Consider the following 57,671-nt stretch of genomic DNA (forward strand, 5'->3'; position numbering starts at 1 on the left):
TTGCCCGGGAGTCGCGCACACACACAACCATGCAAGGTACAAAGAAAACCGATCCCTACCACGAATTGCGCCAGGACGATGTAACACCAACCGACCGCCATAAACATCATCAACAACACCGTCAATACGGCCATTCGGTAATTCGAGATTGAGACGCAGGCGTCTTCGCTCCTGCCCTGCGACAAACGGCTCAATGGCCTGTGTCAATGTGTGCGCAACATCAGAGACGCGTTGATACGACAGTGTTTGCATGCTGCCCAGTGGCAACCGCCCCTCGGCCTGCAGACGCAAGCGTTGAGCCTGTTGTTGTTTTTCCATGCCCGGATGCAGGAGGCTTTCCACCAGTTGATAGCGTGACAAACCATCCAGGGTGAATGCTTCAAGATCGTGACTGGCATCCTTGTCAACTGCCAGGCTAACGTGCCAACGCTGTCGAAAAAAGCCGCGCGCGGGGTTGGCGAAAAAGCGCTGCAACTCTTCCAGCGTCACCGAGGTATCCTGTTCGAGGTACAGGGGGGACAATGGCTGTGCATTGAACGGTTGTGCCTCAATCCGTTCAGTTGCCAATGCCGTCAACCATCGGGACTGAAAACTCTGCAACGGTGAACCTGGCTCAAAGTAGCGTGGATGAAATGGCTGCAAGGCGTGAGAGGTACACAGGTGGTCGGTTAACGCGCTGACACTGTCTTCGGAACTATGCTCGGTACTGTGTTCGAGTCTGAAGGTCTGCTGACAATACTCGAGCAATTCCGCCACCAGCACACTGGCACCCAGCTCAGCGTTATCCTTTTCGCTCATCCCGATGTAGCTCAGATACAAGCTATCTCGTGCCGACAAAACCGCTTCCAGAAACAGATAACGGTCATCCATACGCCGGGAACGGTCGCCCCGTTGGCGGGGATGCTGGCGCATCAAATCAAACCCCAGAGTCACCGACTGGCGGGGATACTGACCTTCATCAAGGCCGAGAATACACACATGACGAAACGGTACGCTACGCATCGGCATCAGCGTACAGAAATTAACGTACCCGGCCAGGAATCGCTGACCGACGCCACTTTCATCCAGACGGGCTGACAACTCTGCAACAAACACATCCTGATCCACCGTACCCGGGAATTGTGCCTCATGTTGCTGGCAGGACTCGATCGCCTGACGTAACTGTTGCAGCGGTTGCTGGTTATCTTCCTGCTCATCGTACAGGGCATCCACCAGTGTCAAGGCCCCCTGCACTTTTTCGCTCAATGTTGCGCTCTGACAACAAAAATCCAGTGCGTCGCGGATCACCCTGAGAAACAACCAACACTTTCCAAGCGCAACGGCATGTTGGCCTTCCAGGTGTTCATAGGGCGCAATGACCTCGTCATTGTGTTGCCACAATTGCTCACCGTGCATTGCATAACCGGCCAGCAGGCGTTGTAGCCCAAACAGCCAACTATTGGTGTTGTCCTGAGGTACCGACCAACGGCCCTTGTCAGCACCATCCCACCCCCAACGAACACCCGCATCGTTTAGCCAGTAGCGGATCACGTCATATTCCTGACTGTCGATGTCAAATTTGCGCTGAACACTCTCAATGTCCAGCATCGCCATCACATCGGTCAGTGTTAATCGTTGGTGATGAAGTTGCAGTACCTGCAAAAAACCGGCGATAACAGGAGACGCTTCGGTAGCCCTGCGATCTGACAGCGCATAGGGAATGTATAACCCTGCGTCAGTATGGCCAAATACACCGTCAATGTACGGCGCGTAGGCGGCTATATCCGGCATCATGACGACAATGTCGCCGGGGGTGAGGGTCGGATCAGCCCTGAACAGGTGTAATAGGTGGTCGTGCAGTATTTCCAACTCGCGAACTTTTGAATGACAGGCATGCACACTGATGCTGCGATCCCCTTCAGCTACAGCAAATTTGGGGTAAGCAATACCATCGGAGAGTAACTCTTCAGCTGACAGCGGAGACGTTGAACCACGATGGGTCAATTGATACACATCGCGATGTAAACACCCCAACATGGTATTGGCCTCTGGCGGCTCGAAGCTATCATGCTGCTGGATGTCGAGGTCCAGTAACATGTCGAGAAATTCTCGGCCCAGTTTCCCCCAACCCGCTAACAATGGATTACCCACATCCAGATAGTCTGCCTCTTCTTTTTCGGCCAACTGCGCGGCAGTCAATGTTGACGGATCGACAATATCCGCCCAATACTCAGCACTGGGGTTGAGCCAGAAAATGACTACCTCGCGATGGGCAGACAACACATTGAGGATCTCCAACTGCTGCCGGGGCATGGCAGAAATGCCAAACACGTACAATGGCCGTTGCGCGTTTTGCTCAGGCGTACCTGTCAACGCCTGCAGTAAGGCCTGATGAAGATTGGCCCGATGCCAGGGCGCCTCACCCAGCGACGCAGTGTAGTCAACCAGGTGACGCCATAGTTCAGGTTGCCACGCATGCTGGCCGATATCCGCCGGCACTTGCTGGTGTTGCTCCCACGCCGAGATCCAATCGGGCCGATATACCAGATACTGGTCAAAAACATCCGCAATCTTGTGGCATAACTGGTAGCGCTTGAGCGGTTGCTCATCGGCCAGATAGTCTGCCACCGGCGCGAAAACAGGTTGATCCAGCAGGGTTGGTAGAATCGCCATCAACTTCCAGGTCATGTTTGGCTTTGTGAACGCAGATTGTTCAGGTAGATCAGCCATGGCCTCTTTGTATAGCTGCCAGATGTAACTGGACGGCAACGGACATTCGATATTTGCAGCAATGCCCAATCGTTCGCCGATGGCGATATGCAGCCAGGTTGCCATGCCGGGGCTTTGCACTAAAACGGTAGTGGGTTCAAACGGGTTATCGCTGCAGGGAGGATGATTTGCGATCCAGGCCGCCAGGTGATTGGCCAATGATTCCATGCGATTGGACTGCACAAGGTGTAACAACGGTTAAGCACTCCCTGAGTTGGCGTTGTCTGAAACATCACATTTTACGTGGAGAACAACAGTGTACCAAGCATGAGTGCAAATGCATGGTTTTTGTGACGGATGAAGGCGTCGTTTTTTCATCGCAGATGCAAAAGAGCGAAGCAAAATGTCCGGCAACGCCTCCACGGCGTGAATAAACAAACCGCGTTACTACAAATAAGGTACAGCACCGTGCTGTTTAAGGTGTGAATCACACTCCCCTTTGGCTACACTGCGAGTAATCCCTATCAAATACGCTCGACATGGATAAGACTACCTACAAACAGCAATTGTCCCAACTTAGCCACCGTCTGGTGGAATGGCAATCCTGGGTCGCGGCCACCGGCCAGCGGGTCGTTATCCTGTTTGAAGGACGCGATGCCGCCGGTAAAGGCAGCATGATCCGGGCCATCAGCCGCCATCTTAACCCTCGTATCGTCAGAGTGGCGGCGCTGGGCAAGCCATCCGATAAACAACGCAGTCAATGGTACTTCCAGCGCTATGTTGCCGAACTGCCCAGCGCCGGTGAAGTCGTGTTGTTTGACCGCAGTTGGTACAACCGCGCGGGGGTAGAACAGGTGATGGGCTTTTGTACTGACGCAGAGTATCAGGAATTTTTACGCACCTGCCCGATGTTTGAAGACATGCTGCAAGGCAGCGGCATTTTGTTGCGTAAATACTGGTTATCGGTATCTGATGAAGAACAACAACGTCGCTTTCAGGCCCGCATCGATAACCCACTGAAACGTTGGAAGTTTTCAAACATGGATAACGAGTCCAGACGCCGCTGGGTTGCTTATTCACAGGCCAAAGATGCGATGTTTGCTCATACTGACGTGGCCAGCAGTCCCTGGTGGGTGGTGGATGCCGATGATAAACGTCGAGCCCGCCTCAACTGTATTGCTCACTTGCTCGACAGTATGCCCATTGAGCCACACCCCTACCCCAAAGAATCCCTGTGGCCGATTCAGCGCGAAGGCTATGAACGGCCGCCAATGCACCACCAGAATCATGTACCCAAACGCTATTAGAGCGTTGAAAAATAGGGCTTTTTCGTCAGCCTTTTTTACACTCAAACAAATCCTTTATCGATGATTTTTTGCAACACTATGAATTTAATCACTATTTTATTTGTGGCCATAGAGTTGCATGACTAATTTTTGCACAATAACGTCAAGGAACAACACGATGCGTATTACCCGTAAGTTTGTCACCGTGACGCTGGCTTTCTGTTTGCTGTTGACCAACCAGACGTCTTTCGCCGCTCCCATCCCTGTCGGGCTGGATATCACGGGCACCATGGAAACCACCCAAGTCGATCCCTTTGCCACCTTGCTGGCGGATGGAAACGTCCACGAAGGCGGAGCAACTACCGGTCCGATTGATATCAGCGGACTTGGCAGTGTTAATGGCACCTTCACCGCGACCGATGATGGATTTGACATGGGCGCAACCGCGACTGGAAACGGCGGGGACGGCATTGCATATGGCATATTTGGCAATGATTTCCTGATCGACGTTGCCATTGCGATGACCAACAACACCGCTGACACCTTGCGCCTTACCTGGTCACTGAGCTGGGGAATGTCGGTTGATGCGGATGGTGATGATGCCTTCGCAGAAGCAAGCATGTCTTTTGATGATGGGCTGAGCACCTTAATCGCCAGTAATGTCATCTCTGATACTGTCTTCGGCGATGCCAAAAATCAAAACGATCTGGGTACACTGGGCGCCAATATCACCGATTTCGGGGCCACCATCTTTGTGTTTGACCTCACTGCCGGCGCATCCGCCGATCTGAATGGCTTGTTTGGTCTTCGCGGCGGTACGTACACGACCGTTGGAGACTTTGCGGCGTTAGGCGATTTTAACCTGAGACTGCGCAGTGTTGAAAATCTTACGCCGCCGGTACAGACCCCGGAACCATTAACCATCTTACTGATTGGCTGTGGTTTACTCGGTATCGCCCTTTATCGACGTAAAGCCTGAACCTGATATTTCCCGGTAGTGTGTGGTAGGGAACCCAACCCAACGAGGGGAATCTCATGAAAACCCGTCTTATCGGTGTTGTACTCGGCAGCGTAATGCTAGTCGGCACAGCACCCGCCGCTTTTGCATGCGGCTTCAACCCTATGCTCGGCGGTATTTGTACCTTTGCCGGTAATTTTGCTCCCCGTGGCTATGCATTTGCCCACGGTCAGCTAATGCCTATCAACCAATACCCGGCATTGTTTTCAATCTTTGGTACCACCTACGGCGGTGACGGCAGAACCACCTTTGGCCTGCCAGATTTACGCGGTCGGACCGCCATTGGATGGGGCCAGGGACCTGGATTGCAGCCATATAACCTTGGCCAGAAAGGGGGCCAGGAGGCAGTAACATTGAGCGTCGCCCAATTACCGACTCATGGCCACACGGCTATCACAACCGTAGACGCCGGTATAGACCCCACACAGCTGAACAACGGCTTGCAAATCAGTCTGCATGGCATAGCCTCTACGGGAGACACGACGTCCGCGCAAAATGCATCCCTGGCGATCATTAACCAACGCCGGGCCGGCTATTACAGTACAACCGCACCGGATGTCACCCTGGCCGCGCAAGCGGTCAACGTGGATGTCAGCGCCACTAGCTCTGCGTCCGCTACCACAACGGTGAATCCCAATGGCGCTAATCTTAGCCATGAAAACCGCATGCCCTACACCGCACTCAACTGGACAGTTGCTCTTGTCGGCATCTTTCCTTCACGCAGCTAGGAGATCATGATGACATCGTTAATCAAACACCCACTGCGTACAAGCCTGCTCGGTCTGGGTTTAAGCGCTGGCCTATTGGCATCACCGCTGGCCTCAGCCTGTCCTGCCACGCCGTTTATTGGCGGCATGTGCGCATTTGGTGGTAATTTTGCGCCCCGAGACTGGGCCATGGCACAAGGGCAACTGCTGCCCATCAACCAACACACCGCACTGTTTTCATTGATCGGAACCACCTATGGTGGCGATGGCAGGACCACCTTTCAGTTGCCAGACCTGCGCGGCCGCAGTGCCGTTGGTCAGGGCACTGGACCGGGCCTATACAACGTGAGAATGGGACAACGGGGTGGCGCGGAATTTGTCACCTTAAACATTACCCAGATGCCCAGCCATGGTCACAGTGCTTCAACCAGCGTAACGGTTCAGATTGACAGTTGGTCTGTCACCGCAAACCTCGTCGCACAGGACGCCGTCGGTAGCACTGCATCACCATCATCGGCAATGCTGGCGCAAAACAACGCATCATCGGTGTACAGCAGCCAGGCCCCCAACATCGCCCTCGCTGCAGATGCCATCGAAGCGACCGCCAGTGCCTCCATGAGTGCTTCGGCAACCACCAACATTGGATTGTCAGGGAGCGGTCAGTCTCATGAAAACCGCATGCCGTATCTGACGGTTAATTGGATCATTGCCTTACAGGGCCTCTATCCCTCACGCAGCTAGCAAAGGAGCATTATCATGACACTTAAACTACGGTCTGTTTTGCCGCTGGCATTACTGATGGGAACCTCAGTACCAGCCCAGGCCTGCGACGCTGAGCCTTTCCTGGCAGAAGTCTGTCCTGTGGCATTCAATTTCGCGCCGCGCGGATGGGCATCCCTTGAAGGACAGTTACTGGCCATCAATACCAATCAGGCGCTGTTTTCCCTGCTCGGGACAAATTACGGCGGTGACGGTCGAACCACCTTTGGTTTACCGGATGCCCGGGGACGAACGGTTATCGGTGCAGGCCAGGGACCGGGACTCAGCAACTACCGTTTGGGCGCAACAGGCGGTGCTCAGGTGGTCACATTGAACGTGGCCCAGATGCCGTCCCACAATCACGTGGCAACCACCACTGTATCAATTGATACCACCATCAACGTCGACGCACAGATCAACGCCAATTCCGGCACGGCGAATCAAAGCAGTCCGAGCGGTAATTATCTGGCGATGGCACCGGGCAGCAATACCTTTTACCGCAGTTACTCTGCGACATTGCCCACGGTTAATATGCAAGCTGACAGTGTTCAGTTGTCGTTACCGGACACAGGGTCCGTTACGCCAAGTGCCAATGGGTCGACCACGGTTGGTATTAACGGCGGCAACCTGTCCCACGAGAATCGCTCCCCTTACCTGGGTGTTAACTGGGTCATTGCAACCGTAGGAGCCTACCCATCAAGAAGCTGATCCCCATACTGTTGCTGACTGTCAGTCCTGTGCTTTGTTCCGCGCAGGATTGGCAGGCTGCGCTTAGCGACGCGCATCAGTTGATGGCCGCAGGCAACGTTGACCAGGCCATGGCCGCCTATCAGGAACATGCTGAGCAAGGCAATCCGTTGGCGGAATTTGCCCTCGGCTGGCAACTTAAACTGAATGCCGAACAGGCAGCTGAAGATGAACGCCCGCCATTGCGCCGACAGGCTTGTCAGTGGTTTGAGAAAGCCAGTACACAGCATATTCCCGTTGCCATGCAGGAAACCGGACATTGCTATCGGGATCGTATTCTGCCCGATGATGCCCCCCTTGAAACTGCCCTGCTGGTGTATACCAATGCTGGTCAAAACGGTCTACCGGCAGCTTTTTGTGATGTAATGACTATCAGCGCTCGCCTGAACAAACCCTACACAGACGCGATGGCTCACTGCGAGGCGGTTGCCAGTCAGGGCGCCATTTATGCTCAGCGACAATTGATCGCGTTGTTTGCCGCCTCCAAGGACACCGCCCAACAAGCCCTTTACTGGCTGTCAGTCGCAGCACAGAAAAACGGCCCTGAAGCCTATCAGTACGGCATGACGTTGGCCCAGTCAGATCCGCCGTCACCGGAACAAGCATTGTACTGGCTGGAACACGCTGCCAGTCTCGGCTTTTTGCCCGCGTACCTGGAAACCGCCGCTCGCTATTTACAGAAAATTAAGCCCGACACGCCCGTCGAACAGGCATCCCAATGGTTAGCCAAAGCGTACGTCTGGTCGAACGCGTGGCAGCAACGGGTACCGTCGGACATCGAAAAACCAGACTGGATTGCCAATGTGCAGGCCTCCACTCCCGATGCCTGGCAGGATGAACTGAACGCCAAGGTAGCACAACATATTGCTAAGTTATCCGAACCATCAGGCTAATCTGCCCCACCCCTCATCGCCGACAAAAAACGTTTAGCCACCGGGATGGCTTTGTTACCATACTGACTTTCGCAGTAAAACCATCCAGGATGTTGCCATTTTCATGAAGATTGTATCCTTTAATATCAACGGCATTCGTGCGCGATTACACCAGTTACAGGCCCTCATCGATAAACATTCTCCCGATGTGATCGGCCTCCAGGAAATCAAAGTTGATAATCCCCAATTTCCACTTGAGGCTGTGCAGGCCATGGGATATCACGTTTACTATCATGGCCAAAAAGGCCACTACGGGGTTGCCATGCTGTGTAAGCAGGAAGCTGAAGCGGTACAATACGGCTTCCCCACCGACGACGAGGATGCGCAACGACGGATGATCATGGTCACGGTGCGTGATGAGCACAACCGGCCTGTACGTATTCTTAATGGCTACTTCCCACAGGGTGAAAACCAAGCCCACGAAATCAAATATCCTGCCAAGCGCAAGTTCTACCAGGACTTAATGACCTATTTGCAGGAATTTCATACACCGGACGATGCCATTGTCGTCATGGGTGACATGAACATCAGTCATACGGACCTGGACATCGGTATTGGTGAGCCGAATCGCAAACGTTGGCTGCAGACCGGAAAATGCAGCTTCCTGCCAGAAGAACGGGACTGGCTGAATCGACTCATGGATTGGGGCTTTGATGACAGTTTTCGACAACTGTATCCCGACACGACCGATCGCTACAGTTGGTTTGACTACCGTTCCCGTGGCTTTGACGATAACCGTGGCTTACGCATCGACTTGATCCTGGCAACGCCATCATTGCAAAAGCAGTTAACCGAAGCAGGCATCGACTACGAATTGCGGGGGCTTGAAAAGCCATCTGATCACGCACCAATCTGGGCCACCTATAAGGACGCATGATGGCACACACTGAAACCGCCCTCTCAGTGATTCAAATCCTCGGCTGGCTTGGTTTCGGGCTGATGTGCATTACGCTGTGGCGACACTTGCCGATGGCCCGGTTGCGGGAAGATAAAAAGGTCCAGCATCTGGTGTTCGGCACCGCCGCATCAGTGTTCGTGTTGTGGTTGTTCCGGGCCGGCATTCATCCCGGCTTGGACGTGCACTTTTTATGGCTGACGGCGTTGACATTGATCCTGGGGCTACGATTTGCCTTACTCAGTGCCTTGATTGCGCTGTTTGGCGTTACCCTGATCGGAAAAGAATCGTGGGCAATGTTCGGCATCAACAGCCTGCTCGGTGTCGCCTTACCCATTCTGTGCAGCTACTTTGTGTACTCGCTGTCATTTCACAAGTTGCCGCGCCACCTGATGGTGTATGTGTTTGTGTGTGCCTTTTTGCCCGGTGCGTTGATGATGGCACTAAAGATGTTCGCGTTGGGCGGGTACTACTTTGTCGATGGCGCTTATCGCTGGCAGGTAATCGTTGATAACTACCTGCAACTCATTCCCCTGATGCTGTTCCCGGAAGGCATGCTGAACGGGATGACGATGACCCTTCTGATCATCTACAAACCCACCTGGGTCTACACGTTTTACGACAAATATTATTTGCAGGACAAGTAACTAGGGCGTCTGCTGTGACGGCGCTTTCACCGTGGCATGCCAGACAATGGCTTGCCAACGCTGATCTCGCCAGACAAAAGTGCCACTGTTGAGGTAATAGTGTTCAATCCCCGGCGTGGCGACATCGTCCGCGGTCAGGGTAAACGTCAGTGTGGCGTAACTGTCGTTATGCACGCGGATGTTAATCTCCTCAGCGCCGTACCAGGTGGTTACCGCCGACGGGGCCAATGTTGGCGCCTCATTGACGCCGTCCATCAATGTCCCTTTATCGAAACGCGTCCCCCGGGAACTGGTGTATACCAGTTCGTCAGCCCAGAACCGTCCATGTTGTACCGGATCATTACGGCTGGCGCCATCAAGAAACTGCAGTAGTTGCTGTTGCAGTTGCTGCGCACTCGGCTCAGCGGCAGCAGCGCCTGATGTCCACAATGACATCGCAGCGAACATTAAAGCTGGATACGGCTTCATGGGTCTCTCCCTGGTCAGTAGCGTCTGCGGCTGTGCGCATCTGTGTTACAGCAATAAATCCCTGACGTTAGCCAAATCAGTTTTACCCTGAATGATTTCATCTGGCGTCAACCCACTGATTTCATGCGGAAATACCAACCATTCGTCACTTTCGTGAATAAAGTAATCTGGCACGATGTCGGTTTTGTTATTGGCCGGCTTGTAATAAGGACAGGCAATACGAACATCATGCGGCATGTTGCGACGGGACAACTTTTTGATTTGCTTGATCAGCGCATCGACGCTGCGTCCGGAATCAAACACATCATCCACGATCAACAACCCATCATCGGCATTGGCGTTTTCGATCAGATAGTGCAAACCGTGTACTTTAATTTCTTTCGACTGTTTGTCGATACCGTAGTAAGACGACGTACGCACCGCAATATGGTCAGTATCAACCTTTTTATAATCAAAATATTCCTGCACCGCGATGCCGATGGGTGCGCCACCGCGCCAGATGCCGACAATGAAATGTGGCCGGAAACCACTATCAAACACTTTTGCGGCCAACCGGAAGGAGTCTTCCAACAGTTGTTGGGCGGTGATATACGTTTTTTCCATAGGAGGAAGCCTCTCGCTGACAGTAACTTAAAGCGTTACCCGAAACTGCAATAAAACGCCATTATAGACAATCGCTTAGTCAATGTGTCACGCAAATGTCAAAAACCCGCGTGATTGACGGATTATTGTGCAATCACTCGTATTTGAGGGCCACCGCAGGCTGAACGCGCAGGGCTCGGTATGCTGGGTAAAGGGTGGCCAAAAAACACATTGCCAATAACAGCAAAACCGCGACAACAATCTGTCCGGGCCGCACATCGATGGGTAAGCCCTGGCCATTGGCGGCCAGCATAATCGGCGCGTCAAGCAACGCCAGCAGTGGATTTAACTGCCAGACCAGCAGTATTCCACCGGCCAAACCAATCAGGGTCCCTTTGAGACCATTGTACAGACCGCTGTACAGGAAAATTCGCACAATGTCCGTCGCGGTCATACCCTGGGTGCGCAGAATAGCCACATCGCCCTGTTTTTCAGTCACCACCATGACCAGCGCTGACAACGTATTAAACACCGCAACCGCAATGATCAGCATCAACATCAGCGCCATCATGTTTTTTTCCATTTTTACCGCATCAAACAACGGCCCTTGTCGGGTTCTCCAACTGTGAACGGGTAAACTCAACTGTTGTGACACAGTCTGGTAGTCAAACGCATCATACAGTGTCACGCGGGTCTGGCTGAGGGCTTGCTCAGGCTGGCGCATCAGCCGGGCAAGATCCTGTCGATGTAGCATCACGACTTTGTCATCCAATTCCGAGCCCATGTCATACACACCAACAACCTTAAATATGCGTTGGCTTGGCACCCGACCAAAGGGGGTATACACACTGACACCGGCCATCAGACGGATGCCATCACCGGGACGCACGTTTAACGTCGAGGCGAGACGCCGACCAATCACGACACCGTATTCACCCGGCTGCAACTGCTGCAAAGACCCCATCAACATGTTGTCAGAGATGGTTTGGTACGTTGTTGTATCGCCGGGTTCGATGCCTTGAAGCATCACACCCTGTAAATTGCTCGGTGACTGCACTACGCCCTCGCCTTCAATCATCGGGCTTACCGCCGCCACACCGGGTAATTCAGCCAACTGCTCAGCCTGCTGCGCATCGGCATCGCGGGTATCGACCATCAGATGAGGCGTCAGTCCGAGCAAGCGGGTTTTCAATTGTGCTTCAAATCCATTCATCACCGATAGCACCGTGATCAGCGCCATCAGGCCAAGCGCAATGCCAGCAACGGAAAACAGATTAATAAAGGCAATGAACCCGTGGCCCCGTTGTGCTTTTGCATAACGCAGTCCGATAAACGCTGAGAGGGATGACATCATGATGAAACAACCTGTCCGATGGTTTGGCAGTGCCGGGAAGACTCTGTTTGCGCCATGGGCGCCAGAGTACGATTTAGGCTTACGATGATGGCATAATACGTGTAAGCTAATCGTCAAACAAGCGGCGCAGGCGCCGTGTAATCGCAAACGGAGACGTGATGGATCCCAACACACTGGCGCAAAAGCAGGCCCAATTCCATGCCTTTTTCACCATTGAGCACCCTATCGGTGTAAATATGAAACCGGTTGATGCGACTGCCGTTCCCAGTGAGGCGACCCTCACCGACCATATGCCTTATGCATTTCGGATCTCTGCAGAGATGAACGCGCTGGAAACCCAGGCACTGCGGCCGCTGCGCAATCTGGGCGAACATGCCAGTGAATTGGTCGCATTTTTAAATCACCAATCACGCAAGATTGACCTGATGATGACCTACATTCTGCAGCAGCAGGATGAACACGAGTATCGCCATCGGGCTGTGGCGTTTGGCGGCGGCGGGGTCATCATTGAAACCCAACACCCTGTCGAGGTTGGCCAGTGGGCCGAACTGAAACTGTTTTTGACGGAAGAAGCTGCAGCGGTGTTTGCCTACGGTGAAGTAATTGCTTGTGTTGAAGCACAGGACAAGTACCATATATCGCTGATTTTTGGCCGCATCCGTGAAGAAGATCAGGAACTGCTGGTGCGCGCCAGTTTGCATTTACAGACACAGCAATTGCGTGCCCGTTCTAAACAGCAACAACACGACTCTGAGTAATGACACCGACGATTTTTTCGCCCGCCTTGCCCCGTAAAGGCGGTGACATACTGCATTGGGGAAACCTCCACGGCGGCAGCCTTTCCCTGTCCATCGCCCAGGCGGCGTTGAAACATTCAGGCGCCACCTTGTTGGTCACTGCCGATACACCGACCGCGCTCAAGCTGGAAAAAGAACTGGTATTTTTCCTGCGTGACAGTCAATTGCCGGTCAAACTGATGCCCGACTGGGAAACCCTGCCCTATGACACGTTTTCGCCCCATCAGGACATTGTGTCACAGCGTATGGAAACCCTGTATCACCTGACCCAGAATCAACACAGCGTGTTTATCGTGCCGGTCAATACGTTGTTGTTACGCATGGCACCCACCGATTATCTCGGCCGCTATGTGTTGTTGCTCAATACCGGGCAGCGATTGAATCAGGACGACTTCCGGCGCCAGTTGGAGCGGGCTGGCTATCTGAATGTAAATCAGGTCATGGGACACGGCGAATTTTCCATTCGGGGATCGATCATCGATCTGTTCCCGATGGGCAGCCAGCATCCCTACCGACTGGATTTATTTGACGATGAGGTTGACTCAATCCGCGTGTTTGACCCTGACACTCAGCGCTCCGGGGATACGGTCAACGGCATCAGTCTGCTGCCGGCCCGGGAGTTTCCAACCGACAGTGATGGGGTAAAACGCTTTCGCGAACAGTTTCTGGATCGCTTTGATGCCAGCAACAGCAAAGACAGTCTCTATCACCAGGTCAATAAAGGTATCATGCCCGGCGGTATAGAATACTACCTACCACTGTTTTTTGAGCAAACCGCCACCCTGTTTGATTACCTGCCAGATAACACACTGGTCATGACCCATGGTGATCTTGCCCATGCTTGTGAGTTTTACTGGGCCGATCTGCAGGAGCGTTACGAGCAACACCGCTACAATCCTGAACGTCCATTAATGCCACCGGCGGAGATATTTCTGCGTTTTGAAGAGTTGTTCGGCGCACTCAAACAATGGCCACGTATCCACGTGCAGTACGCCACCGTCGATGACAAGGCCGGACACACCAATTTCCCCACCGAAGCCATCGGTGACATTGCCATTAAGCATCAGAACAAAGTCCCCTCCGCGGCCCTGCAGGCTCGGGTAAAAACATGGCAGGACAACGGCACCAAAGTGATGTTTGTCGCCGAATCGCAGGGGCGTCGCGAGTCCTTGCTGGAACTGCTGGCCAAAATTGGCGTTAAGCCTGCCCCAATGGATAGCCTCGACACCTTGCTTGGCCATCATGAAAATGTGGGTATTTCACTGGGACTTATCGAACACAGTTTTGTCCTCAATAACAGTGACGGCGCACTGGCCCTTATCACGGAAACCGAGCTGCTGGGGCACAAAATCAGCCAACGACGGTTACGAGAGAAACGCCAGGCAACCGATGAGAGTGCGGTGATCCGCAATCTTGCAGAGCTTACCCAGGGACAACCGGTGGTACACCTGGACCACGGTGTGGGTCGCTACCTCGGCCTACAAACCCTTGATGCCGGCGGTGTGACGACCGAATACCTGACCATTGAATACGCCAAAGACGCAAAATTGTATGTACCGGTTTCGTCGCTGCACCTGATCAGCCGCTATACCGGTGGTGATGTGGATCACGCACCGCTTCACAATCTCGGCACGGACGCCTGGAGCAAAGCCAAACAGAAAGCCGCCGAGAAGGTACGCGATGTGGCCGCGCAGTTGCTGGATGTTTATGCCCGACGAGCGGCGAAACCCGGCTTTGCCTATGACATTAATTGGTCTGACTACCAGTCTTTTTCTGACAGCTTCCCGTTTGAAGAAACGGCCGACCAGCAACAGGCCATCAACGCCGTTATCCAGGACATGGGCAGCCCCAGTGCCATGGACAGGCTGGTGTGTGGTGACGTGGGTTTTGGCAAAACCGAAGTGGCGATGCGGGCCGCATTTCTGGCCGCCAATCAAGGCAAGCAAGTGGCCATTCTGGTTCCCACCACGTTGTTGGCACAACAGCATTTTGAGAACTTTCGAGACCGCTTTGCCGATTGGCCGTTCAGACTTGAAGTCATGTCCCGTTTTGCCAGCGCCAAGGCGCAAAAACAGGTCGTCGAAGGACTGGCAAACGGTCAGGTGGACATCGTGGTCGGCACCCACAAATTGCTACAGGATGACATCGCATTCAAGGATCTCGGCCTGGTGATCATCGACGAAGAACATCGCTTCGGTGTGCGACAAAAAGAAAAATTTAAAGCGTTGCGGGCGGATGTCGACATCCTGACCCTGACCGCAACCCCTATTCCCCGCACACTGAACATGGCCCTTAGTGGTATGCGTGATCTGAGTATCATTGCCACGCCGCCAGCCAAACGACTGGCAATCAAGACCTTTGTGCGGCAACGGGATGAGGCCCTGATCCGCGAAGCCATCATGCGCGAAATTTTACGCGGCGGTCAGGTTTACTTCCTGCACAATGAGGTTGAATCGATTGAAAAGACCGCCCGCGAGCTGGCCGACATCGTACCGGAAGCCCGCATTGCCATCGGTCATGGCCAGATGCGAGAGCGGGAACTGGAACAGGTGATGAGCGATTTTTACCATCAACGCTTTAATGTGTTGGTGTGCTCGACCATTATCGAAACAGGCATCGACGTGCCCAGTGCCAACACCATCATCATGGACCGCGCAGACCATCTGGGTCTGGCACAGTTACACCAGTTACGTGGACGGGTTGGACGCTCCCATCACCAGGCATACGCATACCTGCTGACGCCACACCCCAAGCGTATGACCAAGGACGCCGCCAAACGGTTAGATGCGATTGCTTCGCTGGAAGATCTCGGTGCCGGATTCGCACTGGCCACCCATGATTTGGAAATTCGTGGTGCCGGTGAGTTGTTGGGTGACGATCAAAGCGGGCAAATCGCTACGGTTGGCTTCAGCTTATACATGGACATGCTGGAGCAAGCGGTCGAGGCCCTCAAGGCGGGTAAAGAGCCGAGTTTGGATCGTGCTTTGGCACTGCAGACCGAAATCGAGCTGCGCTTGCCGGCGTTGTTGCCGGAAGACTATATCCCGGACGTAAATACCCGCTTATCACTGTACAAGAAGCTGGCCAGCTGTAAGACCCTGGATGACATCGATGAATTACAGGTAGAATTGATCGATCGCTTCGGGTTATTGCCCGAACCGGCCAAAAACCTGATCAAGGTCACCCAAATCAAGGTCAAAGCCAAAACAGTGGGTATCCACAAGATCGACGGCCATGGTCAGGGCGGCGTGATTGAATTTGCCGAGGATACGCCGGTTGATCCCGGTTATATCATTCGCCTGATTCAATCCAAGCCCAATACGTTTAAATTAGACGGCTCTCAGCGGATACGGTTTAATAAAACCACGGACTCACCGCAAACCCGGCTTAGCTGGGTGAGTGAACTACTCGATGAATTTCAACAACAGGTACGTGCCGCATGATGCATAGGTTGTTTACCCCCATCCTCAAACGGCCAGCAAGCTGGGTTGCCGGCGCGCTATTGCTGTCCCCGTTTGTCAGTGTGCAGGCACAGCAAAAAGAATGGTGGTTTGATGTTGAGGTACTGGTGTTTGAACGCACCCTCAACCCGAATGACATTCAGGAGCAATTTCCCGACGCTGTTACGACCGTATCAGTGGACGGATTACGAGACCTGTTGAAGGATTACCTTGTTCCGGACATCCATCCGGTACTGCGGACACTACCGACCTGTGACAGCACCGAAGAAGCGCTGATCTGGCCCGCCATTTCACTTCCGGATCTGTGGCAACCTGCTCTTGACGAACCAAATGCGGATCTGCCATCCAATCGGGAACCTGACGAGGTAGTGGCCACCGATGCGCTGATAGAGCGGTTAAACACCACCGACGCAACAGGCCAGCACCGGGACGGCATCATCGTCGGCGGCCCTCAGGTTGCCATGTCGCTGGCGCAGTGGACGGAACAGGTCAGCCAGACGTATCCGAAGGCCAGTACGACAGATTCGTCACTGAGCGTCCCAACCTTGCGCGACAAGCTGGGTTGCCTTGAAGAGAATGAACGGTGGCAATGGCCCCCGCTCAACCCACAACCTTCGCCACTGACCGATGTGCCGTCTGTACCGACCGTGATCGATGGGTTGGAGTGGCCGCATCTGCGACGAGACAGTTTACTGTCGGCGACATCGTTAAATTTTGCCAAGTTACGCCGCGATATTGATCGTCGAAACGGCATGCGCAGCTTATTACACCTCGGCTGGCGACAAGAAGTACAATTTGGTCAACAAAATGCCACCACCTACCGTTTGTACGGTGGGATTAACTACGCCCAGCAATACGCGCCGGATGGTCAATCCAGAGCAGTTTTACTGTCACCCACCGACATTGAACCGACACAGGACAACCCATCATTGTCGGGACCTTCGCTGGTAGAACAAATCCGCCAGCAACTGCAATCCCCCTGGCTGACATTACAGCTACCGGCCAAACAACACACTGACAGCACTGAAGACCTGTCTCCTGTCGCGCCGCTGTGGCAGCTAGACGGCGCCTTTCAGGTCTTTTTACGCAACATTAATGGTGTGCCCTATCTGCACATTAACAGTGAAATGGATTACCGATTGCCAGTGTTTGAAGCGGATACCGACGCACTGTCGATCGCCCCGCCAACGCGCCTGAAAACCTTCCCGTTCCAGCAATTACGGCGCATCATCAGTACCCAGGTACACTATTTTGATCATCCGCTGTTTGGAATGGTGGTGCAGCTGCGTCGCTATACTCCCCCACCACTGGACGAAGAAATGGAGGATACCCAGTGAGCATATATACCCGTCAGGGGGACAGTGGCAAAACCCGGATTTACGCCAAAGACACGCGAGTGGTCAACAAGGACGACGATGTTCTTGAGTGTTATGGCAGTCTGGATGAACTGAATGCGCAAATAGGCCTTTTGCTTAGCTTGTGGGATCACGCTGTCGCTGATCAGGACGCACGCAGATTACTCGAAGATGCACAGCGCCACTTGTTTGCCATCGGCTTTGGCATTTCTGATCAGGCGACCGTGCCTGATAATGCAGTGGTAGCCCTGGAACAACACATCGACAAGCTCACAGAGGCTCTGCCAGCACAGCGTCAGTTCATTCTGCCTGGCGGAACAGTGATGGCGTCCCACTGCCATGTTTGCAGAACCGTCGCCCGTCGTGCGGAACGCCGATTGGTTGCGTTGATGGCACACTATGATGTCGCGCCAACCAGCCTGCATTACCTGAACCGACTGTCTGACTACCTGTTTGTTCTGGCACGCTTCGCCAACCATTGCGCTGGCATTGCGGATACGCCGGTTTAACGGGTCACCAACACCACCGCCGTCACCACCAGCGCAACCAGCACATTTAATACCGCCCCTTCCCTGGCCATGGTGCCGATGGAAAACTTGCCGCTGGCATAGATAATCGCATTCGGTGCGGTAGCCACCGGCAACATGAAGGCGCAACTAGCGCTGATCGCCGCAGGCATCATCAACAACGCTGGGTCAATACCTACCGCCATGCCTGCACTGGCCAGGATTGGCATTAACAAGGTCGCTGTCGCCGTGTTGGAGGTGATTTCCGTCAGGAATGTCACGCAAAGGCACAGCACAAGGATCAATACCGGAAGCGGCAGGTCCGCAAGACCACTCAACCAGACGCCCATTTGCTCACTTAACCCGGATGCCCCGAAAGCTTTGGCGATACAAATACCTCCGGCAAACAACAACAGCATTCCCCAGGGAATATCACCGGCGCTTTGCCAGTCTAACAACCGTGGCCGTTTAACGGGTTTTTCCTTATCTTCCTGCTGCTGTGGTGTCTCACCATTAGGGACTAAAAACATCAACACCACACCCGCCAGTGCAATAGTACTGTCACCCACCATTGGCATATCAAACCACTCGGTCCAATAGGGCCTGAACACCCATGCCAGGGCGATAAGCCCGAACACCATCAATACCCGCTTTTCAGGTGCACGCCATGCGCCGGGTTCAGGTAACGGTGGTGCTTGCAACGTGCCCAGACCGCGGGACAACCACAACGCCATGATTGGAATGGCCAGCAACACGATGGGCAGGCCAGTTTTCATCCAGGTCAGAAAACTGATTTCCTGGCCGACACTTTCACTGTATACACTCATGAAAATAATGTTCGGTGGCGTACCAATCGGTGTCCCCACACCGCCCAGACTTGCCGCATAAGCAATGCCCAGCAGAATAGCGGTATTAATACGCGGACAATTCAGGTGTGCCAGTACCGCCAACCCGATGGGCAGCAACATTAATGTGGTGGCCGTATTCGAGATCCACATGCTTAACAGTGCCGACGTCAGCATAAAGGCCAACACCAGTCGTTTGGCACTGCTGGCGCCGGTCAGGCGCATCATATACACCGCCAGACGCGTGTGGACGTTTGAACGTTCCAGTGCTTTTGACAGCATAAACGCCCCCATCAGCAACAGGATCACGTGGGAACCCAACGCAGAAGCGGCTTGTTGATGGGTCAGTACACCGGCCATTGGAAATGCCGCAAAAGGGATCAGAGACGTGGCAGGGATTGGCAATGCTTCACTGACCCACAACACCGCCGTAAACAGGGTTATCGCTACCGTCAGCGCAATAGCCTGGGACTGGCCCATCAGCATCAATCCAGCAGCCACCAGGACACTGGCCAGCAGCGCGAACACAACGGTTAAAACATTGGCCCGTGTCATGGTTATTGTTCAGCGGATTGTTGGTTAAAGGCGCTCAGTTGTTCGCAGGCAGCTTTGTGCGCATAACTGTTGGTCAAACCGGCAAAGTCGGTTTGCGAAGGTTGTTTGCGCAGCCGCAACAAACGATCACTGGCCTCAAACCCCTTGGGCAAGCCATCCATCACCTGCACCGCACCCGCCTGATCATTGCAAACCAGCACCATATCGCAGCCAGCATCGAGGGCGAGTTCGGCACGTTGTGCGTAGCCACCGACGTGAACGGCACCCTGCATGGACAAATCATCAGAGAATACCACGCCGTCGAAATCAAGACGCTTGCGCAGAATATCGCGGATCCACACCTTACTGAACCCGGCTGGCAGCTTATCCACAGCAGGGTAAACCACGTGCGCAGGCATTACCGCATCCAGCAACCCCTGTTGATGAATTTCAGCAAAAATGCGCATGTCATACTGGAAAATCTCGCCTTCACTGCGCTGGTCTACCGGTAACGCGAAATGGGAATCTTCCTTGACGTTGCCGTGACCGGGGAAATGCTTGCCGGTCGCTTTCATGCCGGCTTTATGCATACCTTTAATAAACTGGCTTGCCAGTTGGACAATCACTTCCGGCTGCTGATGGAAACTGCGATCGCCAATCACATCGCTGACGCCATGAATGTCCAGCACCGGTGCAAAACTGATATCGATATCAAATGCCAACAATTCTGCGGCCATCAGCCAACCAAAGGTTGATGCATACTGTGAGGCAACATCCAGATCGCCGGCAGCCCGGCTATACAAGCTGCCCATCGCAGGAATGGCGCTGAAGCCTTCCCTGAAGCGTTGCACCCGCCCACCTTCATGATCCACCGCAATCAACACATCGTTGCGACTCGCTTCACGGATACTGCGCACCAGTTCGCGCAACTGCTGCTGATCATGATAGTTTCGGGTAAATAAGATGATCCCTCCAACCGAAGGGTGATCAAGCATGTCCTTTTCGTCAGCGCTCAATAGCTCAGCTGACACGTCCATCATTAGTGGGCCCATACATCCACGCAGTTATTGTTTTTGTTAGGGCGCCACTATACGACATGGGGACCACAGGGCGCAACACAGAGTCCCTTACAGTCGATCTGCGCAGCCTACCGGGCGATTCAGGCCTCAATCCAGGTCGGACGCTGAGTGGCGCTCATGGACCTGCAGTGCTTCTTCTCCCCAGGTACGGTTAACCCGACAGCCCCGTTGAACCGCGGGCCGTTCATCAATGGTCAACGCCCAGCGTTTAACATGGCGATAATCGTCCACCTGCAAAAAGGTCGCGGCATCATACAGCCGCCCCAACACCAGCGCCCCATACCAGGGCCAGATGGCAATATCGGCAATGGAGTATTCACTGCCCGCCATAAAGTCATTGTCGGCAAGGTGATTATCCAGCACCGACAATTGGCGTTTCACTTCCATGGTGAACCGATCAATCGGGTACTGCATCGGGTATGGCGCATAGTTGTAAAAGTGGCCGAATCCACCACCCAGGTAGGGCGCTGCACCCATCTGCCAAAACAACCAGTTCATGCATTCGGTCCTGCCCGTGGTATCGGATGGTATCAGTGCTTTACACTTCTCAGCCAGGTACAACAGGATCGCTCCAGATTCAAACACCCGGGTTGGTGGTGTGGTACTGTGATCCATCAACGCCGGTATTTTACTGTTCGGATTGGCCGCCACAAAACCACTGGAGAATTGCTCACTGTCGGCAATTTTGATCAGCCAGGCGTCATATTCTGCTTGCTGAAAACCTCTGGCGAGTAGCTCTTCGAGCATAATGGTCACTTTCTGCCCGTTGGGGGTAGCCAGTGAATAGAGCTGCAAAGGGTGCTTGCCAACCGGCAGGTCCCCGTCGTAACGGGCTCCGGCCGTAGGTCGGTTTATCCCTGCCCATTCCCCACCATTACCGGGTTCCCATTGCCAGACGTGTGCTGGCGTGTAAGTATCCTGTGACATGCGAGTTCCTGTTGTTTAACGTATCGATCATCAGACCGTCAGGTCCTTGTTGGTTATTCAGTTCCTTTCGCGCTAGCTTATATCAGCTTTTCCCCGTGCAGGGCGTGTTGTGTTCATCTATGCTAAGACCATGAACTGGTTACGACAACCCACCTCTTCGCTACTGCGCTGGTATGCGGTGTTTATTGCCGCGGCAGGACTGTTTTACGGTGCAATTCCACAATTTACCGTACAACTGTTTGCCGCCACCGACGTCCACCCCGACAGTCTGCATGTGTTCAGGGCCATCATGGGGCTTTACCTCGGCATCGCCCTTTTCCTGTTGCTGTGCTCGCGACACCACCGACATCATCGCCCAGGATTGCTGTGTGTGGTGCTGTTTATGTGGGGTCTGGCGGCTGGTCGCCTGCTGAGCATCATGATTGACCCGACCTGGCCGGTGTTCGCGCCTGTTGCTGCAACCATTGAAACGCTGCTCGGTCTTTACGCGCTGTTAATGGCACTGGCCTCCGACCGCAACACCGATTGATTCACTGCATACGTATGCATGCGCCATTCGGGTTACAAGCCTGTTAATCGTTTGTATGATTCGCCAACATTTTTCCTGTTTGCCGGTGTTTCATGCTGCCCTTTCAACGCCAACTGAGCCGCGGTTTTTACTGCACATTGAGTCTGCCATCCAGCGCTATGGGGCTGGCACTGTCCATTCAAATTGCCGCGTTGAGCTGGCTGCTGACGACCCAGTATGGACTGGATATTCACGATGTAGGCTGGGTATGGGCGGCAGGCCCTTTGGCCGGTATCGTCGGCCAGGTACTGATTGGGATCGTCAGCGACAATGTATGGCTATGGCACGGCAGGCGCCGGCCTTTTATCATTCTCGGCGGCATCGCTGCAGCCTTAAGTCTGCTGGCGCTACCGAATATCGACGTGATCAGCGCTTCGCTGGGGATCAACGGTTTTCTGGGTGTGGCGATCACCGTCGCCATTTTGCTCGATTTATCCATCAATATCAGTTTTAACCCTACCCGCTCGATCATCGCCGATGTCACACCGCCAACCCACGAAAGAACCCGGGCCTACACCTGGATGCAAACGGTCTCCGGCAGCTTCGCGGTGCTGGCCTATTTTATTGGCAGTTTCTGGGACAACTATGTCCTGATCTATCTGGGTGTCATACTGGTGCTGTTAATGTCGGTTATCCCACCGTTGTTGATCACCGAACCCCGCACCCTTTCTTCGCCCCGACAGCAGGACACAGTTCCGGCTTTCGGTGGCCTTGAAGGACTGATGATGATCCAGCCTCTATGGGGCTTTCTGCTCTATTCTGTTTACGCGATTGGTGCACGACTGCTGGGTTGGCAAGCAGATCACTACTGGATAGAAGGCCTGTGTCTGTTATTGACCATCGTGTTGATCATTCGCGCCCTGGTGCAACCGGAACAAATCCGTGCAGATGGAACCAACGTCAACGGGTTTAAAAAGGTCCTGGCAGCCCATGGTTTTACCTGGCTGGGTGTGCAATCGATGTTCGTGTACATGATTGCGTTTGTGAAATTTAACTTACCTGAGTTGGACGCGGTACAAACCGGTCAGGTCATGTCAATGAGCTTTTTGGTACTGACAGTGGTTTCTGCAGTGTTGCCGGTCATGCTACTTGAGCCGATGGCGAGACGGTTTGGACGGGTGAAGGTGCACACCGCGTGCATATTTTCTATGGCACTGGGCTATGGGCTACTTGCCATACTGGGCAACAGTAATATAGCCATCTACCTGTTAATGGGATTGCTCGGCGTAGGTTGGGCGGCAACGATTTCGCTACCGTTTGCCATCATGTCTCAGCGGGTCGCAGCGCACAAAATGGGTTTATTTATGGGGCTGTTCAACCTGTCGGTGGTATTGCCTCAACTGGTCGCCAGTGTCGGCATCGGCAAGATCATCCATCAGGTGCACGATAAACGCGTACTGTTCTGGTTGTGTGCAGGTGCGCTATTGTTGTCGGCGCTGGCCTGGTTGCGGGTCAATGAGCAACCCGCAACCAATGACCAGGCGCCGCGCGCCAGCTAACCTTGAGGTTGTTGTTCGTTGGCCCGTGCCAGCCATTGTGAACGCGCTTGCTCAAGATAGGGTTGAATGGGCTCACCTTGGGCCAGTGTCTCGGCAATGTGACGAATGTCGTTGTCACGTTGTTCGATAAGCTGCTCAGCTCTGGCGATCAGATCGGCGGCTTCCGGGAATTGCTCAGCCAACGACCCCAAATCCTGCAAGTTGTAGTACCGCTCCTCAAAAGCCGCCAGAAAATGCTGACGGCGGGCGCGGAATTGCATAAATTCACGCCCCTGCTCTCCAGACAACAAATCAATCTGTGTTTGGTCCAGGCCGGCCGCCCTTGCAATCTCCAGCGCTTTATCCTGTAAAGCACTAATCGCCTGGGTATCCTGTTGCATGACAGCAGCAAGCATCCGTTGTTCAAATTCCGGGTTGTCCAGTATATCAACGTAGCTGATAGCTGCCGCTGCTGGGGTTTGTTCCTGCTCTTCTGCAGGCTTCTGATCATGCAACCACCCCGCCAGACCTGTGGCTCCCAGTATTGCGCAAACCACCAATATGCGGCCGTTTTGTGTCATCTAACTTCTCCTTCATTGACCTCAAGGTGCCTTACACTTGTGGCGTGACAAAACGATGAACTTTCCATGAAACATTCTACTATTAATACCATGATCGCCGAAACCCTACCGATACCCCACCACCGACGCTGGCTGGAATTAGTTGGCCTGTTTATTGTGACTCCCATTGCCATGGTGGTGTGGGTTGATCAACTGCAAGGTTGGCTGATGCCCGTGCTGGTCACCGTCGGTATGGTCTGCTTTTGGCTGCTGTGGTCGGACACAACGTTCAAGCGCTTCAGGTTGTGGCGCACAGAGGCATTAGGTCATGACCTGCGGCGGATGCTGTGGCTGTTTGTTCCCGGCGCTGCGGTTCTCATGATCGGATGTTTATGGCTGACACCGGAACTTTTTCTCAGCCTGCCGACGCAACACACCACCTTCTGGTTGATGACACTGCTGCTCTATCCAATCATTTCCGTGTTGCCACAGGAAATCATTTTCCGAACCTACTTTTTTCACCGATACAAGCACATCTTGCCGGATAAACGACTACGACTGCTGATAAGTACCCTCAGCTTTGCCTTGGTACACGGTGTGTACGGCAACAGTGTTGCCATGCTGTTAAGTCTGTTGGGGGGAGTACTGTTTGGCTACCGCTACCTGCAAACCCGCTCAACCCTGATGGTGGTCATCGAGCACAGTGTGTGGGGCTCCTTTCTGTTTACCGTCGGTTTCGGGGTTTACCTGCTCAGTCAGTCTCCGGTATAAAAAAACGCACCCGAAGGTGCGTCTTTTATTCAATGAGTAGATGAACCTACAACGCAATTACGCCGAAGGCTTGGTGTTCTCGACCCGGCTTTTGAGTTTCTGCCCAGGGCGAAATGTCACCACGCGACGCGCTTTGATCGGAATGTCTTCACCGGTTTTAGGGTTACGACCCGGGCGTTCATTTTTCTGCCGCAGGTCAAAATTACCAAAACCCGACAGTTTTACCTGCTCGCCTTGCTCAAGGGCTTCACGCACTTCCTCAAAAAACGCCTCGACCAATTCCTTAGCGTCGCGTTTGTTCATACCCAGCTTTTCGAATAGATGTTCTGCCATGTCGGCTTTGGTTAACGCCATACCGTCAATCCCTCAATGTTGCCCCAAATTGACTGCTCAACTGGGCCAGAATGCCATCGACTACAGCCTGAATTTCATGTTCTTCAAGCGTTCTCGTTGTGTCCTGCAATGTCAGCGAAATTGCCAGGCTCTTGTCACCGTCCGCAATTCCCTTCCCTTGGTATACATCGAACAAGTTTAGGCCAACTAGTTGATTTCCGCCAAATTTTTCAATGCATGATAAAACATCGCCAACACTGACATCTTCCTTCACAACGATGGCAATGTCACGTCGATTGGACGGAAATTTTGAAATTTCTGCCGCTTGAGGCAGCTTTTTCAGGCCCAAACCGGCCAATTCCAGCTCAAACACGAACACTTTGCCGGTTAAGCCCAACGGTTTGGCGTGTTGTGGGTGAACCGCACCAACATAGCCCACCAGACGTTCGCCGTTGTAGATCGCAGCGGTTTGTCCCGGGTGTAGCGCATCATGCTCAGCAGCAACAAAATGGAATCGAGCGCTGTCAGCGGTCGCGGCCAAAATCGCCTGTACATCACCTTTGGCATCGAAAAAATCAACACTGACATCATCGCCATCCCAGTGCTCCGGGCTACGCAGACCGGTGATAACACCACCTATAACCGGCTCCTGACGCACGCCCATGGGCGCATCGGCATCAGGAAGGAAACGCAAGCCGGTTTCAAACAGGCGGACCCGACCTTGTTGACGTTTCTGGTTGTAGGATACCGATTGCAATAAGCCTGGCCAAACGCTCAGACGCATCACTGACATGTCGGACGAAATCGGGTGCGGCAGAACCATACCTTCCCGTCCGGGGAACAGACAGGCTTGCGCTTTCGGATCAACAAATGAATAGGTAATGGCTTCCTGATAATCGCGATCAACCAACACCTGCTTCAGGGCATCAACCGGCAACGCCTGTTCCTGATGGGTGGTCATTTTTAACCGTGCGGTCGGCGCCACTTCCGGAATATTATTGTAGCCATATACCCGCGCCACTTCTTCGATCAAATCCTCTTCGATGGCCAGATCGAAACGATAGGCTGGAATGGTGGTATGCCATTCTTCACCGTTCGCCTCAACACTCAAGCCCAGGCGGCGCAGAATATCGGTGACTGTATCGGGCGCAATGCCCAGACCCAACAAGCGCTGCAGGCGACTGTTACGCAGCACCACCTGGCGAGTCGCGGGAATGTGGCTTTCATCGACGGCCTCTACAATGGGGCCGGCTTCGCCACCAACGATATCCAGCAGCAGTTGTGTTGCCCGCTCCATCGCAGTACGTTGCAATTGGGGATCCACGCCACGCTCATAGCGGTGAGACGCATCGGTATGCAGACCGTATTGGCGCGCCTTACCACGGATCGCATCAGGGGCAAAAAATGCACTTTCCAGGAAAATATGCTGACTGTTTTCAGTGACACCGGATTCCAGTCCGCCGAAGATACCGGCCATGGCCAGCGCTTTGTTCTGATCAGCGATGAGCAATGTATTGTCCTGCAAGGTCACCGTTTCGCCGTCCAACAGGGTCAGCTTCTCACCCTGCTCGGCCATGCGTACCACCACATCGCCATCCAGCTTATCAAGATCAAATGCATGCATGGGATGACCCAGCTCCAACAGCACATAGTTAGTCACGTCAACGACCGGATCGATGCTGCGGACGCCTGCCCGGCGCAGTTTTTCCTGCATCCATAATGGCGACGTACGGCTTGGATTGATATTGCGGATAACCCGGCCCAGATAGCGAGGACAGGCATCAGGCGCCTGCAACGTAATGTTGCGGGTCTCATCGATGACCGGGGCAACCGGGTCAATGGTTGGTTCACACACTTCAAGCTGATTCAACACACCCACTTCTCGTGCAAGCCCACGCATGCCAAGGCAATCGGCGCGATTGGGGGTTAAATCCACTTCGATGGTGACATCGTCCAGCCCCAGGTATTCACGCAGGTCGGTACCTACCGGTGCATCAGCAGGCAACTCCATAATGCCGTCATGATCATCAGAAATACCCAACTCTGAAAAACTGCACAGCATGCCGAACGACGGCTGACCACGCAGTTTGGCTTTCTTGATTTTGAAATCGCCGGGCAATACGGCTCCCACCGTTGCAACAGCCACTTTAAGCCCCTGACGGCAATTCGGAGCGCCGCACACAATATCGAGCAACTCATCACCGCCAACAGACACTTTGGTGACCTGCAGCTTGTCGGCATCGGGGTGCTGACCGCACTCGACCACTTCGCCGACCAATACGCCACTGAACTCACCTGCAACCGGCTCGATGCCGTCAACCTCAAGACCGGCCATGCTCAGTTGCTCAGCCAGAGCCTGGCTGTCTATTGCAGGGTTAACCCACTCTCTTAACCACTTTTCACTGAATTTCATTGTTACGTAGATTCCGTTTTTAAGGCAGGTATGTTGCCGATACCCACCCAGGGACAGTGCCCTGAATTAATCGATAGTCGCTGCAGAAATCGCTTATTTGAACTGTTTCAAAAAGCGCAGATCGTTTTCAAAAAAGGCGCGTAAATCGTTCACGCCATAGCGAACCATGGTCAATCGCTCAACACCGATGCCAAAGGCAAAGCCGGTGTATTCCTCAGGGTCAATGTTTACCGCACGCAATACATTTGGATGGACCATGCCACAACCCAATACTTCCAACCAGGAACCGTCTTTCTGCATCACATCCACTTCAGCGGAAGGTTCCGTGAACGGGAAGTACGACGGACGGAAACGCACGGTCAATTCTTCTTCGAAGAAGTTGTTCAGGAAATCGTGCAGGATCCCTTTCAGCTCGGTGAAGGACACGTTTTTGTCAACCATCAGGCCTTCAACCTGGTGAAACATCGGCGTGTGGGTCTGATCATAGTCGTTACGGTATACACGTCCGGGGGAAATGATCCGCAGTGGCGGCTGTTCCACTTCCATGGTGCGAATTTGTACACCAGAGGTCTGGGTACGCAACATCACGTCGGGGTTAAAATAAAAGGTGTCGTGATCGGCCCGAGCCGGATGATTGTCGGGGATATTCAGCGCATCGAAATTATGGAAACCATCTTCCACTTCAGGTCCGGTTTTGGTTTCAAAACCCAACTCGGTGAAAAAGCTTTCAATGCGCTTAATGGTGCGGCTTACCGGGTGCAGCCCCCCCAAAGACAGTCCTCTGCCCGGCAACGTCACATCAATCTTCTCAGCCGCCAGTTTGGCATTCAATTCTTCACTGCGTAACGCATCTCCGCGGGCCTGGATCAGGGCCTGGATCTGTTGCTTGGCCTGATTGATTTTCTGTCCAGCAGCCGGGCGCTCTTCTGCAGAGAGTTTACCCAGCCCCTTGAGCAAGTCCGTTAGCTTGCCTTTTTTGCCCATGAATTCAACGCGCACGGCGTCGAGGGTGTTGCCGTCCTGCGCTTGATTGATTTGCGCTTGCGCCTGATTGATGATGGCATCAAGATCCATAGTGTCCCCAATATTGGATTAGGTCGGTGATTGGTCTTTGAGCGACCATCCCCTGAAAAAGTTAATCAAAAAAATCGACCGGCCATTCTACACAAAGTCGCACACTTTGGAAACGCGCAAAACCGCCCGATACGGCGGCAAATTCATCAATACGACGGATGAGAAAAACGCAAAGCGCCCCGAAAAAGGGGCGCTTTTTAGTGTCACGGTGTGGTCACTGGGTCAGAAGGTGTATCTGACACGAGCTGACACATTACGACCAGGTTGGGTATATTGCTCTAACGCCGTACCTTGTGCCTGACCAGCAATCCGCTCGTAAGGCACATATTCCTTGTCGAGCAGATTGTCGATCCCAAACGTCAGTTGCCAATCCTCGGTGCGATAGCTGGCAAAAACGTCCAGCACACCCCAGCCATGGCTTTTGATCAGGGCGTTGCCAGAACTATCGTCAGGCACATCGTTCATCGCTCTGGCAAAACGCAACGCACCTGTAAGTTGCCATTGTTGCCACTGTTGACTGAGCAGCACACTGCCCTGTAGCGGACTGATACTGGTCAGCGGTTGGTCTGTGTCGTTGTTTTCGCCGTCGCTGTACGCAAGATTCATCGTCACGGTCAGGTCTTGGCCAAGCCACCATTGACTCGACAACTCAACACCGTTAATGCGTGTCTGTGCAATGTTCTGGTACTGATAAATTAATGTATTAACGCCGGGAATATAGGTCGGTTCGGTACCCACCAAAGCAGTTTCAATAAAATTATCAAATTTGCTGTAGTAGGCTGCAACTTTCCAATGCACATCATCTCCGTACCATTGCACACCGGCTTCGACGGTTTCACTTTCCTCCGCATTCAGCGCCGGATTAGGCAGGATGCGATAAAACGGTTCAACGCCATGACTCTGATAGGCTTGGTCGTGGGGAGGAATTTTAAACCCTTGAACATACTGGATATAGGCCGACAACTGAGGATTAACGGTATAACGCACGGCCAGTTTGGGTGAAAAGGCCGTTTCGCGAATGTCCTGCATGGCAGCATTGTCGTACAAAGGGTCGTTAATGGCGTTCAGGGCATAATGATCCAAGCGTCCACCTAACACCCAACGCCATTGGCCCATGTTGATGGTATCCTGCAAAAATACCCCGGCCATGGTGGTATCAGCGCCGGGGAATGCTGCTTGGCGCTGACGTTCAAACACCAGGTTGCCCTCAGCATCCCGTTGGGTCTTCCAGCGGGGACGTCGTGTCTCATACACATCCAGGTCCAGGCCATACACCAAAGCATGAGACATCTGTTGTTGCTCGATATCCAGATTAAATACTCCCCTAAAACCAACAATGTCCTGCTCGAAGCGATAGTCATTGAAGTCCGTTGCACCGCCACTGGCGGCGCGTATCTGGTTGCTGTCCTGGGTATAGCGACTCACATACAGTTGCCCTTGCCAACCGTCCCACAACATCGCCGGTGCCGTTGAAGCATAGTCCAGACTCAAAGCGCTGCTAACGTCCTCATCATCGGTTTGGTTAGCGCCTGCTTCCAATACCTGCTCATTGGACTGAGTATAGTGATCCAACGTCACTTTGACGCTACGGTGTTTATCCAGCGAATAAGTCCCTTTGAGCAAAACACTGTCGGATCGCGCATCATAGTCAGGCAGGGTTTGAGAATAGTTCTGTGCAGCAGCGCTTTCCCGATGGGTTAATACCGCACTCAATTGCCAGTCATCCAATCTTACAGCGCCGGTAAGGTTAGCGTGACGCTGATTGTCCTGTCCGTCATAGCCCAACGACACCGCGCTGTGATGATCTTTATTGGTCAGGTAGTCAGCGGGATCTTTGGTGGTTACAACCACAATCCCACCGATACCATCGGAGCCATACAAAGATGATGCCGCCCCTTTGGCCACCTCAACCTGCTGTATGCCGTCGGTATCAAAGTAGCCCCGTCCGACCAGATAACCCCCACCTCCGGCATAGCCATCATTGCTGCGACGTCCATCTTTGATGTACACCAACCGGTTTCCACCGATGCCACGCACGGTCAGCGTTTGCGGTGACAAACCTGCGCCGGTTGAAGTTATGCTGGGGTCATAGCGAAACAACGACTGCAAATCATTGGCCATTTGATGCTCGATGGTGGAATCGTCGATTACCGAAACGCTGCCGACCACATCTTCTAACGGCTGGTCAATGCGTGCACCGGACACGACAAGGGTTTCACCGTCAAAATCATCCGCATGTGCACCACTGCACACCAATGCGACCGCTAACGCTACACCACCACGGTGAGTAAATTTCATGCAAGCTCCTAGTTGAGAATTATTATCATTTGCGTATTTCAGTGTAACCAGACCGAGTGAAAATGATCAAGTGAAACGATAACTATTTTCATTTGCATTTAGATCGGTATACTGTTTCCCCAACAACGGGCAATGAAAAGGAAATATGTGTGAAACAACTGCGAATGCTGCTGATGTCTCTGGGCTTGTTGGCACTACCAATGGTGGCGTGGGCTGACAGATTGGTGACGGCAGGTGGGACAATTACAGAAATCGTCTTCACGCTGGGCGCTGGCCAACAGGTTGTTGCCACCGATCAATCCAGCACCTACCCACGAGAAGCCACGCAACGGCCACGTATCGGTTATTATCGTGATCTTGCTGCTGAGGGGATCCTGGCGATGGACCCCCATCGTTTGTTAACCATTGAGGGTGCAGGTCGTCAACAGGTACTGGACCAGCTTGTCGCTGCCGGCGTTGAGGTCATTGTGTACCCGAAACCGCTCGACCCTGACGGCTTGTTTAGCCTTATCCGCCGCATCGGCAAGGATATCCATCGCACTGAACAGGCCCATGCACTGGTTCGTCAATTACAACAACAACTTCCGGCAGGATTGCCAATGGGCAATCACAAAGGTCTGTATTTGCTCAGTGCCAGCGATCGTGGACTGATTGCGGCAGGACAGGACACGGTACCTGCCTTGCTTTTCAGCTACGTTGGGATCCACAATGTTGCAGATACACACCAGGGTTTCAAAGCCATTAACCGCGAAGCCCTGCTCCTGGCCAACCCAGACTTTTTGGTCGTACCGGATCATATGGTTGCGAGCCTTGGCGGTCAGCAAGCGTTGTGCGACCTGCCCGTCCTTGCTCTGTTACCCGCGGCGCAACAATGCAACGTGCTGATCATGGATGGCCTGATATCACTGGGAATGACACCGCGCTTACCTGAGGGGATCAGCACCCTCAACGCTTTCGTCACGACACAGGCGTCATTACCGTGACGGGGCAAGTCCTGCACCTCGGCTCCCCTCGGTTGTCACTCACGCTGCGCTACTACGTTGCGTTGTGTGGCTTATTACTGGGTTGTGCGCTGTTATCGCTCGGATTCGGACCCGCCGGTTGGGACTGGCAATTGGCAATAGCCTGGTTGTACCCGTCCGGATTTGACCAGTTCAGTACACTGCAACACAACGTCGTCATGCACATTCGCTTACCCCGTTTTCTTCTGGCTGTGTGCATAGGAGCGTTACTTGCGCAAACCGGCGCAGCCACACAGGCGTTATGCAGAAACCCGCTGGCGGATCCCTCTATCATCGGGGTCAGTAGTGGCGCCGCCGTGTTTGCTGTCGCAACGATCGCGTTTGCCAATCGCCTGGGGTTTAGTGCCGACCTATGGCTACCGATCACCGCATTTTTTGGTGCATTGCTCACCACATTACTGGTTTATCACTTATCACGCAGAGGCGGTCATGTGCAGGTAACCACGCTGATTTTGGTCGGGGTCGCCGTCAATGCACTGGGTTTTGCACTGATTGGACTGATCAGTTTCTACGCCAATGACGGTGCGCTTCGGTTAATCAACTACTGGACCATGGGGTCGCTGGCCGGTGCCAGTTGGCATGGGCTTTTCAGCGCCCTCCCCCTGTTCCTCGTCGCCATCATCGGGTTGCTGCGATTACGCGAGCCTCTAAGTTTATTGCTGTTAGGTGAACATGAAGCGCGTAGCCTTGGCGTCAACATTGCACGTCTGAAATCCCATACGGTGTTGCTGGTTGCGTTAGGTGTCGGTGCCGCTGTCGCAGTCAGTGGCCTGATCGGATTTATCGGCTTGGTTGTGCCACACATGTGTCGTCTGCTCGTGGGTAGTCATCTCAGCGCACTGATGCCAATCAGTGTATTGACCGGGGCGGTTGTTATGCTGTTGGCAGATTGGCTGGCCCGGATTGTGGTCACTCCGGCAGAGCTGCCCATTGGTATTATTACAGCCTTTCTTGGCGCACCTTTGTTCATCTATTTGCTTCATCGCCAACAAGGAGTGCAGCATGCTTGAAGTTTGTGGTCTGAGTGTCACTCGTCATCATCGCACACTACTCAACAACATAAACGTCTGTTTTCGGCCCGGCGAACTGTGGGTCATATTGGGTGAAAACGGCGCAGGCAAATCCACCTTACTGAGTGCCATCAGCGGATTAACACCCTATGACGGCGAGGTACGTTTCCATCAGCGCGGTCTGGATAGGTGGGCAGATAAAGCATTAGCACAACAGCGCGCCTTTATGCAGCAGCAACACGCCTTGCCGTTCGGTTTCAGTTTGCCGGAACTGGTGGCGATGGGGCGCACCCCTCATGATGAAACGGCGGATCACCGTTGGCAGCAAGCATTGCATTATCTTGAAGCCTTACAACTGCTGAATCTGACCGATCGACACACAGACAACCTGTCAGGCGGAGAGCTGCAACGGGTCCATTTCGCCCGATGCCTGACACAGGTCAATGGTTTATCAGACGATTGCCAAGGCCGTTTACTGCTGCTGGACGAACCGACGTCAGCATTGGATTTACATCATCAGCATCGTGTCCTCAATCATACGAGGACGTTTGTTGATAAAGGCAATACGGCAGTCGTCATTCTGCACGACCTGAATCTGGCATCCTGTTACGCCGATCACATCATGCTACTGAAACAGGGAGAACTACTGGCCATGGGAAGCACTGCTGAAGTGTTGACCCAAAACACACTGATGGATGCCTATCACACACCGATGCACATCAGCCAACACCCTACCCTGAACCGCCCGATCATTTTTTCTGAACCACAGGAGTATCCTTATGCGAAAAACGGCACTGAATGAAGCCAAAACACTGGTACGTCGCTGTCGAACAGGCGTCGTGTCCAGCCTGTCTTACAACTTGCGTGGCTATCCGTTTGGATCCGTCACACCGTATTACACTGACAGTCGAGGTCGAGCATACTTTTTCATCAGTGATATTGCACAACACGCCAGAAACCTTACTCACGACAATAAAATGAGTCTGACGGTATTTCGCCAGGTTGACGACGCCGATCAGAACACCCAGGCCAGGGTAACGCTGGTAGGCGATGCACAACGCTTGACTGGAAAGGAACACGACGCAGCACTTGCAACCTACCTGCAGCACTTCCCTGATGCCAAGGAGTACAGCAAAGCCCACGATTTTTGCATGTGGCGTATGGAGATTGTGCGGGTACGGTATATTGGCGGTTTTGGCAAAATCTTCTGGCTGGAGCCCGAAGAATGGTGTGCTCTTGCGCCCGAATGGTCAATTGAAGATGCAAAACACATGATTGCACACATGAACGACGATCATGTTGACGCCTTGTCTCTGATCCTCAACCATCAGACCGGGCGTTCCGACCACAGCCCCACCATGGTCGACGTGATTGCGGAAGGTTGCTATATACGCACCGGCGATACAACCGTGTATATCCCTTTTGCCGAACCGTGTCTTTCAACCTCAGACGTTCGCAAGCAGTTGGTTCACCTGACCCAATCCGCGCGCGCTGCTCAAGGGCAAGCTATCGCTAGTTAAACAGGCAATACAGGTATCGGTTGCGGCCCCGACGAAGCCCTCCGTTGCAACCGGTACCTGCCAAATAAAACGGTTACCAAGTCAACGCTGGCAACACGTGCCAGGTCAATGTCAGGGTTGAACCCATCCAAAACAGATTGAGAAACATGCGTGCTGCCACGGGCCAACCTTGGCTGGAGAGCTTCAGTTGTTCCGTTACAATGACCACCGATGCCATGATACTGAACCACAGGGTAAACAGCAGATCCCATTTGCCCCGCAGCAGTGCAACGGCCAGGTCATGTACCGCACCACTGAGGGCGAAGGTTAGTAACAATGCCGGCGCATCGGGTATCCAGCGACGCAATGGCGCATAACTGTAACGTCCCAGATAGTAGCCCCATATCGGATTCCAGTAGCGCCAGAAACCCGCAAAACTGGATGCACCCAGGGAGCGATACAGCATATTGCCTAATGACCCCTTGCCCCCCAGCGGCACACCATTGCGTTGCTTTACATAAGCTCGCAATGTCAATGTACGTCGTGCTGCGATAATGCACTCCTCAAATGTATTCATTGTGCCCGCGGGTTTAGCCCGGTGACGGTAATACTTAGCTTGCCTGACACGCCTGCCACATTCCAGTCCAAGGTGTAACAAATCCTGAACCGGTTTGGGTTGTCGTGGGACGTTGGATCAGGGACACTGAAAAAGTAGCGATAACGCAGGAGTCCCGGATGCTGAATGACCAACATACTGGTTTAATGATCATTGATGTCCAAGGCGCCCTCGCCCACCGGGTCAATAACGCCGAACAATGCCTGACCAATATCAAAACCCTGATCGTAGGGGCTAAGCACCTGGGATTACCGATCATTCTGGTTGCCCATGAACCGGATAAGCTCGGCCCGGTGAACGACCATATTAGCCAATTGCTGCCGGATATCCCGCCACTCAACAAACACACCTTCAATGCCTGCGACAACCAGCAAGTACTGGAGCATGTCAACAGCGCCAACCGCAAACAGTGGTTGGTGTGTGGTATGGAAGCCCACGTTTGTGTGTATCAAAGTGCCAGAGGCCTGCAACAACATGGATTCGAGGTTGAGGTTGTTGCTGATGCCTGTGGCTCACGTCTTGGCGACGATCACCGTATTGCCATGCAACGTATGGCAAGGTTAGGGATCGGGGTGACCGGTGTTGAAATGTGTTTGTACGAATTGATGGGCGATGCCCGCCATCCAGCCTTCAAACCGCTGCTACCACACTTTAAGAGCCGCGGCTAAGGTGTTGTAACCGTCTTGTGCGCAGCGTCACTGTCTTCTATGGATTGATTCAGGTGTTCCAGGCGGGCTTTGAGGGCATCGACACGGTGTTGCAAACGCTGCTTTTGTTCCCCATCGGATGCCGTTTTTACGTCGCTTTGTAACTGCTGCAGTGTCTCAGTCAGCTCGGCTTTTTCCCGTTCCTGAGCCTCAGCCTGTTCCGCTTTATCAAACGCCAGTGTTTCAGCCGTCGGCGCCACCGTTTCCTGCTTTTTGCCGGCCTGCGAAGGCGGCAATATTTTTTGCTCGGGTGTCAATGGACGTTGGTTCATGAACCCGGGCGATACAATTTCAATACCGGCTCCGTGCAGGCTATCCAACACCTGACCGTACAGCGAAGAACGGGTAGAAATTAGCTGTTTGGCATCTTCCAGCAGCCCGGCAACCCGATAGGTCACCGAAAAATCGTTCAGCGCCAGAATATGCACAAAGGGTTCCTGAAGACCCGTGGCCGTGGCGGCGCCCATCAAACAGGTTTCGATTTGGCGGCGATCAACGTCATATCCCAACGACAATGTTGCCGAAATGATGGTGCCGGAACGACGAACTGTGGTGACCGGCTGACTGATACACACGGTGTTTGGCACGGCGATCAGTTCCCGCGACTCAGTCTGGATCTCCACATCGAACAGGCCGCGCTCCGAGATACGACCGGCATACTCGCCAATACGCACGTAGTCGCCGACCTGAAACGGCTTGGTGAATCGCAGCAACAACCCTGCCATCAGGTTGGACAACACGGTGGTAGAGGAAAAGGCCAGCATCCCGGAAATCAGAATACCCAACAGCCCTATCAATTGATTACGTGAGCTGTCCTGGATGGGTAACAGAAACAAAAGGGCCACCACCGCACACAATGTCAGTACCAACATGCTCAACTGTCGGGGAAATTTCTGTTCGTTGCCCATGTCGGGAAAGCGAGCAATCAGTAACCAGTGAGCCAGCCCGAGGACAGTGACAATACACACGACACCGATGATCAAGGGAAGATAGGTTTCAAGCGCTGTCAGCATGCACGACCCGTTTGGTTGTTGTCAGTGATAAACACAGCATAGGTGACTTTTTCAAGCGCTGAAACGAAAAACGGCGAGCATCCTGCTCGCCGTTTCCCGAAAGAACTTAAACTTAATGTTAAATATTAAGCCAGTGCGCCTTTGGCCGCTTCGACCAGTGCGCTGAATGCATTTTTGTCATGTACCGCGATGTCGGCCAGGATCTTACGATCGATTTCGACAGACGCTTTCTTCAGACCGTTGATGAAACGGCTGTAGGACATGCCATTTTGACGCGCAGCAGCGTTGATACGTGCAATCCACAGTTGACGGAATTGACGCTTACGCTGACGACGGTCACGGTATGCATATTGACCTGCTTTGGTTACTGCCTGGACAGCAACACGATAAACACGACTACGAGCACCGTAGTAACCTTTGGCTTGCTTCAGTACCTTTTTATGACGGGCACGTGCAATTACGCCACGTTTTACTCTTGCCATTATTCAGTCTCCTCTCTTACACGTAAGGCAGCATGCGTTGGATCAACGCTGTATCTGCATCATGGGCCAATTTCTTGCCACGCAAGTGACGTTTACGCTTAGAGCTCTTCTTGGTCAGAATGTGACGCAAGTGAGACTGTTTGCTCTTGAAACGACCAGACGCTGTTTTACGAAAGCGTTTGGCAGCTCCACGGTTGGTTTTCATTTTAGGCATTGCTAAAACTCCGCATTGGTTAGTTCACCACCTTGTTTGCAGTGCAAGGGGTGTTGTTTACAACGTGTAACTCGGTGAAACAGGGTGCAGACCGACGAATCGGCCCTGTTTACTTGTAAACCAGAGCTACTTCTTAATGGGTGCAAGCACCATGATCATTTGTCGACCTTCCACCTTACGGGGGAAAGACTCACAATTGGCAATGTCTTCCAACTCGGTTTTAACCCGGTTGAGCAGTTCAATGCCGATCTCTTGGTGCGCCATTTCACGTCCGCGGAAACGGATCGTGACTTTGGCTTTATCACCACCTTCTAAAAAGCGACGCAGGTTGCGCAGTTTGACCTGGTAGTCGCCTTCATCAGTGCCAGGGCGAAATTTAATCTCCTTGACCTGAATTTGCTTCTGCTTTTTCTTTTGCTCTTTTTGAGCCTTGCTTTTTTCGAACAGGAATTTGCCGTAGTCCATTACTTTACAGACAGGCGGCTCTGCATTCGGGCTAATTTCAACCAAGTCCAGGTTTGCTTCTTCCGCGGTGTCTATTGCTTCACTCAGTGTTACTACACCAATTTGTTCACCGTCTTTGCCAATCAAACGAACTTCACGTGATGTGATTTGATCGTTAATCCGGGCTTTATCGCCCTGAGCCTTATTGTTAGCGCCTTTAATATGCTATTCCTCCAAGCAATTTAACGTACAAGTACTTGAACACCAGCCTGGCGAACAAGCAAAAGGCGATGAAGGCATCCCCTTCACCGCGCAGAAATTCAATACTGTCGTACTGAACAGGAACGATACTCCATTCGTTCCCGATGTGCCCAGTGACGGGCACTAGCTAATCGTTTTCTCGGCAATTTCGCAACGAACCTTGTCAATAAAGGCTTCAATGCTCATGCTACCGAGGTCTTCACCTTTTCGTGTCCGCACTGCAACCTGGCCGGATTCCATCTCTTTATCACCGACAACCAGCAAATACGGCACACGGCGAAGTGTGTGCTCGCGGATTTTAAAGCCAATCTTCTCATTTCTCAAGTCAGAGTTTGCTCTAAATCCGTTTTCCTGCAGTTTTTCTTCCACCTGACGGGCATAATCGGCCTGTTTATCGGTGATATCCATCACCACCATCTGCACAGGTGCCAGCCACAACGGGAAAAAGCCGGCATATTCTTCGGTCAGGATACCGATAAAGCGTTCCAGTGAGCCCAATGTTGCACGGTGGATCATCACCGGGACTTTACGCTCACCGTCTTCAGCCACATAAGTGGAGCCGAGACGACCAGGCATTGAGAAGTCCAGTTGCACCGTACCGCACTGCCAGGCGCGGTCGAGACAATCATGCAGGGTAAATTCAATCTTAGGTCCGTAGAATGCTCCCTCACCCGGTTGATACTCGAAATCAATGTCATTGGCTTTCAGTGCATCGGCCAGGTTCTGTTCGGCTTTATCCCAGATTTCGTCGGAGCCCACGCGCTTTTCAGGGCGGGTAGACAGTTTCACCACGATCTTTTCAAAACCGAAATCTTTGTACACTTCGTACACCATCTGAATACAGCGGCTGACCTCATCCTGGATCTGCTCTTCGGTACAGAAGATGTGGGCATCATCCTGGGTAAACCCGCGCACGCGCATCAGGCCGTGCAATGCGCCAGACGGCTCATTACGGTGGCAGCATCCAAATTCAGCCATGCGCAGGGGCAGATCACGGTAGGATTTCAGGCCCTGGTTAAAAATTTGCACATGGCCCGGACAGTTCATCGGCTTGATCGCATACTCACGCTTTTCCGATTCTGTCGTAAACATGTTCTCGGCATATTTATCCCAGTGACCGGATTTCTCCCACAGTACACGGTCCATCATCAGCGGGCCTTTCACCTCACCAAATCCGAACTTGCGTTGTTTTACCCGAATGTATTTTTCCAATTCGGTGTAGATACTCCAGCCATCCTGATGCCAGAACACCATACCCGGTGCTTCTTCCTGCCAATGGAACAGATTCAGGGTTTTGCCGATTTTCCGGTGATCACGCTTTTCCGCTTCTTCTAGCCGTTGCAGGTAAGCTTTTAGCTGCTTTTTGTCGGCCCAGGCGGTGCCATAAATGCGTTGCAGCATTTTATTGTCACTGTTGCCGCGCCAATAGGCACCGGCCATTTTCTGGATCTTGAAGTGATGACAGAAACGCATATTTGGCACGTGCGGTCCACGGCACATGTCAACGTATTCTTCATGATGGTACAGACCCGGCTGATCATCTTTGCTGATGTTTTCGTCCAGGATCTCGATTTTGTAGCTTTCACCGCGCTCGGCAAAGGTATCCCGGGCCTGTTGCCAACTGACGGTTTTCTTGATCACGTCATAGTTGGTTTTGGCCAATTCGAGCATGCGTTTTTCCAGTGCCTGCAAATCCTCATCAGTGAGGCTGTGCTCCATGTCAACGTCATAATAGAAGCCGTTATCAATCACAGGACCAATGGCCATTTTGGTATCCGGCCAAAGCTGTTTGATGGCGTGGCCGAGCAAATGAGCGCAGGAATGGCGGATGATTTCCAACCCTTCATCGTTTTTGGCGGTGATGATTTCCAGTTTGGCATCCGATGTGATCATGTCACAGGCGTCTACCAGGGTACCGTCGACTTTGCCGGCAATGGTGGCTTTGGCGAGGCCAGGGCCGATATCGTTAGCGACATCCATCACGGAAACGGGGTGTTCAAACTGGCGTTGACTGCCATCAGGAAGGGTGATTGTTACCATCTTTTGTCCTTTTCACAGTGGTGACGCCTACCAAGCGCCACTTGCGTTATATGCCGACCGTGTATTATCACGTCGAGCGGTTACATCAATAAAAAAACACCCGGAGTTGGGTGCCTGAGATCATTTTGCTTTCGCGTTGGCTCTGCTACCATCAGAGCACCTGTGCATAATAGCGAAAAACGCCGTCGTGATGCAATTATTCCCCCGCCTGATCGTCACTTTATTAGTAGTGATATCTTCCCTCGCTCACGCAGACAACACTGAGTGGACGCTGAAACAGGACGAAAACGCGGTCAAAACCTATACCCGTAACGATCCGGTACTGGGCTTCCAGGTCAAAATAGAGACCTCGGTCAACGCGTCACCGTTAGCGCTGTTGCAGTTGTTGGATGATACCGACAACGGGCCTCGCTGGATTGCCAATGCACGCAAGATTGACATCATCGAATGGTTTGGACAGGCCGAGCGAACGGTGCATACCTATTTCAAATCGCCCTGGCCTTTCAATGATCGCGACATGGTCACCCACTCCACCGCCACCTGGCTTATTCCAGAGCGGCACGTGCGCATTCAGATCCGTGACGTCGGCGATCAACATGCGCTGCTACCCCATTACGTACGAATGCATGGGGTTAAGGGTCAATGGGATGCTCAGCTGGATGCACAAGGGCTGTTAAACATCCAGTACGTTGGCAGTGCCAATGCCGGCGGGATGTTGCCTGAATGGATTGCAAACAAAATGATGGCAACCTTTGCTCACCAGACCTTCGTCGCCCTGCGAGAAAATATTACCCGCCCGGTTTATCAGCAACAAATTACGGAATGATATAAGCACGGCCTCATTGATAGTGAATTCGACCAACGCGCGACAAAACGCTGTTCCATACTGAAATCAATCTTTCGGCAGCCATGGCGGTAACCATGTGGCATTTCATCAGTGAGCAAATCAGTGACAACGTCGGACACGACTTTATTTGTGACGACATCCGCGAAGTAAAGCAAGGCGACACCCACAAGGCGTACAAGATATCCGATGGCCGTCACCGCTATTTCATCAAGCTCAATGACAGCGGTCAGTTGGCCAACTTCAGCGCCGAAGCTGAAGGATTAAGTCACCTCAAAGCCTGCGAGGTGATGCGCGTACCAACGGTTATCTGTCACGGAGTAGTCGAAGATCACAGTTTTCTGGTGCTGGAACACATCACCATGCAAGACGGCGATAAAGACGATTGGTTCACCTTTGGGCAGCAACTGGCACTGTTGCACAAAAACCAGACTCAGGAAATGTACGGCTGGCAGGACGATAACTACATCGGACAAACTCCCCAACCCAATCAATGGCACAAAAAATGGGCGCGTTTTTTCGCCGAACAGCGTATCGGTTACATGCTGCAATTGTTGGCAGAGCGCGGAGAATCACTGCCTGACATCGATCGTTGTGTTGAAGCCACAGAGCGCCTGCTGCACGGTCACCAGCCAGTCGCCAGTCTCTTGCACGGCGATCTGTGGTCGGGAAATACCGGGTTTCATCAACATCAAGCGGTGTTGTTCGATCCTGCCATGTACTACGGTGATCGCGAGGCGGACATTGCCATGACAGAACTGTTTGGTAAATTTCCACAGGCATTTTATGACGGCTACAACGACCAATGGGCACTTGATGAGCACTATAGCTATCGCAAACCCGTGTACCAGCTTTATCATATTCTTAATCATGCGGTGATGTTTGGTGGCCAGTACCTGACATCTGCGAAGGCAACACTGAACACCCTTGATGCTTGAGTGGCGGCGTCGAAGCCGTTAACCTTTGCGTTTTTGTGAGCCGGAACATTCTCAGTATGGAAAACCCTGTTGCGCTGATCACGGGCAGTGCCAAACGTCTCGGCGCGGCCACTGCCCGCCACTTGCATCAACAAGGTTACGATGTTGTTGTGCATTGCCACCATTCCTTCGATGTCGCTAGCCGCCTGTGTGCGTCGTTAAATGACCAACGTCAGGACTCCGCAAAACTGCTGGTCGCTGACCTGTGCGACCCCAAAGCCTGGCAATCTCTGGCCGAAGACGCGGTAATGGCGTTTGGTCGCCTTGACGTGCTGGTGAATAATGCCTCGGCGTTCTACCCTACCCCGGTCGGCGACATAACAACCGACGACTGGCATATCCTGATGGGCAGCAATGCCCAGGGGCCCCTGTTCCTTAGTCAGTATTTACAAAAACATTTGGCCCGAAATCAGGGGGTTATTGTTAACATGGTGGATATCCATGCAGAGCGCCCTCTGGCAAGCCATACTGTATATTGCATGGCGAAAGCGGCACTGGTCGCCATGACGCGATCACTGGCGATAGAACTCGCCCCACAGGTAAGGGTCAATGGCGTTGCTCCGGGGGCCATTTTATGGCCTGAAGCTCCCTTATCTGAGCAAGACAAAGGCGACATATTGCAGCAAATCCCGCTGGGCAGCCTTGGCACACCCGACGACATTGCCCGCACCATCGCATTTCTGGTCGCGTCACCGTATATCACCGGTCAGATCATCGCGGTTGACGGTGGACGCAGTATAGCCAGTGCCAGTAAGGCCTGAGAGGTCACATTGGCGGAGGTGATTTATGCAGCTCAAACAAACCACTCTGAGTTGTCCTCACTGTGGTCACCCGATGCACGTATCGCTGGATTGCAGTAATGGCGATCAAGACTATTTTGAGGACTGTCCGAACTGTTGCTATCCGGTGCATCTGGCGATGCACATCGACGACATGCAGCACAAAGTGCAACTCACGGTCCTGTCTGACGACGAACAGGTTTACTGACACCCTAAGCAATTGTCTGCCATTGCTCAGTGTAGTGGCTATCGTCGGCTGCTCACCGGCATCGCCGCTACAAACACAGCTTGAGGATTATACCACCCGTTTGGCCCGGGTGCTGGAGACTACCGCCCCCGATTATGCCCCTCTGCCAACCAAGCAACGCTTTCCGCTACGCCAGGACATGCCTGTGTTCCCTGCGGATGTGCGTATCAATCTGCGTGAATTTTACGCCTTGCAACAATGTGCAGTAGCCGGCCTTATCGCCCAGCGCAATACCGCACTGGGTCACGCCCAGTTACCCTCAAGCCGGTTTGCATACCAGTTGCAAGTGATTGAAGGCCTTATCCAATGCCGGCAACAGCTTGAGCCATCGCCAGGGGATATACCGCTTGACGACTGGATAGCACAGAAGCAACAAAACTTGCCGTTACACTGGGCGCAATTGGTGCAACACAGTCAGGAAATAGCGATTCATTTTGACCGCGCTGAACAGGGGATCTCTGCAGACGACGATGATCGTCTGACGGCGGTAGCAAGCGCGTGGAAATATTTGTTAGCACTACCCAAAGCGACCACCATTGATGGTGAAGCCCTTGAACATCACCTGCAACAGCTGAAATTCGCACCTCTGCCTGCAAAGCTGCAATTCAATCACACACAACTGGGCACCCAATTGCCGGTGGTCACCGCCTGGCTTGAGCAACAACAATTGCCAGAACAATGCCGTTCACCTCAATTCGAACAAGGAGCACAGTACCTTGCCAATGTGTTTAAGCTGGTGTTTGTCCAACGTATTCAGCCGTTTGTCAGCACCATGAATCACTACCACTACACGTTGTTGCCGGTGTATCAACAACTACTCGATACCCCGACATTGAGCCCGGCATTTAAAGCCCGTATCCAGCACCAGTTGGATACCTTCAGTGCAGCGCAAAACGCGGTTCGTGCTCATATCGCCTACTGGCAGCAGTTCTTTGATGCCTGCGATTTGCACCCCGGTTAAGGGAGCTGCACATTTACGCCAGTTTCAGTTGCTGGCGCAGTTCATTCGCCGCAGGCGCGGTCAGATCGGCCAGTGTGTAGCTGTCCAGAACCGACAGGAATGCCTCCACCGCTTGTGCCAGTGCCCCTTTCAACCGACAGGCCGGTAATAACGTGCAGGCCGGTTTGTTGCAATCGATGATGGTCAGCGTGGACTCCATTACCCGTACAGCATCACCCAGACCAATGTCCTGTGCCGGCCGATTCAGGGTTATGCCGCCGCCTTTTCCCCGCTGGGTACGGATAAATCCTGCTTTTCCCAGGTGATGAACGATTTTATTGATGTTGTTTCTGGAAATGCCGTAAGTCTGGCAGACCGTATCGATGCTGGCATTCTGCCCCTCAGGTAACAGCGCCAGATACATTAATACGCGCAATCCGTAGTCTGTGTAACGGGTCAGTTGCATCATATGTCTCTTTGTTCTCTTGCATCCCCAAAAAGATACATTTAATATGCACCTTAGTAAACATACATATAACATGCATCTTATGGAGAGTGTCATGTCTGAACACAGGTTACTTCAATGCGCCAATGCCACCATGCTATTTAGCCTACTGGCATTTATCGCATCGGTTGTGCTGTCGTACCGTTTTGAATCACAGCTTCCCTTGCTGTTGGTAACCACCTTGCATGTCTCTCAGATGCTATTAGCGGGCGTGTTTAAAGTGGCATATGTGGTGCGTTTGGTGACACAAAAACAATTGGGTCTGGTGGTACGCTGAATGAAACGTTTGATCCCTATCCACGAGCCTGCGGCGCAACGATCAGGACTGGCGCTATGGAACCTGGCTTTTCGGCCGTTTTTTTTCGCAGGAAATGTGTTCACCATACTGGCGATGCTGTATTGGGTCAGCATTCTGGTGGGCTGGCACCTGCCCACCCCGTACGGTGGTGCCCTGTTCTGGCATGCCCATGAAATGCTGTTTGGTTTTGTGGTCGCCATCGTAGTAGGTTTTCTGCTCACTGCAGCCCAAACATGGACTGGGGTACCCGGCCTGCAAGGACCCTTGCTGGGCGGTCTGTGGGGGCTGTGGTGCCTGGCGCGTATTGCGATGGTGTTAAACGCCCCTGCAACCTTGGTAGTGTTCACGGATTTACTGTTCATTCCCCTGGCGGCAGGCTATCTGACCTATCAGGTTGTGCGCAGCCGAAACTGGCGTAATGGGGTGTTTTTACTGATACTGGGTGGTTTGTTTACGCTCAATCTGGTGTCTCACTGGAGTCTACGTCTGTCGGATCACGCACTGACCCAATGGGCGTTTCACACCACCGTGATGCTCATTACTGTGATAATGGTAGTTATCGGTGGTCGTGTAATACCGATGTTTACCGCCAATGGAATTGGGGAGCAAAGGACTCTCGCCTTGGCCCACCTTGAACGCGCTGTTTTTCTGCTCATCCCAATCCTACTGAGCCTGCAGATTGCCCAAATTTGGTTTGCGCAAGTGCAGCCATACCTGGGCTTTGTCCTGCTGTCGTGGGGCATTGCCAATGGCTGGCGCTGGTGGCGATGGCTGCACCGCCGGGCCTGGCGCGTCCCTTTGGTTGTTTCATTGCACCTTGCCTATGGCTTTATTCCGCTTGGATTGATGCTGTGGGGGGGAGCACTATTACTCCCCTACCTGCCAGTATCCGCGGGTCTCCATGCCCTTAGCGCCGGAGCAATGGGCAGTCTGATCCTTGCGATGATGAGCCGGGTCAGTCTGGGGCATACCGGGCGTGCGCTGCTGCCGCCGGGCAGCATGCCGTTTGCCTTCGCCGCTGTATGGTTGGCGGGGATTCTTCGCATCGTGGTGGCGATTTTTACCCTACCGTCCAGCCCACTGGTGTGGTTGGTGGTGGGCGGGTTATGGAGCCTGGGTTTCGGCCTGTTCCTGTGGTCTTACACGCGAATACTGTGGTCAGCCCGCGCCGATGGTCTGGCGGGCTAATCCTGCACCGCTATCGCCGCCAGCGCTTTGCGGTGGCGGTTGTCCAGCACCGTGTAGCACGGAAACAGCAAAAAGTAGGTAAAGCCAGCCAACGACAACCACTGGGCCGGCAGCACCCAGGCCAGTATCAATGACAGCAACGAGATGCACACAGCAACGACCCAAACGTGCACATCATAGCGGGCTTCGGTCACCTCATAGGGGCTCAGAGCAAGGGGCTCCTGGCGACGCAGGGCATAGCGATACAAACCAATAAAATTTAACCCCACACACAAAAATCCAATGCCATAAAAGGTGAACATGAAGCGGGCTTGTTCGAGGGTCTTGAGGGGAAAAATAAACGGCAAAGCCCCGTCAGACAGAAAGTGAAACAGACTCTGCATCATCAGGCGCAACGGGTAGATGTAGATCAGCACCAGAAACACCAGCAGGCTACTGAGGAAAATCGACATACCGTCTTCGAGGCCATAGCGTCGGCACCAGGTAGCATGGGCGTGCCAGATCCACACGATCACAGCAAAACTGGCGGCAAAAGCCGGGATGGTTTTCAGCGCCAGCACGAACTCTTCAAAGGACTGGGGAATGCTACCCACTGAAATCACCAGCATGGTCACGGCAAAGGCAAACGCCGCAGCGACGAAGGTCTCAATACGGTTCATCCCTTCACCGCGCATGGTGACGGATCCAGCCAGGTTGGGTTGAGGTGCGCTGTCAGCCATAACAATCCTTGATGGGCAATTTTTCACCACTTTACGATGGTCAATCCTGTGGCGCAAGCCAGTAGCGCTATTCCTCGCTGCGATTTGTCAACGTATCTAAAACACCAGGCTTTTGCCCTGACAGGGCGTTTGGGCGCGGATCTTTGCCACATCCCAGAGTTTTTGCGACAGTGCTTCGATGGCCCCGGCTTCGCCGTGCACCAGCACGACGGTTGGCTCACCTTTTATTTGCGTGACCCAATCGATCAATCCCTGTTGACCGGCGTGAGCGGAAAAACCACCAAGGGTCTCTATGTGCGCTTTAACCACATATTCCTCATCGTACAAACGCACTTTTTTGAGGCCATCTACCAGTAATCGTCCCAGCGTATCCTGGGCCTGATAGCCACAAAACAGAACCGTATTTTCTGCTTTCCAGATGCGCTGTTTAAAGTGATGCCGGATCCGCCCGCCGGTACACATCCCGCTACCGGCAATGATCAGGGCCCCTTTGACAATCTTGTTCACCGCAATGGACTCTTCCGGCGTGACCGCGAGAAACAGGCGTGGAATAAAGTCATCCAATATCGATTGAGCATCGGGCGCGGCTTTGGCGATGTCACTCTGATCGAGTGCCGAAAACCACTTGTCATAGACTTTGGTCACTTCAATCGCCATCGGACTATCGAGGATCACCTGCCACTGGTCGAGGATCCCCTCCTGATGCAACACGCCGAGGTAATACAGTAATTCCTGGGTCCGCCCTACCGCAAAGGCAGGGATCATGATATTGCCACCACGGGCTTCGGTCTCGGTAATGATGTTACGCAGCTCGGCCACGGTGTCGGGCAACGGCTTGTGATTGCGATCACCATAGGTACTTTCCATCACCACAACATCCGCCCGTTCAATGGTGGCCGGGTCTTTCATCAACACCGCATTACGGTTGCCCAGATCGCCGGAGAACACCAGGGTTTTGTCCTCGCCCTTTTCCTTCAGGTGCAATTCAACAATCGCCGAACCCAATATATGCCCCGCATCATGAAAGGTCAGCCAAGCCTGATTACCAACGCGTTTTTTGGTTTCATAGGGTACCGAGTGGCATAAGGACAACACGGTTTCCACATCCTCTTCACCGTATTGGGGCTCCAACGGATCTTTGCCTTTGCGCCCGCGGCGCAGGTTTTCACGCTCCAAGTCGCCCAGGTAAATACTGACCGCATCTTTGAGCATGACTTCCAGCAGATCCGCCGTGCCGGCAGCGCAAAAAATTGGCCCTCGAAAACCATCGTGCACCAGTTTAGGCAACATTCCGCTGTGATCGAGGTGTGCATGGGACAGCACGACGGCATCGATACCGGCGGGTGAAAAATCAAAGGTCTCGCGCTGCACCCGCTCTACATTGCTGCCGCCCTGATGCATGCCACAATCTAATAGTACAGTGCCGAGCGCCGGTGATCGCAGCTCATGGCAGGAACCGGTGACTTCTTGTGCTGCGCCTAGAAAAGTGAGTATTGCCACGGGGTGATCTCCATCCATTGTCGTGTTAATCAGTACAACACACCTCAGTGTGCAGTGACTTGCGCTACATCAAATCGATGTCAGCGCTCTGGCTCGATGTGAACTGTGACATCGAAAATATTGAACCGCTCGGCCAATGTACGCTCAATCTCGTCGGCGATGCCATGGGCCTGTTCCACCGATAACTGGGGATCAACACCCACGGTAATGTCAGCCACATAGCCTTTGCCCTGCTTGCGGGCACGCAGTTGTCGCACAGACTGCACCTCCTCGACCGCCGACACGGTATCGGAAACCCGTTGATGATTATCGAGCTGCTGATCGACCAAGGTAGGAATGGCCCGCATAAACAATCGATAGGCCAGGATCAGGATCAGCACAGACACCACAGTGGCAAACACCGTATCAAGCCAATAATAGCCCATCGCCGCCAGTTGCCAGCCGATCAGTACCGCCACACTGGTCAATACATCGCTAAAGGTGTGGCTGGCATCTGCAGACAGCAACGACGAGTCCAGGCGCTTGGCCCAGCGCTGCTCCCACAAACTCAGCGACAAATTTACCCCGAGTGCCAGCACCAGAATGATAAGGCCGGGCAGGTTTTGTTCCACCGGCTCACCGATGCGCTTCAGGGCATTAATAAATACCTCAATCGCCACCACCGACAGCAACACTGCCAGCCCAAACACCGCCAGTGATTCAAATTTCTGATGGCCGTAAGGATGATCATCGTCCGCCGGCTGCGCCGCCAGGTTGACGGCCAACCAGGCAAACACGTTGTTGACCAAATCGGTCAGGGAATGCAGCGCATCAGCTACCAGTGCTGCGGAACCGGTGATCAGGCCCACCACAAATTTCACCAACGCCAGCATTGCGTTAACACTACCTTCAATGATCAGCACCCGTTTAACTTGGCGACTCATGAAACCTCCTGTGCAAAAACCTTGTTGCTTTCCCCTCCACGAAACCATTGGTTACGCATTGGCAGACTCCGATGGCTTGTCACTGTCCTGTTTGATCCGAAGGCTGGTAAAGTTGTTGAGCTTGTCTTTCAACCGCTGGGTGTAGGTAATGAAGTTGGTCAGCGCCCCGGCATCTTCCCGTTTAGGGTCAACCAGCAACAGCAGTAAATTGCGATTAGCCTGATCGATGGAATGCTGTAATTCTTTGGCCGCCGATTTCAGGTTGGGTGGCTCCTCTTCGCGCATGGCATCGCCGATACGCTCAAAAAACGCCAGAGTCTGGCTGGACAACGTACGAACCAACAGCAATACATCGCTTTTCAGCTCAATGTAATGTTCATTAAGGACCTTTTTCGATTCATACAAATCGCTGATGGAATCATGGATCTGAAACAAGTAATCAAACTGATTGATCAATTTGATCAACTGCCGTGACTCTTCTTCGTCTTTGATCACGGTGACCACTTCCGAGAAATAGTGAATATGTTCGGCTTTAACAAAGTCGATGTATTCGATGCGTTTGCCTCCCGCTTCAAACACCCCGCGATAATTGGTTTCGATACTCAGGGTGACGATGTTGTAGTTTTCCTGCAGGAAGTCGAACAACGCCCCGGCACTGGCCTGCAACTTGTCTTGCACCTGTTCGAAGGGCTCCTCGGGATCAAACACCGGCAACGCCAGTCGCTCGAACTCCATCTTGCCCTCCCCCAGCATCATATCAATGAGGCGCTTAAACGGGTTGATCAACAGAATAAAGATAACGCTGGCAGACACATTGAACAGCAGGTGAATAAACGCCAGCGCGATGGCCGGTTCAACAGTGACATCCGCCAGATGGTGACCAAACAACAACAAAAAAGGTAACGCCAGCAGCACGCCACCGACATTAAACAGAAAGTGGCTCATGGCGACTTTTTTGGCTGCCACGTCCATGTTAAACACCGCAATGGTGGCGGTGGCGGTGGTGCCGATATTGGCCCCAAGCAGCAACGGCACAGCATTCTCCAGCCCCAGTAAGCCCTGTTGAGCAAACACGATCGCAAGGCCGGTAGTCACTGAACTGGACTGCACGATAGCGGTGAAAATACAGCCGACCAGAATACCGTATAGGGGATTTTGCGGTTCGGTTAACCATTCCACCAGCACAGGATTGGATTGTAGCGGTGCCAGGGTGTCAGCGATCAGATTAAGGCTGAAAAACACGAACCCAAAGTAAAAGATCGCCTTCCCAAAAATGGCCAGTTTACTGTGTAGCAACGACACCACAAAGCCAATCACAATCAATAGCGGCGCAAAGCTGGTCAGTTTAAACGCCACTAACTGGGCGGTAATGGTGGTGCCGACATTACTGCCAAACACAATGCCAATACTGTTTTTAAACGACAATACCCCGGCGTTCACCAGACTGATGGTGATCACCGAGGTGGCAGAGCTGGACTGGATCACCATGGTCACCAGTGCACCTATCAACAATCCAACCACCGGAATACGGGTTGCATTACTGAGTGATTTTCGAAAATGCTCGCCGGAAATGCGCTCAATTTCCTTGGAGAAGTTCTCCAAGCCAAAAATAAACAAAATGATGGCAGTGACTGCCGTCATAAACACGTGAATGTATTCCATACTCAGCTTTTCCAGCGCAATGAGACTGCATCAGATACCCTGACCTTTTTAACAGTGTAGACCCGAAAATGCTTTAAGATTCTGATATATATCAATCATTGCGCGAACAGAATCGCCGAATAACACACACCGTGTTGCTGCGCATAAACGCCAATTTGGCCGGTGTGGTTGAAGCAGAGAATACTCCCTGACGGGATTAGAGCCAGATGCAGGCTAGCATATCGTCACCATCTTCATCCATGCCCACTTCCTGAAACCCAAAGCTGGAATAGAAATCTTTTGCCACCGGATTGGCGGGGTTATAACAAATCTCAATACATTCAAGATGTGGAATTTTGCGGATCTGTTCAATGGCGAGTTTTAGTGCCACCCTGCCGAACCCTTGATTTTGGTATTGTTTATCCACCATAAAACGCCAAATCGACACTTTTTGCGCAGTTTCCTGAACCCACATGAAAAAACCAACAGGCTTACCTTCCAGGCAGATCGCTTTGCAGGTATGGCCTTGATTGTAGTGAGACTCGACCAGTGACCACATATTACAGGCGACGTATTGTTCTTGCTCCGGCGCGACATCTAAATCGCATACGGCTTCGTAATTAGAACGGGTAACTTCTTCCAATGAAATCTTCATATTACTCCTGAAAACTGAGGCGCTGCAGCCAAATCGCCAACGTGCTCGTTGTGTCAACGTTAAACCGGCCGATGAAAACGGTAAAATGAACATGCACAGTGCAATGTATATAGCTTCCATTTTTCAACGTAAAGGACTTTTATCGTTGCTGAAAAGGTTGGCCATTTACTGCATTGTCTTCGAAAGTTTGCCGGGTGAGTACCAAAGAAAACAACCGTTTTGCTAACCATGAGACATGGGCCATGCAACCCTGCTCGTTGCATGACCCAAAAACGACGTGCTTCCCGTTGTTTGCCTATACTACGCAGGTTTTGCCAAGGCCTTTTGGGCAAACTCACGAACCAGCAGGTACACCAGAATCGCCAGGGTCCCCGTGGTTAGTACCGCGACCAGCCAGGGCCACACAGTGATACCGCGGGCTCTGGCATCCCCTATCATCCAGCTACTGATAATCACGCAGGCTATGGCCAAATCCATCAGGATCTGTAGTGCAGCCGGGGAAGTAAAGCCAGCCTGCCAAATGGCAACATACCCCACCTCCATCATCAGCCACACACTGTAACCGCCGAACAAGGCCAACACGACACTTAGTAACACCACTCGTGGATTCATTGTTTTTCTCCTTAATGATTTCACTGTCAGTGTAGGCGTCCCAGTAATGATGACAATTACCTGTCAGGTAATTGCTGCAACGACGTCGGTCGATCAATACTGCGCATATAACAACAAAGCAGAGCCTTCCCCTATGCGCACAACGGCATGTGAATCTCGAGACCAATCCCCTTTTGCAGCCACCCTTAAAAAGTGGCGTAAAGCGCGCAAATTTTCTCAGCTTGAACTGTCACTGGAAGCGGGTATTTCCCAGCGCCATTTGAGCTTTCTGGAATCCGGTCGCTCACGCCCCGGTAAAGACACCATCATTCAGTTAACCGACGCCTTGAACATGCCGCTGAGGGATCGTAATCAGATGCTGAAAAGCGCAGGATTTGCAGCGCTCTACAAAGAACGCGCGCTGGATGATGCCACCATGGTCAGTGTAAAAAGTGCCCTGACCATGATGCTCGACCACCATGAGCCCTATCCTGCACTGGTGGTGGACCGAAACTGGAACCTGTACATGGCTAATGACGCCAGTAACAAACTGCTTGGGCTGATCGGCGAACCCGACCCAAGCCTGTTGGACGACGGGAAGCTGAACATTTATCGGCTGACCTTCAGTAACAAAGGCTTACGTCCCTTCATTACCAACTGGCCCACCATCGCAAACCCGCTGCTGCTTAGGTTACAGGCAGAAGTGAGCGACGATCCGCAAAACCGGTTTCTGGCCGATTTGCTACAAGAAGTACAAAGCCTCGCCCGCGAACACAGCTACACGGCGGCGGACATTTCTGCCACTGTCGCGCCGGTGCTAGGTATCTCAATGCAACTGGGCGATGTAAAGCTGAACCTGTTCAGTATGATTTCTGCATTCGGCACCGCGCTGGACGTGACCGCCTCGGAACTCAAAGTGGAAACCTTCTTTCCGGCCGATGAAGCCACCAAGGCATTTTTTCAGATTAAATAGCTAATAATCACGGTGCGCTGAGCGCCACTGAGAATGCAAATATAAAGGGAAAAAAGAGAAATGGTGCGTCCGAGTAGACTCTTTTTTAAGAATTAATCCACTGAATTATATATATTTTAATTAATCAATATTTAACAAGTACTTCCATGAGTACTGCTAAATACTTTTTCGCATATTATAAATTCAGATTACAATTTGCTTTGTCTTGCGAAAAAAACGAAACATCAAGGAATCACAATCCTGGTTACCTGTAGCGAGCTATTTTGCAGCAGCGTAATCGAAAGGTGCACATAAAGACAGCTTCGCAGAATCGAAATACTTGAAATGAAGTGGATCCGAGATTGGAAATTGTAACTAGTCTCATCGCTCGAAACCATGCCCCAGCCCAACCCGAGTTTAAAGGAACTCCTTTGCTAATAAAAAAGGCCGCTATGCGGCCTCTTTTAAAATCTTTCGATATAACTACTTTAGCCTAAATTGGGCTAAACGGCTCTAGCCATTTTGCCGTCACCCATTTCATCTTCATTAGACTGGCCAGCTAAATCTCTCGCAATTTTCTTCATTTCTGCATCTACGAAACGCTTTAGAACTCTTCGGATCAGTGGTTGATATCCGCTAAGTCCATTTGATTCAGCAATAAACTTAAGATCGTCAACAAGTCTTTGCTGTAGCCTTATTGATATAGGTTTTAGTCCGAGCTTTCCGTCAAGCTCTTTTGCTGTAACTCCATCGACCACTTTGGCAAATTCATCACTGTTGCCCAATAGGCCCTTTTCCCAATTCTCTGGGGTACCTGCAATCTTCTTAACTTTCATTTTGCTCATGTTTAAACCCTTTTGTTACAACGCTAATATTCTTCTTCTTGTGCGTTTCTATAATACTTGTCAATCCTACTTTGGCTTGTTGGCTCAAAAACAGTTTTTATTTCCAAGTATGTACCTCTATCTATGAAACAGATTAGTAACTTTCGTCCTGTGTCTGTCTCTGATACGAAATAATATGTTGGTGGATCTGTTTGGTGATCTTCGTTTTCGTCCAACAAATAACTATGTGTTCTGTTACAGAAGCACTCTTCTACCTCTGTTTCTTCGATGTTATGTTTGGTCCTGAGCTTAGCTCTTATGCTTGGAGTCATCCAAAACAAACTCACATCTCCTTTTGAGCAGGTTGCGGATTATACATCTTCAATCGGCCTTGTATATACATTCTGTAATACTATTTGTATATACATTCCTCCATTAGTTCAAGTTCTGTATGACCGAAAATGTAAAATAATGTTTTGATTGAAGGTTCTCTTGACTCCTAACCACATGAATATAAAGCATAATTTTCCATCCCTGACACTAGCGCCTTCCCATGAGCCGTTTAACATAAAGACTTCTATAAGTCAGTTAAAAATTGATTTAGGTAGACGGTGTAGAGCAAAGGCTGAGCCTTTGGCTCTTATATTGAAACCCGAAGATTTTTTGCTATCCCCCTTCTTGCTATGGCCCTGCTGAATAGCAGTTGCATGAGAAAACGATTTAAGCTGCAGATGTACTCAAAAGCCTTGGGCGGCGACACTTCGTTATGCGCCCGTAGACTTTTTTCCCCCTTACCAAAAATATTTACGTTATCTCGTACGGGGAGCTAGTGGACAAAGAACATGCTTCTATCCAATACTCTGTACGGAAACAAGTTGATGAACCGCTATCTGATGGCGCTAAGTCATAGGTTACGGGTTCATATTAATCGTTAATTTCCTCACTCTACAAAGAACAATTTCCCTCGCGTAGTGACCGGAGATTAATCATGGTTAACGTGCCTGTTTTTGACACCATGTAACCCAACAAAGCCCATTCGCTGAAGGAACATACAAAGCCTTGGCATAGTCCAGTCATTGCCCCAGGCAGTTTTATAACCCTTGGCTTCAAGCTGTTCTATCACGTACTTGTAAGGTGGCGCAGTGTACTTTGAATATCTGTCCACCAGCATCATAATTTCGAACAGGGTTTTCTGTCGATGATGGCTAAATTGCTCTCTGTTCATTATATCCTCGCGCGCGTATTGGTCTTAAAATTAACGATTTGCCTTCGCAAGGCCTATTTCCAGAAATATTTGCTGTGGTTTATGACTGCTATACATATGGTAAATATATAAAGGGGTAGCAGATTGAACCTTTTAAACGGCGCATTTTGTTCACAAAAGGAGCAAATTGATACTTTTAGTCCAAATTCCCTGCTAGAAAGAAGAGTCAAAGGTTTCACTACGCTACCTTTGTGTTGACTAAAGGTGTCACTTTGCAACCCTTTAAACGTAAGCTTTTCGGTTGGTGGTTGTATGAATCGGGATAGAGCTTTCCATTGCACTCATCAACCGGCAACCAGGTGAGAGCATACAAGTAGGTAAACCCGTTACGTGCTTTCTTGTGGCCCGACACAAAAATCCAGTCGTTATGTAACAATGCTGGAGCATTTCTCAAAATCGTGCTTTTCGTCCACCCCCATTGCTTCATAATCTTTGGTGCAAGAGACAAGTCACCATTGTTATGACCGTTATACTGACGACACAGATCCCAGAGTAATGCCTTTTGAACAGGCTGAAGATTTATATAATCGGGGTGATCATAGATAGCGTGCAGCGCCTTAAAGTACTGCATAGAGGCAAACGCTTTTCTACCATTGGGAAGCATCCCTTTTCTATTCGCCTTAGCCAACTTAATGTGCAGGGGCTTCACGCCCCCTCCCCCGTATTAAATTCAACAACGAACTGAGATATCACAGTGTGATTCTCTTGCACCTTGGCGATTAAATCATTTAAAGCGCTCAGAGAGCCGCACAGATCGTTTAATGGGCAATTCTGCTGTCTACTTGCAAACTGCAGCAATCCAGATAAGGAAACTACCTGGTTGACAGCCCTGGCCTGGTTATCCAAAACTGGAATCAAATCGCACTTCCTCATGCTGCCTCCTCTTGTCCATATCCGCTTCGTTGATTATGTGACAGGTAGTATCGGGCTACCCTACGATGCATTCTACCATCAGGGGTTATGACATCCTCCATAACGGACCTGATGGTGTAACCCAGTTGCTTTAATTCAAATATTCTGGGGGCTGGCGACATAAAGCCTAACTGGCGAAACTCCAGAGTATTGATAGATTGCTTCTTACGCAGATGTGATAGTATTTGCTGGCGTTGTGTCTCAGCGCTTGTGTCTTTTGAATCAAGTAAAGCAGCATTCTTTTGAACGGGGGTGCTGTTTTCCATTTTTCACCCTCCTACGCCGCCAACTGACTAAGCAAAGCATTTGCCGATGATTTACGGCGCTTAACCAGTTCTGCAACCAACGCTTTGATTTCTGTTTTTGACTGACCGGCGGCCATAGCCGTTATTACGGCATCAATCTCATGTTGAAGGAAACCAACGGCACGATCACCGAGTGAGATCGGTGGAGGTAATAGCTGCTCATTTAAACGTGTGTGAAAGGTTGAACGGGATATGCCCAAGCGCTTAATGACTTCAGGCTTTCGGTTGATAGTTGGATGGTCAATGTAGTTCATATCAGTCTTACTCTGTGTTGTTGTGACTGATATCGTATTATTCACATCACCACAAAGCGCACACCGCAACTGCGGTAAAAAAGATTAAACTGCGGTAATTTAAGAGTCGTCAAACCTACGCTTCGCCTCAGAAAAAAACTCTTCAAGTTTTCTCTTACTTGTTCCATGCGTATTAGGGTAATTTTCATTGATAGCCTCTATTATTTTGGCTTGAGATTTATAATTACCACTTTCGAGCAGCATTTTGACTAAAACATGCATGGTACGCCAAACACCATTTGTAAGGTCATTGCCACCTGTCGAGCTATCCGCAGGTTGCTGAATAGTTTCAAGTTCAAACCTTCTTACTTCACTGCTTGTAACTACTAGGTGACTTCTTTCTACTCTAAGGTTGAATGTTTTTAATGGGCAAAGCTCTAGTTGATACCAGTTGATTCCACATACTGGACTATCACTAAAGCCTTTGGCTAGTATATCTCCCGCTGAATCAGGCGACACAGCTAACAAACCACTAAATAGTGATTTACTAGCATCAATTTCGCAATAATGATTGACTTTAGTTAAAGCTCCATTACCTTCAATTTCTGGGTTTAGTTTATTGACTGATGTCAATTTTGAAACTGCACCTGCAAACTGAGAACTAAATAGAAATTTATACTTTTTTAAATTCAACACCTTTGCTTTGATGCACACTTGAAGTTCGCCAGTTTCTATCGCCTGTTCTATCTCTTCAATTCCAAACTTATGCTCTTTCCATCGCAGAGAAAGCGCTTCAATGCTAAACCATAATTTACCATCAAGCTTTGATTCTGCTGGACTTACTTTCTCTATATCAGAGGCACCTCTATAGGAGTTAACAAGTTCAGATAAGCTATCATCAAATTGACTGATTACCTCCAGTCCGTAGAAGTCATAAAACTCTAAAACATAGTTCAAAAATTGACTACGTAAGTCACCATTTTC

General features: G+C 51.9%; 58 protein-coding genes (2 of these 58 cut by a window edge). 28 read left to right on the top strand and 30 right to left on the bottom strand.

Annotated elements, in window-relative coordinates; all coding sequences use genetic code 11:
* On the bottom strand, positions 1-2,943 hold the 5' portion of the coding sequence (recC, locus tag LJ739_RS06375) for an exodeoxyribonuclease V subunit gamma (protein ID WP_229158202.1). Its footprint begins 354 nt before the window's first position; 2,943 of the gene's 3,297 nt are visible here — the first part of the coding sequence; the start codon lies at positions 2,941-2,943; its stop codon lies off the left edge, out of view.
* A 284-nt stretch (positions 2,944-3,227) separates the two neighbouring features.
* Here recC and ppk2 point away from each other — a divergent pair, with 284 nt between their 5' ends.
* The 8 genes from ppk2 to LJ739_RS06415 all read left to right on the top strand — a co-directional run bounded on the left by ppk2 (position 3,228) and on the right by LJ739_RS06415 (position 9,679).
* Positions 3,228-3,995 carry a polyphosphate kinase 2 gene (gene ppk2 / locus LJ739_RS06380; protein ID WP_229158204.1) on the top strand — a complete coding sequence of 256 codons (768 nt, stop codon included), beginning with the start codon at positions 3,228-3,230 and terminating at the stop codon, positions 3,993-3,995.
* Between the two features lie 157 nt (positions 3,996-4,152).
* On the top strand, positions 4,153-4,953 hold the full coding sequence (locus tag LJ739_RS06385; RefSeq protein ID WP_229158206.1) for a PEP-CTERM sorting domain-containing protein: 801 nt from the start codon (positions 4,153-4,155) through the stop codon (positions 4,951-4,953).
* Between the two features lie 56 nt (positions 4,954-5,009).
* Complete coding sequence (locus tag LJ739_RS06390) at positions 5,010-5,720, top strand: phage tail protein (RefSeq protein WP_229158208.1); 711 nt, start codon at positions 5,010-5,012, stop codon at positions 5,718-5,720.
* A 9-nt stretch (positions 5,721-5,729) separates the two neighbouring features.
* Positions 5,730-6,440 (top strand): phage tail protein, encoded by a 711-nt coding sequence (locus LJ739_RS06395; protein WP_229158210.1) that lies wholly within the window; start codon positions 5,730-5,732, stop codon positions 6,438-6,440.
* A 15-nt stretch (positions 6,441-6,455) separates the two neighbouring features.
* A complete protein-coding gene (locus tag LJ739_RS06400; protein ID WP_229158212.1) occupies positions 6,456-7,166 on the top strand; it encodes a phage tail protein in 711 nt (236 codons plus the stop codon).
* A gap of 29 nt (positions 7,167-7,195) precedes the next feature.
* Positions 7,196-8,098 (top strand): SEL1-like repeat protein, encoded by a 903-nt coding sequence (locus LJ739_RS06405; protein ID WP_229158214.1) that lies wholly within the window; start codon positions 7,196-7,198, stop codon positions 8,096-8,098.
* A gap of 103 nt (positions 8,099-8,201) precedes the next feature.
* Positions 8,202-9,014 (top strand): exodeoxyribonuclease III, encoded by an 813-nt coding sequence (gene xthA, locus LJ739_RS06410; protein ID WP_229158216.1) that lies wholly within the window; start codon positions 8,202-8,204, stop codon positions 9,012-9,014.
* Positions 9,014-9,679, top strand: coding sequence for an energy-coupling factor ABC transporter permease (locus tag LJ739_RS06415; protein WP_229158217.1), 666 nt, complete (start codon positions 9,014-9,016; stop codon positions 9,677-9,679). The genes xthA and LJ739_RS06415 overlap by 1 nt, the downstream gene beginning before the upstream one ends.
* Here LJ739_RS06415 and LJ739_RS06420 read toward each other — a convergent pair whose 3' ends face one another.
* The 3 genes from LJ739_RS06420 to LJ739_RS06430 all read right to left on the bottom strand — a co-directional run bounded on the left by LJ739_RS06420 (position 9,680) and on the right by LJ739_RS06430 (position 12,083).
* Entirely contained in the window at positions 9,680-10,147 is a 468-nt protein-coding gene (locus LJ739_RS06420) for a nuclear transport factor 2 family protein (protein WP_229158219.1), read from the bottom strand.
* A 45-nt stretch (positions 10,148-10,192) separates the two neighbouring features.
* Positions 10,193-10,750 (bottom strand): phosphoribosyltransferase, encoded by a 558-nt coding sequence (locus LJ739_RS06425; protein WP_229158221.1) that lies wholly within the window; start codon positions 10,748-10,750, stop codon positions 10,193-10,195.
* Between the two features lie 133 nt (positions 10,751-10,883).
* Positions 10,884-12,083 (bottom strand): lipoprotein-releasing ABC transporter permease subunit, encoded by a 1,200-nt coding sequence (locus LJ739_RS06430; RefSeq protein WP_229158223.1) that lies wholly within the window; start codon positions 12,081-12,083, stop codon positions 10,884-10,886.
* 158 nt (positions 12,084-12,241) lie between these two features.
* On the opposite strand from LJ739_RS06430, the gene LJ739_RS06435 reads away from it, so the two are divergent.
* From LJ739_RS06435 to LJ739_RS06450, 4 genes are read left to right on the top strand one after another with little or no spacing between them, the layout of a single operon-like run.
* Positions 12,242-12,841, top strand: coding sequence for a PilZ domain-containing protein (locus LJ739_RS06435; RefSeq protein ID WP_229158225.1), 600 nt, complete (start codon positions 12,242-12,244; stop codon positions 12,839-12,841).
* Positions 12,841-16,323 carry a transcription-repair coupling factor gene (gene mfd / locus LJ739_RS06440; RefSeq protein WP_229158228.1) on the top strand — a complete coding sequence of 1,161 codons (3,483 nt, stop codon included), beginning with the start codon at positions 12,841-12,843 and terminating at the stop codon, positions 16,321-16,323. The genes LJ739_RS06435 and mfd overlap by 1 nt, the downstream gene beginning before the upstream one ends.
* Positions 16,320-17,678, top strand: a complete 1,359-nt coding sequence (locus LJ739_RS06445; protein WP_229158230.1) for a CsiV family protein — start codon at positions 16,320-16,322, stop codon at positions 17,676-17,678. Before mfd ends, LJ739_RS06445 begins: the two co-directional genes overlap by 4 nt.
* Positions 17,675-18,205, top strand: coding sequence for a cob(I)yrinic acid a,c-diamide adenosyltransferase (locus LJ739_RS06450; protein WP_229158232.1), 531 nt, complete (start codon positions 17,675-17,677; stop codon positions 18,203-18,205). The genes LJ739_RS06445 and LJ739_RS06450 overlap by 4 nt, the downstream gene beginning before the upstream one ends.
* On the opposite strand, the gene LJ739_RS06455 is transcribed toward LJ739_RS06450, so the two are convergent.
* The 3 genes from LJ739_RS06455 to yghU all read right to left on the bottom strand — a co-directional run bounded on the left by LJ739_RS06455 (position 18,202) and on the right by yghU (position 21,587).
* A complete protein-coding gene (locus LJ739_RS06455; protein ID WP_229158234.1) occupies positions 18,202-19,602 on the bottom strand; it encodes an SLC13 family permease in 1,401 nt (466 codons plus the stop codon). The two genes, LJ739_RS06450 and LJ739_RS06455, sit on opposite strands and share 4 nt — an antisense overlap.
* 2 nt (positions 19,603-19,604) lie before the next feature.
* Positions 19,605-20,621, bottom strand: a complete 1,017-nt coding sequence (nagZ, locus tag LJ739_RS06460) for a beta-N-acetylhexosaminidase (RefSeq protein WP_229158237.1) — start codon at positions 20,619-20,621, stop codon at positions 19,605-19,607.
* 126 nt (positions 20,622-20,747) lie between these two features.
* On the bottom strand, positions 20,748-21,587 hold the full coding sequence (gene yghU, locus LJ739_RS06465; protein ID WP_229158240.1) for a glutathione-dependent disulfide-bond oxidoreductase: 840 nt from the start codon (positions 21,585-21,587) through the stop codon (positions 20,748-20,750).
* 130 nt (positions 21,588-21,717) lie between these two features.
* Between yghU and LJ739_RS06470 the strand changes: the two genes are divergently transcribed.
* On the top strand, positions 21,718-22,116 hold the full coding sequence (locus LJ739_RS06470; protein WP_229158241.1) for a DUF4345 domain-containing protein: 399 nt from the start codon (positions 21,718-21,720) through the stop codon (positions 22,114-22,116).
* Between the two features lie 92 nt (positions 22,117-22,208).
* Positions 22,209-23,654, top strand: a complete 1,446-nt coding sequence (locus LJ739_RS06475; RefSeq protein WP_229158243.1) for an MFS transporter — start codon at positions 22,209-22,211, stop codon at positions 23,652-23,654.
* On the opposite strand, the gene LJ739_RS06480 is transcribed toward LJ739_RS06475, so the two are convergent.
* A complete protein-coding gene (locus LJ739_RS06480; protein ID WP_229158245.1) occupies positions 23,651-24,214 on the bottom strand; it encodes a hypothetical protein in 564 nt (187 codons plus the stop codon). The genes LJ739_RS06475 and LJ739_RS06480 overlap by 4 nt on opposite strands.
* A gap of 66 nt (positions 24,215-24,280) precedes the next feature.
* Between LJ739_RS06480 and LJ739_RS06485 the strand changes: the two genes are divergently transcribed.
* Positions 24,281-24,964 carry a CPBP family intramembrane glutamic endopeptidase gene (locus LJ739_RS06485; RefSeq protein WP_229158247.1) on the top strand — a complete coding sequence of 228 codons (684 nt, stop codon included), beginning with the start codon at positions 24,281-24,283 and terminating at the stop codon, positions 24,962-24,964.
* Positions 24,965-25,021: 57 nt separating this feature from the next.
* On the opposite strand, the gene LJ739_RS06490 is transcribed toward LJ739_RS06485, so the two are convergent.
* The 4 genes from LJ739_RS06490 to LJ739_RS06505 form a co-directional block, all read right to left on the bottom strand.
* Positions 25,022-25,318, bottom strand: a complete 297-nt coding sequence (locus LJ739_RS06490; protein ID WP_229158250.1) for an integration host factor subunit alpha — start codon at positions 25,316-25,318, stop codon at positions 25,022-25,024.
* 4 nt (positions 25,319-25,322) lie between these two features.
* The gene (gene pheT, locus LJ739_RS06495) at positions 25,323-27,710 is read right to left on the bottom strand and encodes a phenylalanine--tRNA ligase subunit beta (protein WP_229158252.1); all 2,388 of its coding nucleotides are present in this window, start codon (positions 27,708-27,710) and stop codon (positions 25,323-25,325) included.
* A gap of 93 nt (positions 27,711-27,803) precedes the next feature.
* Positions 27,804-28,784 carry a phenylalanine--tRNA ligase subunit alpha gene (gene pheS / locus LJ739_RS06500; protein ID WP_229158254.1) on the bottom strand — a complete coding sequence of 327 codons (981 nt, stop codon included), beginning with the start codon at positions 28,782-28,784 and terminating at the stop codon, positions 27,804-27,806.
* 222 nt (positions 28,785-29,006) lie between these two features.
* Positions 29,007-31,082 carry a TonB-dependent hemoglobin/transferrin/lactoferrin family receptor gene (locus LJ739_RS06505; protein WP_229158262.1) on the bottom strand — a complete coding sequence of 692 codons (2,076 nt, stop codon included), beginning with the start codon at positions 31,080-31,082 and terminating at the stop codon, positions 29,007-29,009.
* 149 nt (positions 31,083-31,231) lie between these two features.
* On the opposite strand from LJ739_RS06505, the gene LJ739_RS06510 reads away from it, so the two are divergent.
* From LJ739_RS06510 to LJ739_RS06525, 4 genes are read left to right on the top strand one after another with little or no spacing between them, the layout of a single operon-like run.
* Entirely contained in the window at positions 31,232-32,065 is an 834-nt protein-coding gene (locus LJ739_RS06510) for a heme/hemin ABC transporter substrate-binding protein (RefSeq protein ID WP_229158265.1), read from the top strand.
* A complete protein-coding gene (locus LJ739_RS06515; protein WP_229158267.1) occupies positions 32,062-33,114 on the top strand; it encodes a FecCD family ABC transporter permease in 1,053 nt (350 codons plus the stop codon). The genes LJ739_RS06510 and LJ739_RS06515 overlap by 4 nt, the downstream gene beginning before the upstream one ends.
* A complete protein-coding gene (locus LJ739_RS06520) occupies positions 33,107-33,916 on the top strand; it encodes a heme ABC transporter ATP-binding protein (RefSeq protein ID WP_229158269.1) in 810 nt (269 codons plus the stop codon). Before LJ739_RS06515 ends, LJ739_RS06520 begins: the two co-directional genes overlap by 8 nt.
* Positions 33,894-34,634, top strand: a complete 741-nt coding sequence (locus LJ739_RS06525) for a HugZ family pyridoxamine 5'-phosphate oxidase (protein ID WP_229158271.1) — start codon at positions 33,894-33,896, stop codon at positions 34,632-34,634. The genes LJ739_RS06520 and LJ739_RS06525 overlap by 23 nt, the downstream gene beginning before the upstream one ends.
* A gap of 73 nt (positions 34,635-34,707) precedes the next feature.
* On the opposite strand, the gene LJ739_RS06530 is transcribed toward LJ739_RS06525, so the two are convergent.
* Complete coding sequence (locus LJ739_RS06530) at positions 34,708-35,190, bottom strand: MBOAT family O-acyltransferase (protein WP_229158273.1); 483 nt, start codon at positions 35,188-35,190, stop codon at positions 34,708-34,710.
* Positions 35,191-35,348: 158 nt separating this feature from the next.
* Here LJ739_RS06530 and LJ739_RS06535 point away from each other — a divergent pair, with 158 nt between their 5' ends.
* The gene (locus LJ739_RS06535) at positions 35,349-35,897 is read left to right on the top strand and encodes an isochorismatase family protein (RefSeq protein WP_229158275.1); all 549 of its coding nucleotides are present in this window, start codon (positions 35,349-35,351) and stop codon (positions 35,895-35,897) included.
* Here the strand turns inward: LJ739_RS06535 and LJ739_RS06540 are convergent.
* The 5 genes from LJ739_RS06540 to thrS all read right to left on the bottom strand — a co-directional run bounded on the left by LJ739_RS06540 (position 35,894) and on the right by thrS (position 40,390).
* Positions 35,894-36,949: a mechanosensitive ion channel family protein gene (locus LJ739_RS06540; protein WP_229158277.1), complete on the bottom strand. Its 1,056-nt coding sequence runs from the start codon at positions 36,947-36,949 to the stop codon at positions 35,894-35,896. The genes LJ739_RS06535 and LJ739_RS06540 overlap by 4 nt on opposite strands.
* 125 nt (positions 36,950-37,074) lie before the next feature.
* Complete coding sequence (gene rplT / locus LJ739_RS06545; protein ID WP_229158280.1) at positions 37,075-37,431, bottom strand: 50S ribosomal protein L20; 357 nt, start codon at positions 37,429-37,431, stop codon at positions 37,075-37,077.
* Between the two features lie 16 nt (positions 37,432-37,447).
* Positions 37,448-37,645 (bottom strand): 50S ribosomal protein L35, encoded by a 198-nt coding sequence (gene rpmI / locus LJ739_RS06550; RefSeq protein ID WP_229158282.1) that lies wholly within the window; start codon positions 37,643-37,645, stop codon positions 37,448-37,450.
* 126 nt (positions 37,646-37,771) lie between these two features.
* Entirely contained in the window at positions 37,772-38,311 is a 540-nt protein-coding gene (gene infC, locus LJ739_RS06555) for a translation initiation factor IF-3 (RefSeq protein ID WP_229159461.1), read from the bottom strand.
* A gap of 162 nt (positions 38,312-38,473) precedes the next feature.
* A complete protein-coding gene (thrS, locus tag LJ739_RS06560; RefSeq protein ID WP_229158284.1) occupies positions 38,474-40,390 on the bottom strand; it encodes a threonine--tRNA ligase in 1,917 nt (638 codons plus the stop codon).
* Positions 40,391-40,580: 190 nt separating this feature from the next.
* Here thrS and LJ739_RS06565 point away from each other — a divergent pair, with 190 nt between their 5' ends.
* From LJ739_RS06565 to LJ739_RS06585, 5 genes are all read left to right on the top strand, one after another.
* Positions 40,581-41,216 carry an START domain-containing protein gene (locus LJ739_RS06565; protein WP_229159463.1) on the top strand — a complete coding sequence of 212 codons (636 nt, stop codon included), beginning with the start codon at positions 40,581-40,583 and terminating at the stop codon, positions 41,214-41,216.
* 95 nt (positions 41,217-41,311) lie between these two features.
* Complete coding sequence (locus LJ739_RS06570; protein WP_229158286.1) at positions 41,312-42,172, top strand: fructosamine kinase family protein; 861 nt, start codon at positions 41,312-41,314, stop codon at positions 42,170-42,172.
* 56 nt (positions 42,173-42,228) lie between these two features.
* Positions 42,229-42,972 (top strand): pteridine reductase, encoded by a 744-nt coding sequence (locus LJ739_RS06575; protein WP_229158289.1) that lies wholly within the window; start codon positions 42,229-42,231, stop codon positions 42,970-42,972.
* Positions 42,973-42,997: 25 nt separating this feature from the next.
* The gene (locus LJ739_RS06580) at positions 42,998-43,198 is read left to right on the top strand and encodes a CPXCG motif-containing cysteine-rich protein (RefSeq protein WP_229158291.1); all 201 of its coding nucleotides are present in this window, start codon (positions 42,998-43,000) and stop codon (positions 43,196-43,198) included.
* 22 nt (positions 43,199-43,220) lie between these two features.
* The gene (locus tag LJ739_RS06585; RefSeq protein WP_229158293.1) at positions 43,221-44,198 is read left to right on the top strand and encodes a DUF3080 family protein; all 978 of its coding nucleotides are present in this window, start codon (positions 43,221-43,223) and stop codon (positions 44,196-44,198) included.
* Between the two features lie 13 nt (positions 44,199-44,211).
* On the opposite strand, the gene LJ739_RS06590 is transcribed toward LJ739_RS06585, so the two are convergent.
* On the bottom strand, positions 44,212-44,646 hold the full coding sequence (locus tag LJ739_RS06590; protein ID WP_267494166.1) for an Rrf2 family transcriptional regulator: 435 nt from the start codon (positions 44,644-44,646) through the stop codon (positions 44,212-44,214).
* Between the two features lie 91 nt (positions 44,647-44,737).
* Here LJ739_RS06590 and LJ739_RS06595 point away from each other — a divergent pair, with 91 nt between their 5' ends.
* Both LJ739_RS06595 and LJ739_RS06600 read left to right on the top strand, forming a co-directional pair.
* Entirely contained in the window at positions 44,738-44,959 is a 222-nt protein-coding gene (locus tag LJ739_RS06595) for a hypothetical protein (protein WP_229158295.1), read from the top strand.
* Positions 44,960-46,168: an NnrS family protein gene (locus LJ739_RS06600; protein ID WP_229158297.1), complete on the top strand. Its 1,209-nt coding sequence runs from the start codon at positions 44,960-44,962 to the stop codon at positions 46,166-46,168.
* Here the strand turns inward: LJ739_RS06600 and LJ739_RS06605 are convergent.
* From LJ739_RS06605 to LJ739_RS06630, 6 genes are all read right to left on the bottom strand, one after another.
* Entirely contained in the window at positions 46,165-46,887 is a 723-nt protein-coding gene (locus LJ739_RS06605; RefSeq protein WP_229158300.1) for a TMEM175 family protein, read from the bottom strand. The two genes, LJ739_RS06600 and LJ739_RS06605, sit on opposite strands and share 4 nt — an antisense overlap.
* A gap of 96 nt (positions 46,888-46,983) precedes the next feature.
* Entirely contained in the window at positions 46,984-48,387 is a 1,404-nt protein-coding gene (locus LJ739_RS06610; protein ID WP_229158309.1) for an MBL fold metallo-hydrolase RNA specificity domain-containing protein, read from the bottom strand.
* Positions 48,388-48,467: 80 nt separating this feature from the next.
* The gene (locus LJ739_RS06615; RefSeq protein WP_229158311.1) at positions 48,468-49,310 is read right to left on the bottom strand and encodes a cation diffusion facilitator family transporter; all 843 of its coding nucleotides are present in this window, start codon (positions 49,308-49,310) and stop codon (positions 48,468-48,470) included.
* 51 nt (positions 49,311-49,361) lie between these two features.
* Positions 49,362-50,972 carry a Na/Pi cotransporter family protein gene (locus LJ739_RS06620; RefSeq protein WP_229158313.1) on the bottom strand — a complete coding sequence of 537 codons (1,611 nt, stop codon included), beginning with the start codon at positions 50,970-50,972 and terminating at the stop codon, positions 49,362-49,364.
* A 196-nt stretch (positions 50,973-51,168) separates the two neighbouring features.
* Positions 51,169-51,606: a GNAT family N-acetyltransferase gene (locus LJ739_RS06625; protein WP_229158315.1), complete on the bottom strand. Its 438-nt coding sequence runs from the start codon at positions 51,604-51,606 to the stop codon at positions 51,169-51,171.
* Between the two features lie 300 nt (positions 51,607-51,906).
* Positions 51,907-52,218, bottom strand: coding sequence for a hypothetical protein (locus LJ739_RS06630; RefSeq protein WP_229158317.1), 312 nt, complete (start codon positions 52,216-52,218; stop codon positions 51,907-51,909).
* Positions 52,219-52,264: 46 nt separating this feature from the next.
* Between LJ739_RS06630 and LJ739_RS06635 the strand changes: the two genes are divergently transcribed.
* Positions 52,265-53,170 carry a helix-turn-helix domain-containing protein gene (locus tag LJ739_RS06635; RefSeq protein WP_229158319.1) on the top strand — a complete coding sequence of 302 codons (906 nt, stop codon included), beginning with the start codon at positions 52,265-52,267 and terminating at the stop codon, positions 53,168-53,170.
* A gap of 482 nt (positions 53,171-53,652) precedes the next feature.
* On the opposite strand, the gene LJ739_RS06640 is transcribed toward LJ739_RS06635, so the two are convergent.
* From LJ739_RS06640 to LJ739_RS06660, 5 genes are all read right to left on the bottom strand, one after another.
* Positions 53,653-53,994: a hypothetical protein gene (locus tag LJ739_RS06640; protein WP_229158321.1), complete on the bottom strand. Its 342-nt coding sequence runs from the start codon at positions 53,992-53,994 to the stop codon at positions 53,653-53,655.
* 1,421 nt (positions 53,995-55,415) lie between these two features.
* Positions 55,416-55,886, bottom strand: coding sequence for a hypothetical protein (locus tag LJ739_RS06645; RefSeq protein WP_229158323.1), 471 nt, complete (start codon positions 55,884-55,886; stop codon positions 55,416-55,418).
* 220 nt (positions 55,887-56,106) lie between these two features.
* Positions 56,107-56,415: a helix-turn-helix domain-containing protein gene (locus LJ739_RS06650; protein WP_229158325.1), complete on the bottom strand. Its 309-nt coding sequence runs from the start codon at positions 56,413-56,415 to the stop codon at positions 56,107-56,109.
* An 11-nt stretch (positions 56,416-56,426) separates the two neighbouring features.
* Positions 56,427-56,708 carry a helix-turn-helix transcriptional regulator gene (locus LJ739_RS06655; RefSeq protein WP_229158333.1) on the bottom strand — a complete coding sequence of 94 codons (282 nt, stop codon included), beginning with the start codon at positions 56,706-56,708 and terminating at the stop codon, positions 56,427-56,429.
* A gap of 99 nt (positions 56,709-56,807) precedes the next feature.
* Positions 56,808-57,671, bottom strand: partial view of a hypothetical protein gene (locus tag LJ739_RS06660; RefSeq protein ID WP_229158336.1) — the 3' portion only. The gene runs 429 nt beyond the window's last position; only the last 864 of its 1,293 coding nucleotides appear in the window; its start codon lies off the right edge, out of view — the gene reads right to left on this strand; its stop codon occupies positions 56,808-56,810.

Source organism: Fluctibacter halophilus (assembly GCF_020687825.1).
Classification (GTDB): Bacteria; Pseudomonadota; Gammaproteobacteria; order Enterobacterales; family Alteromonadaceae; genus Fluctibacter; species Fluctibacter halophilus.

Bases quoted from the DNA above. Each gene is read 5' to 3' on its own strand.
- xthA (WP_229158216.1), top strand. From the start codon at position 8,202: ATGAAGATTGTATCCTTTAATATCAACGGCATTCGTGCGCGATTACAC.
- LJ739_RS06455 (WP_229158234.1), bottom strand. From the start codon at position 19,602: ATGACACGGGCCAATGTTTTAACCGTTGTGTTCGCGCTGCTGGCCAGT.
- LJ739_RS06415 (WP_229158217.1), top strand. From the start codon at position 9,014: ATGGCACACACTGAAACCGCCCTCTCAGTGATTCAAATCCTCGGCTGG.
- LJ739_RS06395 (WP_229158210.1), top strand. From the start codon at position 5,730: ATGACATCGTTAATCAAACACCCACTGCGTACAAGCCTGCTCGGTCTG.
- rplT (WP_229158280.1), bottom strand. From the start codon at position 37,431: ATGGCAAGAGTAAAACGTGGCGTAATTGCACGTGCCCGTCATAAAAAG.
- LJ739_RS06590 (WP_267494166.1), bottom strand. From the start codon at position 44,646: ATGATGCAACTGACCCGTTACACAGACTACGGATTGCGCGTATTAATG.
- LJ739_RS06655 (WP_229158333.1), bottom strand. From the start codon at position 56,708: ATGAACTACATTGACCATCCAACTATCAACCGAAAGCCTGAAGTCATT.
- LJ739_RS06650 (WP_229158325.1), bottom strand. From the start codon at position 56,415: ATGGAAAACAGCACCCCCGTTCAAAAGAATGCTGCTTTACTTGATTCA.
- nagZ (WP_229158237.1), bottom strand. From the start codon at position 20,621: ATGATGGACGTGTCAGCTGAGCTATTGAGCGCTGACGAAAAGGACATG.
- LJ739_RS06565 (WP_229159463.1), top strand. From the start codon at position 40,581: ATGCAATTATTCCCCCGCCTGATCGTCACTTTATTAGTAGTGATATCT.
- LJ739_RS06595 (WP_229158295.1), top strand. From the start codon at position 44,738: ATGTCTGAACACAGGTTACTTCAATGCGCCAATGCCACCATGCTATTT.
- LJ739_RS06640 (WP_229158321.1), bottom strand. From the start codon at position 53,994: ATGAGCAAAATGAAAGTTAAGAAGATTGCAGGTACCCCAGAGAATTGG.
- LJ739_RS06605 (WP_229158300.1), bottom strand. From the start codon at position 46,887: ATGGCTGACAGCGCACCTCAACCCAACCTGGCTGGATCCGTCACCATG.
- LJ739_RS06505 (WP_229158262.1), bottom strand. From the start codon at position 31,082: ATGAAATTTACTCACCGTGGTGGTGTAGCGTTAGCGGTCGCATTGGTG.
- LJ739_RS06420 (WP_229158219.1), bottom strand. From the start codon at position 10,147: ATGAAGCCGTATCCAGCTTTAATGTTCGCTGCGATGTCATTGTGGACA.
- mfd (WP_229158228.1), top strand. From the start codon at position 12,841: ATGACACCGACGATTTTTTCGCCCGCCTTGCCCCGTAAAGGCGGTGAC.
- LJ739_RS06435 (WP_229158225.1), top strand. From the start codon at position 12,242: ATGGATCCCAACACACTGGCGCAAAAGCAGGCCCAATTCCATGCCTTT.
- LJ739_RS06490 (WP_229158250.1), bottom strand. From the start codon at position 25,318: ATGGCGTTAACCAAAGCCGACATGGCAGAACATCTATTCGAAAAGCTG.
- LJ739_RS06445 (WP_229158230.1), top strand. From the start codon at position 16,320: ATGATGCATAGGTTGTTTACCCCCATCCTCAAACGGCCAGCAAGCTGG.
- LJ739_RS06625 (WP_229158315.1), bottom strand. From the start codon at position 51,606: ATGAAGATTTCATTGGAAGAAGTTACCCGTTCTAATTACGAAGCCGTA.
- rpmI (WP_229158282.1), bottom strand. From the start codon at position 37,645: ATGCCTAAAATGAAAACCAACCGTGGAGCTGCCAAACGCTTTCGTAAA.
- LJ739_RS06470 (WP_229158241.1), top strand. From the start codon at position 21,718: ATGAACTGGTTACGACAACCCACCTCTTCGCTACTGCGCTGGTATGCG.
- LJ739_RS06630 (WP_229158317.1), bottom strand. From the start codon at position 52,218: ATGAATCCACGAGTGGTGTTACTAAGTGTCGTGTTGGCCTTGTTCGGC.
- LJ739_RS06620 (WP_229158313.1), bottom strand. From the start codon at position 50,972: ATGGAATACATTCACGTGTTTATGACGGCAGTCACTGCCATCATTTTG.
- LJ739_RS06430 (WP_229158223.1), bottom strand. From the start codon at position 12,083: ATGATGTCATCCCTCTCAGCGTTTATCGGACTGCGTTATGCAAAAGCA.
- LJ739_RS06580 (WP_229158291.1), top strand. From the start codon at position 42,998: ATGCAGCTCAAACAAACCACTCTGAGTTGTCCTCACTGTGGTCACCCG.
- LJ739_RS06390 (WP_229158208.1), top strand. From the start codon at position 5,010: ATGAAAACCCGTCTTATCGGTGTTGTACTCGGCAGCGTAATGCTAGTC.
- LJ739_RS06400 (WP_229158212.1), top strand. From the start codon at position 6,456: ATGACACTTAAACTACGGTCTGTTTTGCCGCTGGCATTACTGATGGGA.
- LJ739_RS06385 (WP_229158206.1), top strand. From the start codon at position 4,153: ATGCGTATTACCCGTAAGTTTGTCACCGTGACGCTGGCTTTCTGTTTG.
- yghU (WP_229158240.1), bottom strand. From the start codon at position 21,587: ATGTCACAGGATACTTACACGCCAGCACACGTCTGGCAATGGGAACCC.
- LJ739_RS06570 (WP_229158286.1), top strand. From the start codon at position 41,312: ATGTGGCATTTCATCAGTGAGCAAATCAGTGACAACGTCGGACACGAC.
- LJ739_RS06535 (WP_229158275.1), top strand. From the start codon at position 35,349: ATGCTGAATGACCAACATACTGGTTTAATGATCATTGATGTCCAAGGC.
- LJ739_RS06575 (WP_229158289.1), top strand. From the start codon at position 42,229: ATGGAAAACCCTGTTGCGCTGATCACGGGCAGTGCCAAACGTCTCGGC.
- LJ739_RS06600 (WP_229158297.1), top strand. From the start codon at position 44,960: ATGAAACGTTTGATCCCTATCCACGAGCCTGCGGCGCAACGATCAGGA.
- LJ739_RS06480 (WP_229158245.1), bottom strand. From the start codon at position 24,214: ATGACACAAAACGGCCGCATATTGGTGGTTTGCGCAATACTGGGAGCC.
- LJ739_RS06520 (WP_229158269.1), top strand. From the start codon at position 33,107: ATGCTTGAAGTTTGTGGTCTGAGTGTCACTCGTCATCATCGCACACTA.
- ppk2 (WP_229158204.1), top strand. From the start codon at position 3,228: ATGGATAAGACTACCTACAAACAGCAATTGTCCCAACTTAGCCACCGT.
- LJ739_RS06525 (WP_229158271.1), top strand. From the start codon at position 33,894: ATGCGAAAAACGGCACTGAATGAAGCCAAAACACTGGTACGTCGCTGT.
- LJ739_RS06615 (WP_229158311.1), bottom strand. From the start codon at position 49,310: ATGAGTCGCCAAGTTAAACGGGTGCTGATCATTGAAGGTAGTGTTAAC.
- LJ739_RS06475 (WP_229158243.1), top strand. From the start codon at position 22,209: ATGCTGCCCTTTCAACGCCAACTGAGCCGCGGTTTTTACTGCACATTG.
- LJ739_RS06485 (WP_229158247.1), top strand. From the start codon at position 24,281: ATGAAACATTCTACTATTAATACCATGATCGCCGAAACCCTACCGATA.
- LJ739_RS06540 (WP_229158277.1), bottom strand. From the start codon at position 36,949: ATGCTGACAGCGCTTGAAACCTATCTTCCCTTGATCATCGGTGTCGTG.
- pheT (WP_229158252.1), bottom strand. From the start codon at position 27,710: ATGAAATTCAGTGAAAAGTGGTTAAGAGAGTGGGTTAACCCTGCAATA.
- LJ739_RS06425 (WP_229158221.1), bottom strand. From the start codon at position 10,750: ATGGAAAAAACGTATATCACCGCCCAACAACTGTTGGAAGACTCCTTC.
- pheS (WP_229158254.1), bottom strand. From the start codon at position 28,784: ATGGATCTTGATGCCATCATCAATCAGGCGCAAGCGCAAATCAATCAA.
- LJ739_RS06635 (WP_229158319.1), top strand. From the start codon at position 52,265: ATGATGACAATTACCTGTCAGGTAATTGCTGCAACGACGTCGGTCGAT.
- LJ739_RS06530 (WP_229158273.1), bottom strand. From the start codon at position 35,190: ATGAATACATTTGAGGAGTGCATTATCGCAGCACGACGTACATTGACA.
- thrS (WP_229158284.1), bottom strand. From the start codon at position 40,390: ATGGTAACAATCACCCTTCCTGATGGCAGTCAACGCCAGTTTGAACAC.